We start from the raw sequence: 47,092 nt of genomic DNA on the forward strand, positions 1-47,092 counted from the left end.
CGGACCCGACGGGTCCGACCCCTTGTCAAATTACTCAGCCAGCGACGCCATGTCAATCACAAAACGATATCTGACATCGCTTTTGACCACGCGCTCAAACGCCTCATTGATATCCTGGATGCGGATGATCTCGATGTCCGACACAATATTGTGCTTGCCGCAGAAATCCAGCATTTCCTGGGTTTCCTTGATCGAGCCGATCATGGAGCCGGACAGGCTGCGGCGCGCGCCCACCAGGCCGAAGGCGTTCACGGGCGGCACGGCGCCGTCCGGGATGCCGACGATGACCATGTTGCCGTCGACTTTCAGCAGGTTGATGTACTGGTTCCAGTCGATGGACGCGCCCACGGTGCAGATGATCAGGTCGAACGTGCCGGCCAGTTTGGTGAACGTTTCCGCATCGTTGGTGGCGTAGTAATGGTCGGCTCCCAGGCGCAGGCCGTCTTCGCGCTTCGACAGGGTCTGGCTCAGTACCGTCACTTCGGCGCCCATGGCGTGGGCGATTTTCACGCCCATGTGGCCCAGGCCGCCCATGCCCAGGATGGCGACCTGCTTGCCAGGACCGGCCTTCCAGTGGTTCAGCGGCGAGTACAAGGTGATACCGGCGCACAGCAGCGGCGCGGCCGCGTCCAGCGGCAGGTTGTCGGGAATCGACAGCACATAGCCTTCCTTGACGACGATGCTGTCCGAGTAGCCGCCCTGCGTGGCCGTCTTGCCGTCCGCTTCCAGACCGTTGTAGGTCTGGATCAGGCCTGGCATGTACTGTTCCAGGTCCACGTTGCGCGTCTTGCAGGTGGTGCAGGAATCGACGAAGCAGCCCACGCCCACATGGTCGCCCACCTTGAACTTGCTGACGTTGGCGCCGACGGCCGTGACGACGCCGGCGATTTCATGGCCGGGCACCATCGGGAAGGCGGCGCCGCCCCATTCGTCGCGCGCCTGGTGGATGTCGGAGTGGCACACGCCGCAGTATTTAATCGAGATGGCCACGTCGTCTTCGCGCGGGGCGCGGCGCTCGAACGTGAACGGTTGCAGTGCGGAAGTCGGGCCCAGTGCGGCGTAGCCTTTGGCGATGGTGGTCATGAAAACTCCTGTATCTAGATGTGTGTGACGAGGGGGACGCGTGCCATGCAGGCGATTGCACAAGTGTGCCCGAGAAGCCGGCCCGCCGTTACCGCGATCCTGCAAGACCTTTGCACGATCCTCCAAATCTGCGTAAGATCAGCCCCTGCCCTTCTCTTCTCTTCTCTTCTCTTCTCTTCTTAGCCTCACGCATACTGAACACCATGTCCCCGCCACTTACTCCACAAGATGAAATCGCCGCCCTGATCAGCCGCCACGCGCCGCGCACGGGCGACTACGCGACGGCCATCGGCAACCTCAGTTTCCACCGCCAGTCGTCGGTCACGGAATCGCTGTTCCATGCAGCGCGCCCCAGCGTGGCCATCATCGCGCAGGGCGCGAAAGACGTCACCCTGGGCACGGAAACCTTCCACTACAGCCGCATGCAGTATCTGCTGACGTCCGTCGACCTGCCGGTGCAAGTGCGCGTGGTGGAAGCGAGCGAAGACAAGCCGCACCTGTGCGTGGTGCTCGGCATCGACATCGCCGACGTGGCCGCGCTGCTCGACAGCGACAGCGCGGCGCAGCAGAAAATCCTGCCCGCCACGCGCGGCATTTCCGTCAGCGACGTGTCGGCCGAGCTGCTCGACGCCATGCTGCGCCTCGTGCGCCTGCTCGACAAACCGGGGGAAATCGCCACCTTGGCGCCCTTGATCCGCCGCGAGCTGACGTACCGCCTGCTCAATGGCCCCGTCGGCGCGCGCCTGCGGCACATGGCGCTGGCCAGCAGCCAGTCGCACCAGGTGGGGCAAGCCATCGACTGGATCAAGCACAATTATTGCGAGCCGCTGCGCATCGAGCACCTGGCCGGCATGGCGAACATGAGCATGTCGTCGCTGCACCACCACTTCAAGGCGATTACCGCCATGACGCCGATGCAGTACCAGAAGCTGCTGCGATTGCAGGAAGCGCGGCGCCTCATGCTGGTCGAGCAGATCGACGCGGGCACGGCCGGCTACCGGGTCGGCTACGCCAGCGAATCGCAGTTCAGCCGCGAATACAGCCGCCAGTTCGGCCGCGCGCCCATGCGCGACGTGGGCCAGGTGCGCGCGCAGCTGAGCGGAGCCACAGCCTATTCCGGCTTGCCGTAAGCGCCGCCGCCCGGCGTCTCGATCACGAACACGTCGCCCGCCTGCATATCGGTCTTGCCGATATGCGCCAGGTGCTCCACCGTGCCGTCCGCCCGCTCCACGTAATTGCGTCCCAGCGCACCCGCCGCGCCGCCATCCATGCCGAAAGGCGGATGGATGCGGTTGTTCGACAGGATCGCCGCCGTCATGGGTTCCAGGAAGCGCACCCGGCGCACGCCGCCATTGCCGCCCTGCCAGCGCCCCGCCCCGCCCGACCCTGCGCGGATGCTGTAGCTGTCCAGCCGCACAGGAAAGCGCCACTCGAGGATTTCCGGATCCGTCAGGCGCGAATTGGTCATGTTCGTCTGCACCACGTCCGTGCCGTCAAACCCTGGGCCGGCGCCCGAGCCGCCCGATATCGTCTCGTAATACTGGTACTTTTCGCTGCCGAAGGTGAAATTGTTCATCGTCCCCTGCGAGGCTGCCATCGCCCCCAGCGCGCCATACAGGGCATTCGTGATGCAGGTCGAGGTTTCCACATTGCCCGACACGACGGAGGCCGGATACTGCGGATTGAGCATGGAGCCGGACGGGATGATTACCGTGAGCGGCTTCAGGCAGCCCGCGTTCAGGGGAATCTCGTCGTCGACCAGGGTGCGGAACACGTACAACACGGCCGCCATGCAGACGGCGGACGGCGCATTGAAGTTGTTGGGCAACTGGCTGGACGTTCCCGTGAAGTCGATGACGGCGCTGCGCCGCGCCACGTCGACCCTGATCGCCACCTGGATGCGCGCGCCGTTGTCCAGGTCCAGCGCGTAGCTGCCATCCTTCAAGGTCGTGATGACCCTGCGCACGGCTTCCTCGGCATTGTCCTGCACGTGGCCCATGTAGGCCTGCACGACAGCCAAGCCGAAATGCGCGACCATCTTGTGCAGTTCTTCGGCCCCCTTCTGGTTGGCCGCCACCTGGGCGCGCAGGTCAGCCACATTCTGCTGCGGATTGCGCACCGGCCAGCTGGCGCCCACCAGCAGGGCCAGTGTTTCCGCCTCCCGCAACATACCCGTGACGCCGTCGACCAGCTTGAAATTATCGATCAACACGCCCTCTTCCTCGATGCGCGTGGAGTCGGGCGGCATGGAGCCCGGTGTCGTGCCGCCGATGTCCGCATGGTGGCCGCGCGAACCGACATAGAACAGGATGGCAGTACCCTCCTCATCGAACACGGGCGAGATTACCGTGACGTCGGGCAAGTGCGTGCCGCCGTGGTACGGGTCGTTCAGCATGAAGACGTCGCCCGGCCGCATGGTTCCAGCATTGCGCGTCATGACGGTGCGGATGCTCTCGCCCATGGACCCCAGGTGTACGGGCATATGCGGCGCATTCGCGATCAAATGACCTTGCGCATCGAAGATGGCGCAGCTGAAGTCGAGCCGTTCCTTGATGTTGACGGAATGGGCCGTATTTTGCAGGCGCAGGCCCATCTGCTCGGCAATCGACATGAACAGATTATTGAAAATTTCCAGCATCACGGGGTCGGCTTGCGTCCCGATGGCGCGCCGCTCCGGGAGGGCGGCGACCCTGCGCAAGATCAAATGGCCGTGCGCCGTGACGTCCGCGCGCCAGCCCGGTTCGATCACGGTGGTGGCGTTGGCGTCGCTGACGATGGCCGGGCCATCGATGCTATCGCCGGGGCGCAGGCTGTCTGCCCCATACAGGCCGCTGTCGCGCCACGCGCCGGCGCAGTACATGGCCACCGTCTGCATGGGCGCCAGCACGCCTGCACGCGGTGCATGGACCGGCGCGGCCACTTGCGGCGCATCGGACGCGCCGATGGCTTCCACGGAAATGGCCTCGACGATCAAGGCGCGCGCCGGCATCAAAAAGGAAAAGCGTTTTTTGTAGGCCGCTTCAAACTGCGCCTGCATGCCGGCGGCCGTGTCGAACAGCACGACGAGGGCCGAATCCGTGCCCTCATAGCGCAGGTGCACTCGCGACACCAGCGCGATGCGTTCCTGCCCCACGCCCTGGCGCAGCAAGTCGCCGCGCGCCAGTTCGCCCAATTGCGCGAAATCGCCGGCCAGATCCGCGCCCAGGGCCGCCTCGATGGCGCGCTCGCGCATGGCGCTCTGGTCGGCCAGGCCCATGCCGTAGGCCGACATCACGCCCGCCAGGCTGTGGATGAAGACCGTGCGCATGCCCAGCGCATCGGCCACCAGGCAGGCGTGCTGGCCGCCCGCGCCGCCAAAGCTGGTGAGCGTATATTCGGTGACGTCGTGGCCGCGCTGCACGGAAATCTGCTTGATGGCGTTGGCCATGTTCCCTACGGCGATGGCGATGTAACCTTCGGCCACCTGTTCCGGGGTGCTGTCTACCGTGCGCGCCAGCGCTTCGAACTGGGTGCGCACGGTGGCGGCGTCCAGCGCTTCATTGGCGTCGGGGCCGAAGACGCGGGGGAAGAAGGCGGGCTGCAGCTTGCCCAGCATGACGTTGCAGTCGGTGACGGCCAGCGGGCCGCCGCGCCGGTAGCTGGCAGGGCCGGGATTGGCGCCCGCGCTGTCCGGCCCCACCTTGTAGCGGGCGCCGTCGAAATGCAGGATGGAGCCGCCGCCGGCCGCCACCGTGTGGATGCTCATCATGGGCGCGCGCATGCGCACGCCGGCGATCTGCGTCTCGAACACGCGTTCGAACTCGCCCGCGTAATGCGACACGTCGGTGGAGGTGCCGCCCATATCGAAGCCGATGACTTTATCGAAGCCGGCCAGGGCGCTGGCGCGCACCATGCCGACGATGCCGCCCGCGGGGCCGGACAAGATGCTGTCCTTGCCCTGGAAGGCGCGCGCATCCGTCAGGCCGCCGTTCGACTGCATGAATTGCAGGTGCACGCCGGGCAGCTCCATCGCCAGCTGGTCGACGTAGCGGCGCAAAATCGGCGACAGATAGGCGTCGACCACCGTGGTGTCGCCGCGCGCCACCAGTTTCATCATGGGGCTGACCTCGTGCGATACGGAGACCTGCGTAAAACCCACTTCGCGCGCCAGCTGCGCCACCCGCGCCTCGTGCGCGTGGTAGCGGTAGCCGTGCATCAGCACGACCGCGATGGCGCGCACGCCACGCGCATAAGCCTGTTCCAGCGCGGCGCGCGCGGCGGGTTCGTCGAGCGGGGTCACGACTTCACCGTGGGCGCCCGTGCGTTCATTGATCTCGATCACGTCGCCGTACAGCAGTTCCGGCAGGATGATCTGGCGCGCAAACAGCTGCGGGCGGTTCTGGTAGGCGATGCGCAAGGCGTCGCGAAAACCACGCGTGATGGCCAGCACGGTCGGCTCGCCCTTGCGTTCGAGCAGCGCATTGGTCGCCACCGTGGTGCCCATCTTGATGGCGCCCACCCGTTCGACGGGCAGCGGCGCGTCAGGCGCCAGGTCCATCAAATGGCGCATGCCGGCCAGCGCCGCGTCGCGGTACTGGCCCGGATTCTCCGACAGCAGTTTATGCGTGGCCAGGCTGCCGTCAGGACGGCGCGCCACGATGTCCGTAAAGGTGCCGCCCCGGTCGATCCAGAATTGCCAGTCCATCATCCTGCCCCCGTGCCTGTGTGAGATCCTATGTGAGATGGCTATTGTAGCCGCACAATTTACGGCGCACCGCAGGCGTGCGCGCCTTGCCTTTCGCCCGCTTCGGCCTTATGTTGAAGACATGCTGACTAACGGAACACGCGCCATGCCCCTGATTGACTCTTCCACACCGCTGTACTCCATCGCCGAACTGCGCGCCATCGAACAAGCGGCCATGCGCGACCTGCCGCAAGGGCTGCTGATGCAGCGCGCGGGCCAGGCTGCCGCCAGTGCCGCCCTGAAGCTGCTGCACGCCCAGGAAGATGGCGACGACGTGGGCCACCGGCGCGTCCTGGTGCTGGCTGGCCCCGGCGACAACGGCGGCGATGCGCTGGAAGCGGCCGCGCACCTGGCCGGCAGCGGCACCGAGGTGCTCGTCTGGCTGGCGCCCGAGGCGCAAGCCACGTCGCCCGAACGCGAACAGGCGCTGAGCCGCGCGCGCAACAGCGCCGCGCGCTTGATGGAAGCGGCAACGTCCATGGCCTCGGCCGCGGTGGGCGCGGCGCCATGGCACCTCGTCATCGATGGCCTGTTCGGCATCGGCGCGTCGCGTCCCCTCGACGGCGAATGCCGCGACATGGCGCAGCTGGTCAACAATCTCGATTGCCCCGTGCTGGCGCTCGACGTGCCCAGCGGCCTGCACGCAGACACGGGCGCCATCGACGGCGTCGCCATCCGCGCCACGCATACGCTCACCTTCATCGGCGACAAGCCGGGCCTGCACACGGCGCATGGCCGCGACCATGCGGGGGAAGTGGAAGTGGCCGCGCTGGCCATCGACCCTTCCCTGCTGCCCGCGGCGAAGGCGCAGCTGGGTGGCCTGCACCTGTTCGCGCGCCAGCTGCAGCCACGCCGGCAAAACACGCACAAGGGCAGCTACGGCAGTGTGGCCATCATCGGCGGCGCGCAAGGCATGGCAGGCGCGCCCATCCTGGCGGCCCGCACGGCCCTGCATGCGGGCGCGGGACGCGTCTACATCGCCTTTCCCGACGCACCGCCCGCCTTCGACAGCGGCCAGCCGGAGCTGATGTGCCGGCACGCCAGGGACGTGGATTTCTCGGGCCTGCACTTCGCGGCGCTGGTGGCCGGTCCCGGCCTCGGCGACAAGGCCGGCACGGTGGAACTGCTGCAGCGTGCCATTGACAGCGACAGTCCGCTGCTGCTGGACGCGGACGCGCTGAACCTGATGGCGGCCGAGCCGGAGCTGCAATCGGCGCTGGCCGTGCGCACGGGCGCGGGAGCGACGATATTGACGCCGCACCCGCTGGAAGCGGCACGCCTGCTCGACATGACGGTGGCCGAGGTCCAGGCCGACCGCCTGGGCGCGGCGCGCCAGCTGGCAACGCAGCTGGGCGCCATCGTGGTATTGAAAGGCTCGGGCACGGTGATCGCCGCACCCGACGGCCAGGTCGTCGTCAACAACACAGGCGGCCCCGCGCTGGCAACGGCCGGCACCGGCGACGTCTTGTCCGGCCTGTGCGGCAGCCTGCTGGCGCAAGGCTGGCCGGAATGGGAAGCGGCGATAGGCGCCGTGTGGCTGCACGGCGCGGCGGCCGATGCACTGGTGGCCGCAGGCAGCGGCCCCATTGGCTTGACGGCCGGGGAATTGATCCCGGCGATACGCAGGTTGATCAATGCCTTGTCGGCATAAGCTTTGGCGCGGGTGTGTTGGATTACGCTGCGCTAATCCAACCTACAGCTGCGGTGAACGATGGCCGGGTAGGTCGGATTAGCGGAACGCGTAATCCGACAACCACCACCAGCAATCACACCAATCGACCAGCCGCAATCGTAATCGTCCGCCCGCAACGGGCCGCGATCGAGCTGTCATGCGTGACGAGCACCAGGGTCGATCCCCGTTCGCGGTTCAACTCGAACATCAGCTGGATCACGGCCTCGCCGGTGGCGGCGTCCAGGCTGCCCGTCGGCTCGTCGGCGAACAACAGCGGCGGTTCCGTGACGAAGGCGCGGGCCAGGGCCACGCGTTGCTGCTCGCCGCCGGACAGGTATTTCGGATAGTGTTTCAGGCGGCTGCCCAGGTTGACTCTGCCCAGCATGGCTTGCGCCTTTTCCTTCGCGTCCAGGTCGCCGCGCAATTCCAGCGGCAGCATGACGTTTTCCAGCGCCGTCAGGTGGGCCAGCAGCTGGAAGGACTGGAACACGAAACCGAGCTTTTCCTTGCGGAAACCGGCGCGGCCGTCTTCGTCGAGGGCGAAGATATCGGTGCCATCGAGGATGACCTTGCCCTCGCTGGGCGTGTCGAGTCCCGCCAGCAAGCCCAGCAAGGTGGACTTGCCGGAACCGGAAGCGCCGACGATGGCCAGCGTCTCCGCCGTTTGCACGGTAAAATCGACTTGATGCAGGATGGTCAGCTCACCATCGGCATCGGGTACGCGCTTGGCCAGCTGGACCACTTCGATGGCCGGCCGGGCATTTTGGCTGTTGGGTGCGGCGGGCCGCTGGGCCGCTGCGTCTGATGGGAGAAAACTGGTGGAAGTCGCTTTAGGGAATTCGGGCATGCTGATCTATCTTAAAAAATTTCGTGAACAAATAAGTGTCGAGGGCAGCAGCCGCATGCGGCGGCGCGCGCTGTCCCTGCTTCCTGCGGCAGCCCTGCTGCTGGTGTCAGGCATGACGAACGCCTATTCTGCACCAAAAACGCTGCTGGTGCTCGGCGACAGTCTCTCGGCCGAGTATGGGCTGGCACGGGGCACGGGCTGGGTGGCGCTGCTGGAACAGCGGCTGCAAGCGCAAAAGAACGACACGCGCATCGTCAATGCCAGCATCAGCGGCGAGACCACCAGCGGCGGCCGGGCACGCCTGCCTGCGCTGCTGGCCAAGCACCAGCCCGACGTCGTGCTGATCGAACTGGGCGCCAACGACGGCTTGCGCGGCTTGCCCGTGGCGGCCGCCGAAGCGAATCTGCGCGCCATGGGCGAGGCGGCCAAAAAATCGGGCGCGCAGTTGGTGCTGGTGGGCATGCGCATGCCGCCCAACTATGGCCGCGCCTATGGCGAGCAGTTTTATGGCGTGTACGGCAAGCTGGCCAAGGAATGGAAGGCGCCACTCGTGCCCTTCATGTTCGAAGGCATCGCCGACCAGCCGCAGTTGTTCCAGGCCGACCGCATGCACCCGAATGCGCAGGCGCATCCGACGATTTTAAAGAATATCTGGCCGCGGCTGGCGCCGTTGCTGGACGCGAAGTAAGCCGGTTGTTGACGTTAGCTCTAGCCCGAGGCAAAAATCCGGGGTCAGACCCGGCGGGTCTGACCCCAGCTTTACGCTGGTGGTCATGGTAAATTCATTGACACGCACATTCCACAGACAAAAAAATAGCCGCTCGAAAGCGGCTATTTTTATGGGCTAAAACTGATTACGGCGCTTCCGGCGCTGCTGCAACCGGCGCGGTGACCGGCTTGACGATCTTCACCTTGGCCTTGGCTTTCAGGTACTCGACGTAATCGAACATTTCCTGTTGTGCCAGGATGCCGCTGATCTGGTCTTTCTCTTGCTGGCGGCGTGCTGCATCCACTTGCGCCGGCTGCTGCACCTTGGCGATGCGGTAGATGCCATAGCCCAGGGCTGGCAGGTCCACACCCACGTAGGCTGGCAGCTTGCTCGTGTCCGCTTTCATGACTTGCGCGATGGCGGCACGGTTGATGCCGTCCAGCTTGCTGCGCGATACCCATTGCGCCGCGCCGAAACCGGTCGCGTCGCCCGAAGCCTTCAAGGCGGCCAGCTTGGTCTCGCCCGCTTTCTTGGCCAGCTTTTCCGCTTCTTCCAGGGTCACGCGCTGACGGATCATCGCTTCGACTTCGGCCAGCGGACGCTTGCTGGCAGGCTTGAATTCCACCACGCGACCGGCGATCAGCACGTTAGGAGCGACGGTCACGGCTTCCGTGTTGCGCTTGTCTTTCAGCGAATCGTTCGAGAAGATGGCGGTCAGGAACTTGGCGTTGTTGAACGGCGCCTTGCCCAGTGCTGGCGACGGCGTCCGCGACAGGTTGGCGACGCTTTCCACTTTCAGTTTCAGCTTGTCGGCCACCGGCTTCAGGCTGTCCGATTGCTCGTAGACCGTGTTGGTGAACGTTTCCGCCATTTCCGAGTATTTCTTGGCAGCGAATTGCTTGCGCAGGTCGGCCGTGATCTCGCCGCGTACTTCATCGAGCGCACGCACGTGCTGTGGCTTGAGCGAGGTCACGGTCAGGATGTGGAAGCCGAAATCGGAAGCGACGACGTCGCTGATTTCACCCTGCTTGAGTTTCGCGACGGCATTGAGCAACGGCGTAGGCAAGCCATCCTTGCCAATCACGCCCAGGTCGCCGCCCTGTTCCGCGGACGCCGGATCTTCCGACTTGGCCTTGGCCACGGCGGCAAAGCTGGCAGGCGTCTTGCGCACGTCAGCCAGGATGGCTTCAGCCTTGGCCTTGGCGGCTGCCTTGTCGGCGGCCGATGCGTCTTTCTTGACGGCGACGAGGATATGGCTGGCCTGACGCGCTTCTTCCGTCGTGTAGGCTTTCTGGTTCTTCGCGTAGTAGCCGGTCACGTCGGCGTCGGTGACGTCGACTTGCTCGCCGGCGGCGCTGTCGTCAAGCACAACGTACTCGATCTTGGCTTGTTCCGGGATCTCGAAGAACTTGCTGTTCTTGTCATAGAAAGCCTTGATCATGGCGTCCGTCACTTTGACTTCCGACACGTACTGGGCGATCGGCAGCAACAGTTCCTGCACTTCACGCTCTTCCGAGGTGATGTCGGACAGGCGTTTGGAGACGGTGCTTGGCGCGAAGGCGGTGCCTTGCACGGCGCCGGCCAGTTGCTGCAGGGCCAGGTCGCTGCGGCGGCGCGCATCGTACATCTGCGGCGTCATGCCTTGGGCGGCCAGCATGGCCTTGTAGCGTTCCAGGTCGAATTTACCGTCCGGCAAGGTCAAGCCTGGGATTTCCAGCACTTCCTTTTGCAGCACGGCATCGCTGATGACCAGGTGGCTACGGCCCACTTCGGCGGCCACGGCGCGCTCGGCGATCAGGTTGTCGAGGATGCTCTGGCGCGCTTCCGGCGTGTCAAACATTTTCTGGTCGAACTGCTCGCCCATCATCTGGCGGTAGCGGTCGATCTGCTGGCGTTGCGCTTCTTCATATTGCTGCTGCGTAACGACCTGGTCGCCGACCTTGGCGATGGTGTTCGCGCCATCGCCGAAGCTTTGGTAGCCGCTGATACCGACCAGTGCAAAAGACGGGACGATGACCAGCATCAGGAGAAACTGCATCAAGCGTCGATGGGTACGAATAAATTCAAACATGGTCAGCCAATTCGGGATGAGTGGATCACTATAAAAAAAGGCGAACATGCGTTCGCCTTGATTTCTTCGGCGGAATGGACGGGACAGATGTCCACTTCCCCTTTAGATTCAACAACTTGGCGCTGGAACTAAAGCAGGATTCTGACGCCCAAGCCATTATCTCCTGATTCTACAATGCCCATAGCGCTATAGCAAGAGTAAATCAGGGCGCGCGCCCTGCCCTGGCGCCGCCTGGACGGCAAGGCGCCGGACTCGGGCATTTAACCGGACGCAGCTTAAAGCGGATTTAAATGCGGGTGTTTTTATTCAAAACGGCAGGACGGGATTTTAAAAGCAGGCGCGCCGAGATAATCTGGCGCTGAAAAAGAAAAACCCGCGCTACTTATTCAGCAGCGCGGGCTTCTATATTCTGGCGGAGCGGACGGGACTCGAACCCGCGACCCCCGACGTGACAGGCCGGTATTCTAACCAACTGAACTACCACTCCTTAAGAGCGTATTTTTTTGGCGGAGCGGACGGGACTCGAACCCGCGACCTCCGACGTGACAGGCCGGCATTCTAACCAACTGAACTACCACTCCGAAAAATACACAGTACTACTTGCATTTGTATCCAGGGTTGTTATTCGAAGAACTTCAACCCTGAAATCGCGGCACCCGTAGGCGCCGCCAAATGTTTCCGGTGATTGTCACCTCACCGAAGTCCGTTAGTTTACAGCATCCTTCAAAGCTTTACCAGCTTTAAATTTTGGAACTTTTGCAGCTTCGATCGTGATCGCTTCTTTCGTACGCGGATTGCGGCCGGTACGCTCAGCGCGTTCGCTGACCGAGAAAGTGCCAAAACCAACCAGCGTCACGCTGTCGTTGTTTTTCAAAGTTTCCGTCACGCCGCCGATAACAGCGTCGAGTGCGCGCGCAGCGGCGGCTTTGGAAATGTCAGCTTTTTCAGCAATGTGGTCGATCAATTCAGTCTTGTTCACTAGCATCCCCAATTACAAAGGTATAAAACGTTTACCGTATCGTTGCGGCACTTTTGGCACCACAGCTGTCCGGCGAAAAAAATGTGCAGGCGTATTAAACAAGCCACACTGTATATGTGTCAAGCGCTTTGGGGGCGCAATTCACGTTTCAATATAAAACAAGCGCTCTAAAAGCGCTTGTTTGGGGAAAACAGGGGTAAAACGTTAGTGTTTTACTACCTCGCCGGCCGCGTCAGGCTTGGCCGCGGCGGCCGTGACAGCCTCCACCGCAGCGACATCCGCCAACGCTTCAGGCATGCGTTCGAGGGCGATTTCCAGCACTTTGTCGATCCAGCGCACGGGTACGATCTCCAGTTTGTTCTTGACGTTGTCCGGAATGTCGGCCAGGTCTTTCACATTCTGCTCTGGAATCAGGACCGTCTTGATGCCGCCGCGATGGGCCGCCAGCAGCTTTTCTTTCAGGCCGCCGATCGGCAATACTTCGCCGCGCAAGGTGATCTCGCCCGTCATCGCCACGTCGGCGCGCACGGGAATGCCCGTGAAGACCGACACCATCGCCACCGTCATGGCCGCGCCAGCCGAAGGACCATCCTTCGGTGTCGCGCCTTCCGGCACGTGGATGTGGATGTCGCTCTTCTCGAACACGTCCGCCTTGATGCCCAGGCGCTGTGCCCGGCTGCGCACCACCGTGCGGGCCGCCTCGATCGACTCTTTCATGACGTCGCCCAGGGTACCCGTGCGGATGATGCCACCCTTGCCCGGCATCGACACGGCTTCGATGGTCAGCAGATCGCCGCCCACTTCCGTCCATGCCAGACCAACCACCTGGCCGACCTGGTTTTCTTTCTCTGCGACACCGAAATCATAGCGGCGCACACCGAGGAATTTATCCAGGTTCTTCGAGTTGACGATGACTTTTTTGTCGGATTTCTTCAGCAGCAGCATCTTGACCACCTTGCGGCAGATCTTCGACACTTCACGCTCGAGCGAACGCACACCGGCTTCCCGCGTGTAGTAGCGGATGATGTCGCGCAGCGCCGACTCGGCCACCGAGATTTCCTCTTCCTTCAAGCCATTGTTCTTGATCTGCTTCGGCAGCAGATAACGCTGCGCGATGCTGGTCTTTTCATCTTCCGTGTAACCGGACAGACGAATCACTTCCATACGGTCAAGCAAGGCTGGCGGAATGTTGTACGAGTTCGACGTGGCCACGAACATCACGTCAGAGAGGTCGAAATCGACTTCGATGTAATGGTCGGAGAACGTGTGGTTCTGTTCCGGGTCCAACACTTCCAGCAGGGCCGACGATGGATCGCCACGGAAATCGGCGCCCATCTTGTCGACTTCATCGAGCAGGAACAGAGGATTGCGCACGCCGACTTTCGACAGCGATTGCAATATCTTGCCCGGCATCGAGCCGATGTAGGTGCGGCGATGGCCGCGAATCTCGGCTTCGTCGCGCACGCCGCCCAGGGCCATGCGCACGAACTTGCGGTTCGTCGCGCGGGCGATGGACTGGCCCAGCGAGGTTTTACCCACGCCCGGAGGGCCGACGAAGCACAGGATCGGGGCTTTGAGCTTGTCGACGCGCTGTTGCACCGCGAGGTATTCCAGGATGCGTTCCTTGACCTTGTCGAGGCCGTAGTGGTCGCCTTCGAGCACTTTTTCCGCATTCGCCAGGTCGTTATTGACCTTGGATTTCTTTTTCCAAGGCAAATTGACCAGGGTGTCAATGTAGTTGCGCACGACGGTGGCTTCGGCCGACATCGGCGACATCAGTTTCAGCTTTTTCAGCTCGTTGGTGGCCTTGTCGAGCGCTTCCTTCGGCATCTTGGCCGAAGCGACTTTTTTCTCCAGCTCGTCGAGGTCGGCGCCATCTTCGCCCTCGCCCAGTTCTTTCTGGATCGCCTTGACTTGCTCGTTCAGATAGTACTCGCGCTGCGACTTTTCCATCTGGCGCTTCACACGGCCACGGATGCGCTTTTCCACCTGCAAAATGTCGAGCTCGCCTTCAAGCTGGCCCAGCAGGTGCTCGAGGCGCTTGGCCACGCTGAAAATTTCCAGGATGACTTGTTTTTGCTCAAGCTTCAGCGGCAGATGCGCGGCCACCGTGTCGGCCAGGCGGCCGGCATCGTCGATGCCCGACAGCGAAGCGAGGATTTCCGGTGGAATCTTTTTGTTCAGTTTGACGTACTGGTCGAACTGCTGCACGATCGCGCGGCGCATGGCTTCGACTTCCGACTCGTCGCCCGGCTCGGACTCGAGCGGCGTCAGGTCGGCGATGAAGTGCGTCGGCGCATCGCTGATGTGGTTGATACGGGCACGCTGCGCGCCTTCGACCAGCACCTTGACGGTGCCATCGGGCAGCTTCAGCATTTGCAGAATATTGGCGACGCAGCCAATTTCATAGATATCCGAAGGGGACGGCTCGTCCTTCGCGGCTGCTTTTTGAGCGGCAAGCATGATGCTCTTGCCCTGCTCCATCGCAGCTTCCAGCGCCTTGATCGACTTTGGACGGCCAACGAACAGCGGTATCACCATATGCGGGAAAACGACGACATCCCGCAGCGGCAATAACGGCAGTTGAGTTTGCTCAGTTAATTTGGAAGTTGTCATGGCGTACCTTATAGAAAGCGTGTTTACGATGTTGGCGCTCGCTGCCAAAACACAAGACCGGCGAGAATAAATAATTCTGTGAAACAAACATTTTTCTGTTTATTTCGCAAAACACACCCGCATGACGTTAATAAATGCAGTTTTCACAGTAAAAAAGCCACGCGCAGCTAAGCGCCGCGAGTGGCTTTCCGATTGAAGCCTGCACTCATTGATTTAAATTGTACTGCCATGCATTAAGGAATCAAAATCCTTTTTATGCATTTGTCTCAGCAGTAATCAATTTTCTCCGGAGGCCTTGGCAGTCTCTTGATAAATCAACAAAGGTTTGGCGCCGCTGGTGATGGTATTTTCGTCGATGACGACCTTCACCACGTTTTGTTCGCTCGGCAGTTCGTACATGACGTCCAGCAAAGCATGTTCCAGGATGGAACGCAGGCCACGGGCGCCGGTCTTGCGCGCCAGCGCTTTTTTGGCGATCGCATGCAGGGCGGCCGGACGAATCTCCAGTTCCGCGCCTTCCATCTCGAGCAGCTTCGAATACTGCTTGATCAGCGCATTCTTCGGCTCGACCAGGATCTGGATCAGCGCCTCTTCCGTCAATTCCGCCAGGGTGGCGATGACGGGCAGACGGCCCACCAGTTCCGGGATCAGGCCGAACTTGACCAGATCTTCCGGTTCCGCTTGCAGCATCAGTTCGCTGGCCGAGCTTTGCGACTTGCTGCGCACCGTGGCCGAGAAGCCGATGCCGCTCTTTTCGGAACGGTTGGCGATCACTTTCGACAGGCCGTCAAAGGCGCCGCCGCAGATGAACATGATGTTGGTCGTGTCGATCTGCACGAAATCCTGGTTCGGATGCTTGCGGCCGCCTTGTGGCGGCACGGAAGCCATCGTGCCTTCGATCAATTTCAACAAGGCTTGCTGCACGCCCTCGCCCGACACGTCGCGCGTGATGGACGGATTGTCGGACTTGCGCGAAATCTTGTCGATCTCATCGATGTAGACGATGCCGCGCTGGGCTTTCTCGACGTCATAGTTGCAGCTTTGCAGCAGCTTCTGGATGATGTTTTCCACGTCTTCACCCACGTAACCGGCTTCGGTCAGGGTGGTGGCGTCGGCGATCACGAACGGCACGTTGAGCATGCGCGCCAGGGTCTGTGCCAGCAGGGTCTTGCCCGAGCCGGTAGGACCTACCAGCAAGATGTTGCTCTTGGCCAGTTCGATGTCGTCTTTCTTGCCCAGGTGCTTGAGACGCTTGTAATGGTTGTACACCGCCACCGACAGGATGCGCTTGGCAGTCTGCTGGCCGATCACGTACTGATCGAGCAAGGCGGCAATTTCTTGCGGCGTCGGGAGGTCGGATTTGGTACCGGTCACCGTCTCGATGCTCGACGTTTCATCACGGATGATGTCGTTGCACAGGTCGATGCACTCGTCGCAAATGAACACGGACGGGCCGGCGATGAGTTTCTTCACCTCGTGCTGGCTTTTGCCGCAGAACGAGCAATACAGTAATTTTTCGCCGCTAGAGGATTTTTTGTCTGACATAAGGCATTTTGGTTGGAACTGCATTAACAATATTGCAAAATCGCAAGCCGGATGATGGTTGCCGCCCGTAAAGGCCGCTAGCCATGGCGCAAGTCAACAACGCGCACAAGCTCCATGCTACCCGAAATAAAAGCGAAACGCCCGAACGTTTGATCGCCCGGGCGTTTACTTACATGCTTAGCAATACCGGTAGGGGCTCATCAAGCGCGGCTGGTCAACACTTTGTCGATCAAACCATACTCAACGGCCTCGTCGGCGGACATGAAACGGTCGCGGTCGGTGTCCTTGGCGATCTGTTCGATCGACTGGCCCGTGCGCTCGGCCATGATGCCGTTCAAGCGGGTGCGCAGGTAAAGGATTTCCTTCGCCTGGATCTCGATATCGGACGCCATGCCTTGCGAACCACCGGACGGCTGGTGAATCATGATGCGCGAGTTCGGCAGCGAGAAACGCTTGCCCTTGGCGCCAGCGGCCAGCAGGAAAGCACCCATCGAAGCAGCCATGCCCGTGCACAGGGTCGAGACGTCCGGCTTGATGAACTGCATGGTGTCGTAGATGGCCATGCCGGCCGAAACCGAACCACCTGGCGAGTTGATGTAGAGCGAGATTTCCTTTTCCGGATTTTCGCTTTCCAGGAACAGCAGCTGGGCGACAACCAGGTTGGCCATCTGGTCATTGACCGGGCCGACCATGAAAATCAAACGTTCCTTCAGCAGGCGCGAGTAAATATCATACGAGCGCTCGCCGCGACCGCTTTGTTCCACCACCATCGGCACCAGGCCGAGCATCTCTGTGTCCAGCGCCGGATTACGGTTCATACCTGTCATTTCATTTCCTTGTGAAGCAGTTAGGGGAAGCCGCCCTCACCTTTCGGCCAGAGCAGGCATCCCAATACCAACTGGTTTACGCTTGTGCGTTGCTTCCCATCAGTTCGTCAAAAGCAACTGCTTTCGACGTGACTTTCGACAGGCCCAACACGTAGGTGACGACGTTTTCTTCCAATACAAGGGCTTCGATCTCACCCAGACGACGACGGTCGCTGTAGTAGTACTTCAGCACTTCGCGTGGGTCTTCGTAGCTTTGGGCGAAATCTTCGATCTGCGCCTTGACTTGCTCAGGCGTAGCCTGCAGCTTGTTGTCGCCCACCAGTTGCGACAGGATCAGGCCCAGGCGTACGCGACGCTCGGCTTTTTCTGCGAACAGTTCTGCTGGGAAAGGCACGTCCTTGACGTTCATGCCGCGCTGCGCCATGTCCTGGCGGGTCATTTCGGCCAGACGCTCGGAATCCTGAGCGATCAGCGTTTTTGGCACTTCCAGCTCAGCAACTTTGATCAGCGCGTCCATGACGGCTTCCTTGTTGCGTGCTTTCACGCGGCCAGCGACTTCGCGTTGCAGGTTGACTTTGATGTCTTCGCGCATTTTGGCCAGGTCGCCATCGGCAACGCCCAGGGACTTGGCGAATTCGGCATCAACTTCCGGCAGGTGCGCCCATTCCAGCTTTTGCAAGGTGATGGTAAACGATGCGGTTTTGCCGGCAACGTCTTTACCGTGGTAGTCCTCAGGGAACGACAATGGGAAAGTCTTCGACTCGCCCACTTTCAGGCCCAGGGTTGCTGCTTCGAATTCTGGCAGCATGCGGCCTTCGCCCAGCACGAAAGCGTAGCCTTCAGCTTTGCCGCCTGGGAATTCAACGCCGTCGATCGAGCCGACGAAGTCGACGGTCACGCGGTCGCCATTGGCAGCGATAGCCTCACCGCCGTCGCCGTGTTCGCCAGCTTCGCCCTTGGTGTGGAAGTGCACGCGCTGCTTGCGCAGGATGTCGATGGTCTTGTCGATTTCGGCTTCCGACACGTCGGCTTGCACGGTTTCGATTTCAACGGCCGTCAGGTCGCCGATGGCAACTTCCGGATACACTTCGAACGTTGCGTCGAAAGCCAGCTGGCCTTCGGCTGCTTCTTCTTTCGGCACGATGTTCGGGAAACCGGCCACGCGCAGATTGTTTTCGTTGGCGGCGTCGTTGAACGCGCGGCCGACTTTGTCATTCAGCACTTCGGATTCAATTTGGTAGCCGTATTGTGCTGCGACCATTTTCAACGGCACTTTGCCCGGACGGAAGCCCGGTGCCTTAGCCGTACGGGCTTGCACTTTCAGGCGCTTCTCAACTTCCGTGCGGACGTCCGTCAGCGGGAAGGAGATCGTGATACGACGTTCGAGTTTGCCCAAGGTTTCGACTGCAGTTGCCATGTAAAAAATCGTCCAAAAAATAAACACTGTTGGTGCGAGAAAAGAAGACCCGACCCCTTGCGCCATTACTGGCGGCAAGACATGGGTCCAGCTTCACTCGCTCGCATATTCATCTGTAAAAGTACTGAAAACAGGACGATGGACCTGGTCTACCCGGCTGAGGGAAAAACCCGCACCAGGCACCAAACAATCCGCCGCTTCCAGTACTGCGACAGGGCTCCGAGCGTCCAGCCTTGCTTCTAAGTAAATGCAGGGCCGGCCATCATTCGGTAAAGCGTGGCATTATAACAAAGGACTTCGGGAAAGTGGCTGGCTTTGCAGCCCGGCCACAGAGGATACCAGCGGCGGCGAACGAGTCGCCACAGCCTGGAGGTGCCCTGCCTTTACTCTTGCCCCGGCATTCTTTGTTTCGCCAGAGACAGGCTTTCCAGCCTGCTTCGTTCATTAGTATATGCGAACTGGCGCCCCGTCCGAAACAAAGAAATGCGCTCACGACGAAGATTTCGGGCAAAAAACCTTTGATTTACCTCAATTTGGCCATTTTTCAGGCAAATCTCCGCCTGAGCCCCGCCCCGCCGCCCGGTCGCTGACGAAAAATAGCGCAAACAAAGACATCCCGCATGACAAAAATACAGGCAACACAACAGGAAAACGGGAAAGACGCCTGCAAGGAGGCTGAAGAACAACTTGATGGTGCTGCACCTCCGGGCTGGAACAACCCGGATTGGTGCGGATGGGGAGACTCGAACTCCCAAGCCGAAGCACTGGCTTCTAAGACCAGCGTGTCTACCAATTCCACCACATCCGCATTTGTACTACCGTGTGCTACTTGCTACAAACTGCTTCCCTGATTTTAACAACTCGGGAGCGATCTGGCTACCGTGGACTTATGAGCAAGCCCGGAGCAAGCGCTCGGTAAAGCAAAGGCGGCATTCTACTGGATTTCCCAGAGGAATGCCGCCTTTTTTATGCCTGCGCCGTAGCGCTGGCTGCTAGCCTTCTTTTGCGCTCACCGGCTCCGGCTTCCTGACCCGGAACCAGGCCGCATACAGGGCCGGCAGGAACAATAAAGTCAAGGCCGTCGCCAGGATCAGTCCTCCCATGATGGCGACGGCCATCGGGCCCCAGAACACGGAGCGCGACAAGGGGATCATGGCCAGCGCCGCGGCGGCGGCCGTCAGCACGATGGGACGGCAGCGGCGCACGGCCGAGTCGATGATGGCATCCCACGGGGCCGAGCCGTCCTTGATGTCTTGCTCGATCTGGTCGACGAGGATCACCGAGTTGCGGATGATCATGCCGAACAGCGCGATGATGCCCAGGTTGGCCACGAAACCAAGTGGCCGGCCCAGCGCCAGCAAGGCAAAGGCGGCGCCCGCCACACCCAGCGGCCCCGTCAGGAAGACCAGCAGGGAACGCGAGAAACTGTGCAGCTGCAACATCAGCAAAGTGAAGATGATGAAAATGGCCAACGGCAGGTTCGCCGAGATCGACGCTTCCGCCTCGCCGCTGTCGGCCGCCACGCCTTTCACCACGATGCGGTAGCCGGACGGCAACTTGGCCCGCAAGGCGTCCAGCTGCGGCGCCAGTTGCGTCGACACGGTGGCGCCCTGGATGCCGTCGATCACGTCCGACTGCACGGTGATGGCCCATGCGCGCTTGTCGCGCCAGACGACACCCGGCTCCCACACGAAATGCGCGCGGGCCAGCTGCGAGATCGGCACGGACTTGCCCGTCGCCGTCGGGATATTTGTGTCATTCAACACGGAAATCGTGGCCCGCTCTTCCAGAGGCTGGCGCACCTGAATGTCGATCAGCTTGTTGTCCTCGCGGAACTGGCCGATGACCGTGCCCGACAGGATCGTATTGGCCGCCTGCATCACCGTTTTCGACGTGACGCCCAGCGCGCGCATCTTGTCCTGGTCCAGGTCCAGGCGCAGCACTTTCACCGATTCATTCCAGTTGTCATTGACGCCCAGGGTGTTCGGATTGGCGCGCATGATGTCCTTGACCTGGTCGGCGATGGCCCGCACACCGGCCACTTCCGGCCCCAAGACGCGGAACTGCACCGGATACGGCACCGGCGGCCCATTCGGCAACAGCTTGACGCGGCCCCGCACTTCCGGGAAATCCTTCTTGAAGACATCGACGATTTGCTGGCGCAAGCGTTCGCGGTCAGCCAGGCTCTTCGGCAGGACCACCACTTGCGACACGTTGGTCTGCGGGAATATCTGGTCCAGCGGCAAGTAGAAACGGGGGCTGCCCGTGCCGACATAGCTGGTGACGCTTTCCACGCCGTCGAGCTTACCCACAAACGCTTCGAACTTCTTGACCTGCTTTTCATTCGCGGCAAAGGTTGTGCCTTCGGGCGACCACAGTTCCACCATCAGCTCGGGACGGCTGGAATCGGGGAAGAATTGCTTTTCGATAAAATTGAAACCATAGATGCCCAGCGCAAAGATGGCCAAGGTGGCGGCAATGGTGGTCTTGCGCCATTCCACGCACCAGGTGACGGCGCGGCGGAAGCGGCGGAAGTTCGGCGTATCGAACAATTCATGGTCGTTATGCGCGTGCGGTTTCACTTTCAGCAAGACGTAGCCGATATACGGCGTGAAGACGACGGCCACCACCCACGAAATGATCAGGGCCAGTGCATTGACGGAGAACAAGGAGAACGTGTATTCGCCAGCGGCCGACTTGGCCAGGCCGATGGGCAAGAAGCCCGCCACCGTGATCAGGGTGCCCGTCAGCATGGGCATGGCCGTCGACGTGTAGGCAAACGTGGCCGCGTCGAAACGCGACATGCCCTCTTCCATCTTGCGCACCATCATCTCGACGGCAATGATGGCGTCATCGACCAGCAAGCCCAGCGCGATGATCAGGGCGCCCAGGGAAATCTTGTGCAAGTCGATGTCGAGCAGGCGCATGAACAGGAAGGTGACGGCCAGCACCAGGGGAATGGTCAGCGCCACCACCAGGCCCGGCCGCACGTCGATGCGCAGCGGCTTGGTGTGCAAGCCCAGCGCCACGAAGCTGACGGCCAGCACGATCAGGATGGCTTCGATCAGGGTATGCACGAACTCGCCCACGGAGGCGGACACGGCTTCCGGCTGGTTCGACACGCGCTGCAGTTCTATGCCGACTGGCAATTCGCTCTTCATGCGCGCGACCGTTGCCTGCAAGGCCCTGCCCATGTCGATGATGTTGCCGCCCTTTTCCATCGACACGCCCAGGCCGATCACTTCCTTGCCGTTGAAACGCATCTTGTCCTTGGGCGGATCGACGAGTTCACGTTTTACGGTGGCAAAATCACCGAGGCGGAAGGTGGTGCCGTTGGCGCGCAGTTCCAGGTTTTCCAGGTCCTTGACGGTCACCATGGCGCCCGTCACGCGCACTTGCAGATTGTCCGTCGGCGTCACCAGCACGCCGGTGGCGTTGATGCTGTTTTGCGCCGACAATTGCTGCACGATGGCGTCGAAAGGAATGCCCAGCTGGGCAAATTTCTTGTGCGAAAAGATGATATTGATCTTTTCATCCTGCACGCCGAACAGTTCCACCTTCGATACCAGCCCCACGGCCAGCAGTTCCTGGCGTACCTTGTCCGCGTAATCTTTCATTTCCGCGTAGGTAAAACCGTCGCCGGACAGGGCAAAGATGGAGCCGTACGTGTCGCCGAACTCATCATTGAAGAACGGACCCACGACGCCGGCAGGCAAGGTGCCCTGGATGTCGCCGATCTTCTTGCGCACCTGGTACCAGGCGGCCGCCGTTTCCTTGGGCGGCGCCGATTCGCGCAGCTCGAGCAAAATCAAGGTTTCGCCCGGCTTCGAATAGCTGGTGATTTCGTCGATGTACGGCGTTTCCTGCAGTTTCTTTTCCAGCTTGTCCGTCACCTGCTCGGCCATCTGCAAGGCCGTGGCGCCGGGCCAGTACGCTTGCAGCACCATGGCGCGGAAGGTGAACGGGGGATCTTCATCCTGGCCCAGGCTGGCGTAGCTGAGCATGCCGCCGATCAGCAGCACGGCCATCAGGTAGCGCGTCAGCGGGATGTGTTCGAGCGCCCAGCGCGACAGATTGAAGCCGCCCTTCATTTGATGGCCTCGGCAGCAACGACGGCAGGCTTGCTGGCCAGCTCGGCGCCTAGGATGGTGACTTTCTGGCCCGGCTTGAGCAGGTTGACGCCGGCCGTGACCACCGTCTGACCCGCTTTCACGCCCGAGGTCAGCAGCAACTCATTGCCCGCCACCCCACCCACCGTCACGGGCACGAGCTTCACGGCGCCGTTTTCCACTACCCACACGGAGCTTTGCGATTTTTCATTGAACAGGGCCGTCAACGGCACCTTGATTTGCGGCGTGGCCGTTTGCGAGGCGAACTGCACCACGGCCGTCATGCCCAGACGCACTTGCGGCGCGTCCGGAATGCTGACCTTGGCTGTGTAGGTGCGCGTGGCGGCATCGGCCACGGGCGACACTTCGCGTATCTTGCCCGGCAAGCCCTGCTTCGGATCGGCCCACAGGCGCACGACCACATCATTGACGCCGCGCAAGGTTTCCACCTTGTCTTCAGGAATGCCGATCACGACTTCCTTCTCGCCGCTCTTCGCCACTTGCACGACGGGCGCGCCGGGCGCCACCACCTGCCCCACTTCAGCCTCGATGCGCGTGACGACGCCATCGACGTCGGCCAGCAAGCTGGCATAGCCGGACTGGTTCGCCTGGCCACGGTACAGGGCCTGGGCCGCTTCCACGTTTGCCTGCGCCGCCTTGTAGGTGGCGTCCTTGCCGTCGAGCACGGCCTGGCTGACGAAGTTCTTCTCGCGCAAATCCTGGTAGCGCTTGAGTTCCGCGCGCGCCAGGTCGCGGCTCGTTTCCGAACTCACCAGCGAAGCCTTGGCTTGCGCCTGCGACAGTTGCAAGTCGACGGGATCGAGCTGCATCAGCACTTGCCCCTTCTTCACGCTGGCGCCCACGTCGACCTTGCGCGCGACGATCTTGCCGCCCACGCGGAAACCCAGCTGCGACACGACGCGGGGCACGACCTCGCCCGACAGCTCGGCACTGACGTCAACATTGCTGCTAGACAACACGATGGCGCGCACGGGGCGCACGTCTTCCACTTTGACGGCAGGCTTGGAACAGGCCGCCAGGGTCAGCGCCAGAGCGGCGGCGGCAATCAGCCGCAGGGCAGGAAGTGCGGAAGCGCCGGTCTCGCGGCGCAGGGTTTTCAGGGCAAACAAGGTATTTTCCTTTACTATGCGGGCTGCAATATTTTTATGCGGAGAAACTTTTTGCTTGTCCTTTGGGCCAAGCCAAACTTTTTCGCACGCGATATCCTTAAATTTGTGACAATATCAGCTTGGTCATGGCGGGGACTGCTCTTCGCCTAATGACTTTCTGGTTATTAATTATAATCGTGCGTAAAAGTTTTTAGTGACTTATGCGTCATTAATCTTGAGACGTACAACGCCCGGCCGCAATCCAGCGTTTGTGAGGGCCGGACAAACGCAAGACTAGAGAAGTGTGTTCATGCCTGTAGACCATTACGAAAATTTTCCTGTTGCATCATTTTTACTGCCGCGCCGCCTGGTGCCCGCCGTCGAAGCCATCTATGCCTTCGCCCGCAGCGCCGACGACCTGGCCGATGAGGGCGACGCCAAGCCGGCCGAGCGCCTGGCCGCCCTGCACGCCTATGAAGCGGCGCTGGGCCGCATCGCCCGCCACGAAGGACATGGGGGCGAGAACGCCGCCATGTTCGAACGCCTGGCCGCCGTCATCGGCAAACACCAACTGCCGCTGCAGCCGTTTTACGATCTGTTGTCGGCCTTCAAGCAGGATGTGGAAACGACGCGCTACGCCAGCTACGACGACGTGCTCGATTACTGCGCCCGTTCCGCCAACCCCGTGGGGCTGCTGATGCTGCACCTGTATGGCGCGGCCGATGAACAGAATGTACGCGATTCCGATGCGATATGTTCAGCTTTGCAACTAATTAATTTCCTGCAAGACGTCGCCATCGACCAGCAAAAAGAGCGCATCTACCTGCCGATGGAAGACCTGACCCGCTTTGCCGTCTCCGCCGCCGCCTTCGAGCGGCCCGAGGCGCACGGCAAGTGGAGCGCCCTGATGCGCTTCGAAGTGGCCCGCACGCGCGCCCTGATGCTGTCCGGCGCGCCGCTGGCCCTGCGCCTGCGCGGGCGCATCGGCTGGGAGCTGCGTCTGGTGGTGCAAGGGGGTTTGCGCATCCTCGAATGCATCGAAGCCGTCAATTACGACGTGTTCCGGCGCCGGCCCAAGCTGGAGAAACGCGACTGGCTGATCATTTTCTGGCGCGCGCTGCGCATGTCGCGCAAAAGCTTGCATCAAGAGACACAAGTAAAAACGGCTTTTCCCCCGTCGCCCACTCTGTAAGACGATAGAATAGCGGCTTCGATCTGCAACCCTTGCTCTTTTGACTATGTCTCCCGACGAATACTGCCAACAAAAGGCCGCCCAGAGCGGCTCCAGCTTCTACTACAGCTTCCTGTTCCTGCCGGCCGAGCGCCGCAAGGCCATCACGGCCCTGTACGCGTTCTGCCGCGAAGTCGATGACACGGTTGACGAATGCACGGACGAAGCCGTGGCACGCACCAAGCTGGTCTGGTGGCGCAAGGAAGTCAAGGCCATGTACGAGGGCAACCCCACGCATCCCGTGATGCGCGCGCTGCAGCCGCACCTGGCCGTGTACCAACTGGAAGAAAAGCATTTGCAGGCCATCATCGACGGCATGGAAATGGACTTGAACCAGACCCGCTACCTCGACTACCAGGCCATGAGCCGCTATTGCTGGCATGTGGCCAGCGTGGTGGGCATCTTGTCGGCCAGCATCTTCGGTGCGACCCGCCCGGAAACCCTGCTGTACGCGGAAAAACTGGGCCATGCCTTCCAGCTGACCAACATCATCCGCGACGTGGGCGAGGATGCGCGCAAGGGGCGCATCTATTTGCCGATCAGCGAATTGCAGCAATTCAATGTCACGGCGGCCGACCTGCTGAACGCGCGCCACAGCGAAAACTTTGAAAACCTCATGCGTTTCCAGGTGGCGCGCGCGCAAAAGGCCTACGACGAAGCATTCGCGCTCTTGCCAGCCGAGGACCGCCGCGCCCAGCGCCCGGGCCTGATCATGGCCGCCATCTACCGCACCGTGCTCAACGAAGTCGAGCGCGACGGCTACCACGTGCTGAAACAGCGCATTTCGCTCACGCCGATCCGCAAACTGTGGCTGGCCTGGAAGACCTGGGTTCGTGGCTAAGAGCAACGTGAAGCAACGCTACGCCGTCATCGGCGCCGGCTGGGCTGGCTGCGCGGCGGCCATGGAACTGGCGCGCGCCGGCCATTCGGTGAGCGTATTCGAGGCGGCGCGCACCCTGGGCGGGCGCGCGCGCCGCGTCGAAAGAGAAAATACGGTGCTCGACAACGGCCAGCACATCTTGCTGGGCGCGTACACGGAAACCTTGCGCCTGATCAAGCTGGCGGGGCAAGACCCTGCCGAGCTGATCCTCACGCTGCCCCTGCAGATGCGCTATCCGGCGAACTCGGGCGGCATGGATTTCATCGCGCCACGCCTGCCCGCGCCGCTGCACCTGGCCTGGGCCCTGCTGCGCGCCAAGGGATTAGTGCGCGCCGACAAGCTGGCCCTGATGCGCTTTTCCACCGCCATGCGGACGATGGGCTGGCAGCTGTACAACGATTGCACGGTCAGCGAATTGCTGCAGCGCTTCGACCAGACGGACCGTTTGAACCGGCTGATGTGGCACCCGCTGTGTCTGGCCGCACTGAATACCCCGCCCGAGCGCGCTTCGGCCCGCGTCTTCCTCAACGTGCTGCGCGACAGCCTGGGCGCAAGCCGCCGCCGCGCCTCCGACATGCTGATCCCGAAAGCGGACCTCTCTACCCTGTTGCCCGACGCGGCCGCCCGCTATGTGGCACGGCATGGCGGTACAGTGCGCACGGGTGCCAAGGTCGATGCATTGCAAGCGCTACCCGATGGCCGCTGGCAACTCGATGAGACCGGCACTTACGACGGCGTCATCGTCGCCACCTCGTCTGTGCAAGCGGCCAGCCTGCTGCAAGGCTTGCAGGATCCGCGGCTGGCCGACGCTATTGACCGCATGCAAGCCTTCACGCCGGAAGCCATCAGCACCTGCTACCTGCAATACGATGCCTCGCTGCGCCTGGACTTGCCGTTTTACGCTCTCGTCGATACGCCGCAGCTGCAGCACTGGGGCCAGTTCGTCTTCGACCGGGGCCAGCTCGACGCCAGCCAGGCGGGCTTGCTGGCCGTCGTCATCAGCGCCTCCGGCAATGCCGCCGAGCAAGGCCACGGACCGCTGGCGCACGCCATCGCGGCGCAGCTGGCGCAGGTGCTGCAACGCCCGGAACTGGCGCAGCCTGCCTGGACCCAGTTGATTACGGAAAAGCGCGCCACCTTTGCCTGCACGCCGGAGCTTGCCCGCCCCGGCAACGCCAGCGGCATGCCTGGCTTGCTGCTCGCCGGCGACTACACGGCCAATGAAGACCGGACGCAGGATTATCCGGCCACCATCGAGGCGGCCGTGCGCAGCGGCGTGGCGGCGGCCAGGATGATGAACTCGGGCAAGGCGGCAAAACAGCCTTGACGGTGCATCCTCCCCTGGTGTCGCTCGGCCCCGCGAAATTGCATTCTGTCGCACCGCACTGGTGCGCTCGCGTACGCTTGGGTACAGTCTGATCATCGACAACGGCCATGCCACGGGGAATACCATGCACACCACCTTGCACTTGAAAAATAGCTTGAAAGCCCTGGCGCTGCTAGCTGGCGTGGTGCTGGCCACCTTGATCGTCATTCAGGTACAGCAAGCGCCACAAACGCCATTGCTGCTGAGCCAGGCAAGCATGCTGCTGCCGACCGTGGGCTGAAGCGGCGAAGCGGAATGACAGGAAGAATATGATGAACAAGCAAGATTATCTCGACGCACTGCGGCGCGCGCTGGCAGGCTTGCCACCGGATCTGGTGGCCAAGACCCTCGACTATTACGAACAGACCTTCATCGAAGGCGCTGCGGCCGGCCGCAGCGAGCACGAAATCGCCGAAGACCTGGGCGACCCGAAAAAAATCGCCCTCACCTTGCGCAGCAGCACGCACCGCCAGGCCTTCGAGCAAAAGAAAACCCCCGTCAACCTGCTGCGCCTGCTCGTCTCGCTCGTGGGCCTGGCCATCTTCAACCTGTTCATGGTCGTGCCTGCCGCCGTCTACGCGGCCCTGCTGGCCACCCTGTACGCCGTCAGCCTGAGCTTTTACCTGGCCGGCATCGCCATCACGGCCAGCGGCTTGTCCGGCGCCAACGAACTGGTGCTCGATGGTCCGCTGCGCCACGTCTTCATCCATGACGATGACGGCGGCGAAGGCGGCGAACGGCGCGAAACGCGCATCACCATCGGCGACAAGGGCATCGAAGTCGATCACCTGCCCGGTCCCTTGCAGCCTGAACCGACCGAGTCCGAAGCCAAGACGCCGGGCGCCTCGTCGCGCGTGATGGAGCGGGCTGAAGCGTTGGCCGGCGGCGGCATCCGCATCTCCACCGACATGGACCGCGATGCGCGCACCACGCAAACCGTCTTCGGCGTGGGCATGCTACTCGGCGGCATCGCCATCTTCCTGCTCAGTCTGGTTGTCACGCGCTATACCTTGATCGGCATCAAGCGCTATGTCGCCATGAATGTCTCCCTGCTCAAAGGTCACTAGAAAGGCTGCCATGAAACGCTTGCTCAAAGTTGGCCTGTCCATGCTCTTGCTGGCCATGGTCCTGATCGCCATGTCATACGCGGCGCTGCGCGCCAAGGGAATCAGCAATCCCAGCAGCGCCGCCGGCCGTGCCGTGCGCAGCGAAACGCGCCCGGTTGCCGCCAATATCACCAGCATCGACCTGGCCGGCCCCATCGACCTGGTGCTGCGCCGCGGCGCCACGCCCTCGTTGAAGGTGAGCGGCGAGCAGCGCTTGCTGTCGAACGTCGACACGACACAGGATGGCACCACCCTGCATATCGGCCCGAAAGGCATGCTGTTCCACCATCGCCAGCCTTTGCAGGTGGAACTGGTGCTGCCGGCCCTCGTGCGCGTGGAAGTGCACGGCAATGGCGACAGCAAGATCACGGGGTTTTCGGGAGACAGTTTTATCCTGGAATTGACGGGTTCGGGCGACGTCAGCTTTACTGGACGCTACAAGCAGGTTGCCGCCACCGTCAACGGCAGTGGCGACCTCGACATCAATGCGGGCAACAGCGACAGCGTGGTGCTGGAAATGGTGGGCTCCGGGCGCATCGCCGCCAGCGGCAACACGAAATTCCTGCGCGCCGACCTGAGCGGCTCAGGCGACATCGATGCCGAGCACCTGGCGGCCGACAAGGCCAGCGTCAGCCTGCAAGGCTCCGGCACGAGCACCGTCTTCGTGCGCGACGCCAGCAACCTGACCTTGCGCGGCAGCGGCGACATCCACGTCCACGGCAACCCGCGCCAGCGCGAGACGCAAAAGAGTGGCTCAGGCGAGATTACCTGGCATTAACCGGCCGCCACACAATGGCCTGCTACTGCGCCCTGCCCTGGCGCAACTGTCGCATACGCTGCACGAGTTTGACAATGGCGTAGGCGAGCATCAGCAGGCCAGCACCAGTGACCGCGTTCGCCCGGGGCTCCGCCAACAAGACATGGCGTGATGCTGGCGCAACGACCACCAGAAAGAATGGCAATCCGCTTACCAGCAAGAGGACCAGGCTGCGCTGGTATTTCCGCACCTTCGATGGTACATCGGTGAAAATTTCGGGAATTTTTCCATCCACCACAGGTTTGCGCCAGCAACGCCATCCCCCCACATCCACCACGCGTTCCCAGCCTCCATCGACAAATAATTGCGTATAGACAGGATCCGCCTTTACGCCCGGAAAGTCCCAGCGATATGCCATGTCCGCCGGTGCGCCGCGCTCGAACGTCATGCGAATGCCGAGCGGATCGCTGGCATGCAAGTGCAATCCCTGGCGCGCCTGCTCTTGCAGCCAGCGCTCATGCATCCCGTCTTGCCACACCCACCACCATTTGAATTTCTTGACCAGTTGCTTGCTCATGCCGCATTCCCCTGTAGAAGTGACAATGTTCTTTTCCCTGTGGCTGCCATGATGTCCAGGCGCCGCACCTGCTCGCTCAGCACTGCACGCCCCAGTTCTGTCATGCCATAAATCTTGCGCCGCTCCTCTTCCCTGAGCTTGACGATCAAGCCCTGCTTTTCCAAGGTAGCAAAAGCACCATACAAGGTGCCGGGACCAATGCTGACACTGCCTTCGCTGAGCATGTCCACCTTTTGCATGATGGCATAGCCATGCAGGGGTTCATGCAGGCAAGCGAGCACATAAAACGTGGCCTCGGAAAGCGGCAGGTAGTGCGAAAAGTTGATAGCGTCCATGCTGCCCTCCATATCGTGTTTCGCTATACCGGCAGTCGATATAGCGAGACACGATACTAGCGCAGGGCATTGTTTATTGTCAACAAAATTATCGGGAGAGAGGACAGCGCATGCGCCCACGGCAGCGCGCGGGCGCACGGTGATGGGATCAGGCGGACCGCGCCTCAAGCCAGCTGACCGCCTGCTCGCCAGCCGCCTTGCCTTGCGCCAGGCAGGCCGTCAGCAGGTAGCCGCCCGTCGGCGCTTCCCAGTCCAGCATTTCCCCCGCCAGGAAGACGCCCGGCATGGCGCGCAGCATGCTGCCGTCGATGCCGTCGAATTCCACGCCGCCGGCGCTGCTGATGGCTTCATCGATGGGACGCGGGCGTACGAGTGTCACGGGCAGCAGCTTGATGGCGTCCGCCAGCCTGGCTTCATCGGCAAAGTCGGCCGCGCTCAGGCATTCGCGCAGCAAGCCCGATTTCACGCCCTTGATGCCCAAACGGCTATTCAGGTGGCTGGACATGGAGCGCGAACCGCGCGGGCGCGTCACTTCTTCGAACACGCGTTCATGCGTGTGGTCGGGCGCCAGGTCGAGCCAGATGGTAGTGCTGCCCTCGGCGGCGATCTGCTCGCGCAGCGCGGCCGATAAGGCATAAATCAGGCTGCCTTCCACGCCGCCCGCCGTGATGACGAACTGGCCCTGGCGCTTGATCATGCAGTCATGGATGTTGCGCGCCGAGATGGCCACCGTCGTCAGCGGTTCGCCCGCATGACGGCTGCTGAAATGCTCGCTCCAGTCCACGTCGAAGCCGCAATTGGCCGGCACCAAAGGCGTCACGGCCACGCCCTGCTCTTGCAGCAGCGGCACCCAGGCGCCATCGGAACCGAGTCGCGCCCAGCTGCCGCCACCGAGCGCCAGGATCACGGCGTCGAAGGCGCGCAGGCGTTCGCCGTCCGGCGTGGCGAATACCAGCTGGCCGTCGCGCCAGCCCGTCCAGCGGTGGCGCATGTGAAATTGCACGCCCGCTTCGCGCAGGCGGTGCAGCCAGGCGCGCAGCAGCGGCGCCGCTTTCATATCCGTCGGGAAGACGCGGTTCGAGGAACCGACGAAGGTCTCCACGCCCAGGCCGTGTACCCAGTCGCGCACTTTTTGCGGACCGAACTGGTCCAGCGCCGGCTTGATCCAGCGTGCCGGCCTGCCGTAGCGCGAGATGAAGGAACAGTAGTCTTCCGCATGGGTGATATTCATGCCGCCCCTCCCCGCCAGCAGGAATTTTCGGCCGACGGACGGCATGGCGTCAAACAGTTCCACCCTGGCGCCCTGGCTGGACGCTTCCTGGGCGGCCATCAGGCCGGCGGGGCCGCCGCCGATGACGGCGATGTGAAACGGAGGGGGACTGGAATGGGTCATGGGAAACTGGAAAGACGGTGAAAACCCCGGCATTTTAGTCGAGATAAGGCGCGGGGATGGCAAGAATGCCGAAAAATGATGCATACTGCGCGGAGATGCCGCAGCGATCAGCGGCGGGACTTCACGAGACAACGAGACGACAAGAGGAGAAACACATGGGCGCAGGATTCTGGATTTCCCGCTATTTGCTGGCCAGTTCGATCTTATTCATCATCCTGACGGTGGTCGAGTACAGCAAGGGCACCACCAGCCAGGCCGACATCCTCAGCGCGCTGGCCTGGTCGCTGGTGGCGTCGGCCATCTTCATCGGCTCGAAATACTGGCGCTACAAGAAAGCCGTTGCTTGCGCCACGTGCAGCGGTGATAAACCAAAAGCCAAGTCGTCATGAAAAAACGGCCACTTCGATGAAGTGGCCGTCTCACTGGCAAGCGGGATCAACCGCCCGTCACGGGCGGGAAGAACGCCACCTCGTCGCCTTCGCCGATCACGGTATCGGCATCGCACATCACCTGATTGTGGGCCATGCGCAGGGCGCGGCCCTGCGCCAGCGCGTATTCCCAGTTGCCGCCGCGGGCGATCAGCAGGGTTCTCACCTCGCCCACCGTCAGCTGTGACACGCCCCCCGCGTCCACTTCCAGCACTTCCTGGCCCGTGCCCACCAGCTCGCGCACGCTGGCAAAAAATCGCAGATTGATCTTCATCGATACTTCCTCAGTACAGCAATTCGTTAAACGGGATAAAACGCAGCATGTCGCCGCGCGCAATCGACAGCCCCGGCGGACAATCGATCAAGCCATCGCCCCACACGGTGGAGGTCAGCACGCCCGAACTCTGGTTGGCGAACAGTTCCAGCTCGCCCTCGTCATTGACCTTGGCGCGCAAGAACTCGTTGCGCTTGTCCGCCTTCAGGCGCTCGAACGCGGCCGGCAGCTTGTAGCTGCGCGGCGCCAGGCTCCCCGCCACGCCTTGCAGGCGCAGGATGAACGGGCGCACGAACAGCAAAAACGTGACAAAGCTCGAGACGGGATTGCCGGGCAAGCCGACAAAGAACGCGTCCCGCACTTCGCCAAACGCCAGCGGTTTGCCCGGCTTGACGGCGATCTGCCACATGTTCAGGCGCCCTTCCGCCTCCACGGCCGGCTTGATATGGTCTTCCTCGCCGACGGACACGCCACCCGAAGTGATGATCAGATCATTGCCCTGGGCCGCCTGGCGCAGCACGGCTTTTGTCGCTTCCAGGCTGTCGGGCACGATGCCCAGGTCCGTGATCTCGCAGCCGAGGTTTTCCAGCAGGCCGCGCAAGGTAAAGCGGTTCGAGTTGTAGACGGCGCCCGGCGCCAGGGGTTCGCCCGGCATGGCCAGCTCGTCGCCCGTGAAAAACACGGCCACGCGCAGCTTGCGCAGCACGGGCACTTGCGCCAGGCCCACCGAGGCGGCCAGGCCCATTTCCTGGCTGCGCAGGCGCCGGCCCGCGCCAAGGATTTCGCCGCCGGCGCGGATATCCTCGCCCTGGCGGCGCACCCATTCGCCCGCGTGCGGCACGTGATTGACCGTCACCACGCCGTCAAGCACAGTGCACTGCTCCTGCATGACGACGCAATCGGCGCCGTCCGGGATCAGCGCACCCGTGAAGATGCGCGCCGCCGTACCCGGCTGCAAGGGCTGGCCCACGTGGCCTGCCGCGATGCGCTGCGACACGGGCAAGCTGGCCGCGCCGCTGGCGCAATCCTGTGCGCGCACGGCATAGCCATCCATCTGCGTGTTGTCGCGCTCGGGCACGTTCAGGGTCGACGTCTGCGCGGCCGCCAGCACGCGGCCGTTGGCGCGCATGGTGTCGACCAGTTCCACCTCGGCCACCGGGCGCGCCGCGCCCAGCATGAAGGCTTGCGCCTCGGCCACCGACAGCATCGGTTTGCGTACAGTGCTGGCGTCTGTCATCACAAGCCCGTATTGGCGGCGATATACGCCTTCATTTTTTCCACGTCCGCATCCATCACGACGAACTTTTGCGGCAAGTCCTCGATGTTCTCGAAGCCCTTTGGCCGTTCCGCGTCCACGCCCAGCGCCTCGAGGATGGTTTCGTTGAACTTGGCCGCCAGCGCCGTTTCCAGCACGATCATCGGCACATTCGGTTCCAGGTGCTCGCGCGCCACCTTGATGCCGTCGGCCGTGTGCGTGTCGATGGTGATGCCGTAGTCGTCGGCCACGTCGCGGATGGTGTCGAGGCGGTCCTGGTGCGTGGACTTGCCCGACTTGAAGCCGTATTTGGCCACCAGCTTGAACTCGTCGCCATCGCTGCCAGGTTTACCGGACAAGTCGAAGCCGCCATGCGTTTCCACTTTCGTGAACAGGGCGCGCACGCGGTCGCTGTCGCGGCCCACGAGGTCGTAGACGAAGCGCTCGAAGTTCGACGCTTTCGAGATATCCATCGACGGGCTGCTCGTGTGATACGTTTCGGCCGATTTGCGCACGCGGTAGACGCCTGTGCGGAAAAATTCGTCGAGCACGTCGTTTTCATTCGTCGCGGCCACCAGTTTCGAGATGGGCAGGCCCATCATGCGGGCGATATGGCCGGCGCAGATATTGCCGAAGTTGCCCGACGGCACCGTGAACGACACTTTCTGCTCATTGCTGGTGGTGGCCGCCAGGTAGCCGCGGAAGTAGTACACGACTTGCGCCACGACACGCGCCCAGTTGATGGAATTGACGGTGCCGATCTTCTGTTTCGCCTTGAACTGCAAGTCGTTCGACACGGCCTTGACCATATCCTGGCAGTCGTCGAACACGCCTTCGACGGCGATGTTGACAATGTTCGGGTCTTGCAGGCTGAACATCTGCGCCGTCTGGAAGGCGCTCATTTTCTTGTGCGGCGACAGCATGAAGACGCGGATGCCCTTCTTGCCGCGCATCGCGTATTCGGCCGCGCTGCCCGTGTCGCCCGAGGTGGCGCCAAAGATATTGAGTTCGGCGCCCGTCTTGGCCAGGGTGTATTCAAACAAATTGCCCAGCAGTTGCATGGCCATGTCCTTGAAGGCCAGGGTCGGGCCGTTCGACAACGCCTGCAGCATCAGGGTGGTCGATCCGCCCTTGACGACGTTTTCTTCGAGCACGCGCAGCGGCGTGATGTCGGCCGCGTTTTCGCCGGCGCGGGCGTTCTTGTAGACTGCCTTGGTATAGGTTTTCGCCGTCAGTGCCTTCAGGTCCGCGGCCGGGATATCGGTGGCGAACTTCTTCAGGATTTCGTAGGCCAGGTCGGCATACGACAATGTGCGCCAGGCGTTGAGCTCGGCACCAGTGACTTGCGGGTAGTGTTCAGGGAGATACAGTCCGCCATCGGGGGCCAGGCCGCCCAGGAGGATGTCGGAGAATTGCTGCAGATTCGATGGCGCTTTATCAGCGCGGGTAGACACGTAATGCATAAATTTGAAGAGTCCAGTTGAGCTGAGTGCGGTTGATCATGAATGGCAGCGGATATTATAGTGCCAGCCGCCGCCCAAGGCGAATCCGTCGCGTTTGCCCAGGCGACGCCAGCCCCGCGCGGGCAGCGTCTGTTGTCAAACGACACACCTTGTCGCATGGCAACTGTATCATGGCCGCTTTCCTGACTACGCGGGCACCCCAGCCAGCCCACGACGACCATGCCACAGCCAAGCCACATGAAACGAGACGATTTTCTCAAGCAGGACGATGTACGCGGTTTTATCGACTGGCTGGCGGCCGAACTGCCAGCCAGGTCCTTTCACCTGAAGATGGCGCGCAGCCGCTTCGTGCCGGGCGGCCTGGACGTGCAGGCGACGGGCCTGGAAGCGGTGCTGGGCCACTATGTGTGGAGCACGCGCTGGACCGACGCGCAAGGCAAGGCGGTCGTCTCGCGCAACTGGCATGAGACGCGCGCCTCGCTGGGCCAGCTGCGCGGCTGGCTGAAGGACGCCATCGCGCGGCGCGATGAAGACCAGACGCTGGCCGCCTGCCTGGCCATCCTCGAATGGGGCGGCGTGCGCGGCGCCATCGTCTTCCTCAAGCGTCTGCACGCGCAAGGCCGCCTGGTCGCCTACTTCACGCGCCTGGCGCCCTTGATGGCGCTCGACTCGGACACCTCGCTGGACGCCCTCGATACGGATACCGTGGAGCGCTTCGACGCGGGCCTGACCAAGATCCACGCCCTGTTTGACGACAGCGGCTCGCCCATCTACGACAGCCGCGTGGGCGCGGCCATGGCCATGCTGTATGCGCAGTACCGCAGCCAGGCAGGCAGCAATCTGGCAAAGAAGCACTGGCTGGCATTCCCCTCGGGCGCCGCGCGCGGCAAGCAAATCCGCAATCCCAAGGGAATCGATGGCGGCTTTGCCGGCGCACCGCAATTCTTCCGCAAGGCCGTATCGTGCCAGGACTGGGCGCAATGGCAGGTCAAGCTGGGCTGGATCCTGCGCGCCGTGCTGGAACAGTGCGACTGGTTCAAGGCGGACAGCGCCGACATGGCCTCCCGCTGCCACGCCTTCGAAGCGTGTTTGTTCATGCTGGGGTATGACTTGCGGTGTTTTGGAGAGGCGGCAACCATCAATCAAAAGACCAACGCGAAAGGATCAAAATCCAGGGACAGGGCTTGGGTGCCGAGCGGCTGTTCCTTCACGATGACTTTGCCGCACCTGGTCGCCCATAGCCACGAATTGAAGAATGGCGAGAAAGTCAGTGCTTCCAGCTTTGTTTGGTGGCATATGGCCACGCAAGGCAGTACGGAGCAGACAGCCAAGAGCTATTGCTTCCCATTCGGGAAAAATGAATTCGATCTGTTTGGCCGCAATCCGCTGGAACTCGATCTGATCCTGGCTGGCGGCAAGGAAGGCCTGTATGCCGCACAAGGAAGCCCCGACGCTTATCTGGAAACCGATACCCGCGATCAAGTGTGCCTGGTCGACGCTTTGCTGGCCGGACGTACGGCGGATATGTCGGTTCCGGTGCGCACCGCCTGGCTGCTACAAAAAGGCTATGCCGGAACGAAAAGTGCGGCCAACACCCTGATGACAGTCGGACGCCAGGTCGGCCGTCATTTCGGCCTGCTCGACAAGAGAAATCGCCCCACCGCCTTCTACCACGAGTACTTCGGCGATTGCATGCGCGAGCCTTAAGTCAAAAAATCCGGCGCCCGTGCTGGCGCGTGCGCCGGATTTGCGCCACACTGGTGCTTGTCGGCCCGCCTGCGGGTCATTCATGGAATCGGCCATGTCGCTGAGTAAAAAACCGTATTTGCAAAGCGCCGCGCTGCGCCCCGACGCCGTCGTCGACCTGGAGCACTATCCGTTCACCATTCCCGCCATCCGCGACTTCGTGCACATGGACTTCCACCGCGATGTGACGTTTTTCGTGGGCGAGAATGGCAGCGGCAAGTCGACCATGCTCGAAGCGCTGGCCGTAGCGCTGGGTTTCGGCAAGGATGGCGGCACGCGCAACGTACGCATCGCCCTGCCCTCGGACGAGGAATCGGGCTTGCACGCGCATCTGCGCCTGAGCAAGAGCTACAAGAAGCCCGAGGACAGCTATTTCCTGCGCGCCGAAAGCTTTTTCAACGTCGCCACCTATATGGACGACATGCCCGAATACCTGGCCAGCTATGGCGGCAAGTCGCTGCACGCGCAATCGCACGGCGAAGCGTTCATGGCGACCCTGATCAACAAGCTGCGTGGCAAGGGCCTGTACCTGCTGGACGAGCCGGAGGCGGCCCTGTCACCGAGCCGCCAGATGGCGGCATTGTCCGTCATCCACCAGCTGGTGCAGGACGACTCGCAGCTGATCATCGCCACCCACTCGCCGATTTTACTGGCCTACCCGAACGCGAAAATCCTGATGTTTACAGGCGGCGGCATCCACGAAGTGGCGTATGAAGACACGGAACACTTCGCCGTGACGCGCGATTTTTTGAATAACTATCCACGAAGGCTGGAGCAGTTGTTTGAGGAGGAGTGAGTTATTGGATGGTGTTGTCGGCTTACGCGCGTTGCGCTAAGCCGACCTACGCCATACCGGATCCGCTGCAGTTGTAGGTCGGCTTAGCCCGCAGGGCGTAAGCCGACAATACCGCCATCAGCAAGCCGCGTGATTGACCGTAATAACGTGGACTGCCAGCCCACCCAACGACGTTTCCTTGTACTTGTCCTGCATGTCCGCGCCCGTCTGGCGCATGGTTTCGATGACTTCGTCGAGGCTGACGAAGTGGGTGCCGTCGCCCTTCAGCGCCAGCGAGGCGGCCGTAATCGCTTTCACGGCGCCCATGCCATTGCGCTCGATGCACGGGATCTGCACCAGGCCGCCGATCGGGTCGCAGGTCATGCCCAGGTGGTGCTCGATGCCGATTTCGGCCGCGTTTTCGATCTGTTCATTCGTGCCGCCCAGGGCCGCCACCAGGCCGGCCGCCGCCATGGCGCAGGCCACGCCCACTTCGCCCTGGCAACCCACTTCGGCGCCCGAGATCGAGGCATTGCGCTTGCAAAGCATGCCGATGGCAGCCGCCGTCAGCATGAAGCGGCGCACGCCGCCCACCGGGTCGCTGGGGCGGCAATCCTGCGCGTAGTAGCGCAGCACGGCCGGGATGATGCCAGCGGCGCCGTTGGTCGGGGCCGTGACGACGCGCCCGCCGGCCGCGTTTTCCTCGTTGACGGCCATCGCGTACAGGCTGACCAGGTGCACGGCGTCGTGCGGCAAGTCGTTGGCGCGGTTGTCGGATGCCTTCGCCTCCTGCGCCAATCGCCACAATTTGGCGGCGCGGCGCTTCACGTTCAAGCCACCCGGCAGGTTGCCCGTCGTTTCCAGGCCGTGCGCGATGCAGTCGCGCATGACGTGCCAGATGCGATCCAGGCCTTCATTGAGTTCCGTTTCGCTGCGCTTGACGCACTCGTTCGCGCGCAGCATTTCAGGGATCGACAAACCGCTTTCCACGCCGTGCGCCAGCAACTGCTCCATGGTGTCGAAGGGGAAGACGACCCGCGCGCTGGCGGCCGACTCCACGGCCGCTTCGGCCTGCGCCGCAGTTTGAACTTCCTCGGCCTCACGGATAAAACCGCCGCCGATCGAGTAATACACCTTGTCGGCACGGCTGCCGTCCGCCAGTTTCAGGGTAAAGCGCATGCCGTTCGGGTGCTCTGGCAAGGATACGCTCTTGTGCCAGACCAGGCCCGTGGCGGCCGTGAATGGCACCACGTGCGTGCCCAGCAAGGCGATTTCGCCGGCCGCCTCGATGGCGGCCAGCTTGCTGTCAACTTCATCGGGCGCCACGTCCTGCGGCGTTTCGCCCATTAGGCCAAGAATCACGGCCTTGTCCGTGGCATGGCCCACGCCCGTCAGCGCCAGCGAGCCATACAAGGCCGCCTCAACGCCCACCACCTGGTTCAGCGGACCGTATTCGACCAGAAAACGCCGCGCCGCCACCATCGGCCCCACAGTATGGGAACTCGACGGCCCGATGCCGATTTTAAAAAGGTCAAATACGCTCATGTCCATGTAGTGTCTCTTTATTTAGTATGTTTTTTTAGTACTGCTGCAAAACTCAGGCTGCCTTGGCGGCATGCCCGACGTCGACATTGGCCAGCATGTCGGTGACCATCTGCTCGACGCCGATCTGCGCCTTCCAGCCCCAGTCGGCGCTGGCCTTGCTGTCGTCCAGGCTTTGCGGCCAGCTGTCGGCGATGGCCTGGCGGCTGTCCGGCTTGTAGCTGATCTTGAAGTCCGGCAGCATGCGCACGATGGCCTTGGCCAGCTGCTCGGGGTTGAACGACACGCCGGCCACGTTGTACGAGGAGCGGATCTTGATCGATGCCGCTGGCGCGTCCATCAGTTCGATGGTGGCGCGGATGGCGTCGGGCATGTAAATCATCGGCAAGGTGGTGTTCGCGTCGAGGAAGCAGTCATAGCGCTCGCCGCGCAAGGCCGCGTGGAAGATGGCGATGGCGTAATCGGTGGTGCCGCCGCCCGGAGGCGATTTGTAGCTGATGATGCCCGGGTAGCGGATGCTGCGCACGTCCACGCCATACTTGTTGAAGTAATACTCGCACAGGCGCTCGCCGGCCAGCTTGCTGATGCCGTACATCGAGGTCGGGTCCATCACCGTCATTTGCGGGGTGTTTACTTGCGGCGTGTTCGGGCCGAAGGCGGCAATCGACGATGGCCAGAAGATGCGCAGCGGCTTGCCCGCTTCGCCCCGTTCGCGCGCCAGTTCCAGGATATTGAGCAAGCCATCCATGTTCAGGCTCCACGCCTTCAGCGGCGCCGCCTCGCCCGTGGCCGACAGCATGGCCGCCAGCTGGTACACCTGGGTGATGTTCTCGTCGGCGATGATCTTCGCCAGGCCGTCCTTGTCCAGCACATTCAATTGCGCGTAGCGCTTGGCCTGGTACAGATTATTCGTGCCGATGTCGCTGGCGATGACGTTGTCCGCGCCGTGCTGCTGCGCCAGGGCGCCCACCAACTCACTACCGATTTGGCCGTTTGCGCCTATGACTAAGATGCGTTCCATGCTATTTTCCTGAATTCGTATTAATTAGTAGTGGTAGTGGTGGTCAGCAAACCGAGTTCCTTGCCAGCCTGCTCGAAGGCGGCCAGCACTTGCACCAGCTGTTCGCGGGTGTGGGCGGCGGACAGCTGCACGCGGACACGGGCCTGGCCCATCGGCACGACCGGGTAGAAGAAGCCCGTCACCAGCACGCCCAGTTCATACAGGCGGGCGGCGAATTTCTGCGCCACGGGAGCGTCGAACAGCATCACGGGCACCACCGGATGCGTGCCCGGCTTGATGGTGAAGCCAATGCGTTCGATCTCGCTGCGGAAGAAGGCCGTGTTCTCATGCAGGCGGTCGCGCAGTTCCGTCGACTTGGCCAGCCGTTCCAGTACCGACAGCGAGGCGCCGGCAATCGATGGCGCCAGGGTATTCGAGAACAGATAAGGACGCGATTTCTGGCGCAGGGTGTCGATGACTTCCTTGCGCGCGGAGGTAAAACCGCCCATGGCGCCGCCCAGGGCCTTGCCCAGGGTGCCCGTGATGATGTCGATGCGGCCCATCACATTGTGGTGTTCGTGCGTGCCGCGGCCCGTCGCGCCCATGAAGCCGGATGCGTGGCATTCGTCGATCATCACCAGCGCGCCGTACTGGTCGGCCAGGTCGCAGATCTTGTCCAGCTGCGCAATCGTGCCGTCCATCGAGAACACGCCGTCCGTGACGATGACTTTATGGCGCTTGCCCGCGGCAATGGCCGCTTTCAGCTGCACTTCCAGGTCGGCCATGTCGTTGTGCGCGTAGCGGTAGCGGCCAGCCTTGCACAAACGGATGCCGTCGATGATGGAAGCGTGGTTCAGCGCGTCCGAGATGATGGCGTCGTTTTCATCGAACAGGGGCTCGAATACGCCGCCGTTGGCGTCAAAGGCCGCCGCGTACAAAATCGTGTCTTCGGTACCCAGGAACGCGGAGATCGCCTGTTCCAGTTCTTTATGCACGGTTTGCGTACCGCAGATGAAACGCACGGACGACAGGCCATAGCCATACTTTTGCGTGGCGGCAATGGATGCTTCCTGCGTCTGCAGGTCGCCGGACAGGCCCAGGTAGTTGTTCGCACACATATTGATCAGGGTACGGCCATCGTCGCACACCACTTCGGCGCCCTGGCGCGAGGCGATCACGCGCTCGGGCTTGTACAAGCCCTGCTGGCGCAGTTGATCGAGATTCTGTTGCAGACCGCTGAAAAAGGTGTTCTTCGCTTGCTCGCTCATGATGATCCTTGTGTGTCCCTGCGTTTGTGGTATCCGTGTGACCTCAGCCGCCATAGGGAAAAGCGGCCGCTTGACCGGTGCGCGCACAATGCTGTACCGTGAAGCGCTGTTTGAAGTCTACACGTTTCCGTGTTTTTCCTCAAAATCCACTATTTCGAACTGAAATTCAATATAGTGGATATTACCCAAGCCTTTTGAACTTTGCAAGCCACCTGCCGATGAAAACCAGCGTTTCGACCAATTCTCCGCCCGAAGTGGGCGCCACCCTGCAACGGCTGCGCCTGGCGCGCGGCCTGACACTGGAGGATTTGTCGCGCATCGCCGGCGTGTCGAAGTCCATGCTGTCGCAAATCGAGCGCGAAAAAGCCAATCCCACCATCGCCATCACGTGGCGCCTGGCCAACGCCCTGGGCGTGCAGATCGGCGAATTGCTGTCGAGCGCGGAAAAAGCCGTGGAAACCATCCGCATCACGGACGCCCACGAAACCCCCACCCTGCCCGGCGACCACGCGGGCTACGTGCTGCGCATCCTCGGGCCGATGGAACTGGCCGGCAAATACGAATGGTATGAAGTGACCCTGGCGCCGGGCGGCGAACTGGCCTCGCAGCCGCACGACCCGGGCACCACCGAACATTTGACGGTGATTCACGGCAACCTGGAACTGGAAGTGGGAACGGCGAAGAAAAAGGTCAAGAATGGCGGCACGGCGCGCTATCCGGCGGACCAGCCACATACGATACGCAACCTGGGCAAGACGGAAGGCAAGGCATTATTGGTGGTCATCCATAGATAGTTGCTTTTCAGCAGTGTGCAATAAGCTCTTTCGCCCATGCTAAGATTTTGGATTAGACAAGATTTTCACTGTCTTTCATGGAGCCTTAGCAATGACGATTTCCGAAAGCACCACCCTCTTCCACAAGAAAAAAGTCGTCGAGTACGATCCTGATATTGCGCTGCAATCCGGGCAGGACATCGTCTACCGCCTCTCGCTCGAGTATGACGACAAGCGCAAGATGCCGGACCTGATCGCCGGCTTCCTGGAAAAAACCGACAAGAATGCGCTTGAAGCGCTGATCATCGGCATGTGGGGCGACCCGTACGAAGCGGGCGCCGACGAGGTGATCGCCGCGCTGGCCAGCCACGCGCCGCAGTTGCCGAACTTGCGCGCCCTGTTCATCGGCGACATGACGTACGAGGAATGCGAAATTTCGTGGATCGTGCAAGGCAGCTACAAGCCCCTGCTGGACGCTTTCCCGCAGCTGGAAGAGCTGCGCATCCGTGGCGGCAATGAACTCGTCATCGAACCGTTCGCGCACCAGAACCTGCGCCGCTTCACCATCGAAGCGGGCGGCATCGATCAAAAGATCGCCGCAGCGCTGGCGCAATCGAGCATGCCGCAACTGGAACACCTGGAGCTGTGGCTGGGCACGGACGACTATGGCTTTTCGGGCGACGTCGACCTGTACCGCAAGGTGCTGGCGCAGCTGACCGTGCCAACCCTGCGCTACCTGGGCCTGCGCGACGCGGAAATCGCCGACGACCTGGCCGTCTGGCTGGCGGAAGAACCACTGGTGGCGCAGCTCGACACCCTCGACCTGTCGCTGGGCACCATCGGCGACCTGGGCGCCGTGGCCGTGCTCAATCACACGCAGCTGGGCAAGTTGAAGCGCCTGGACCTGTCGCACCATTACATCTCGGAAGAAAACCAGGCCAAGCTGAAGGCGCTGCCGTTCGAGGTGGTGCTGGACGACCCGCAGGAAGCCGATGAAGACGATGGCGAAAGCTATCGTTATGTCGCCGTCGGCGAATAAAACCTGATGCTTTTGCTGGCCACCAGCGGCAGCAAGCGCGTGCGCCTGCTGCAGGCGGCGCGCGCGCAACTGCGCCTGCCGCCCGCGCAGGTGCTGGAATGGCGCGACTGGCTGGCGCAGCCTGCCCTGCTCGAGGACGCCTTGCGCCGGCCCTGCCTGTTCAAGATCGAGACGCCTGGCGACGACCCGGCGGCGCACCTGCGGCTGCTGCATGACGGTTGTCGGCAGCTTGATCGCGCGCCCGTGCATGCACCGGAACATGGCGAGCTGCTGGCCATGGATGCGTGGTTCGCAGGATTTGCCTCCGCCATGGCCTCCCTGGCGGCGCAGCTGGCCTGCCTGCCGCAGACACGCGTCTTCAATACGCCAGCCGAAATCTGTCTCATGACGGACAAGCTGGCGTGCCAGCGCCACCTGGCCGCGCACGGCGTCGCCATTCCCAGCCTGCTCGGCCCCGTGCACGGCTACGAGCATCTGCAGTCGCTGCTGCACGAACACCAGCTTGACCGCGTTTACCTGAAACCGCGCTACGGTTCGTCCGCGTCGGGTGTCGTCGCCTACCGCAGGAACAAGGCCGGGCGCCAGCAAGCCACCACCTCGGCCGCCTTGCAGCATGGGGACGGCGCGGCGCGTCTGTTCAACGTCAAGCGCATGGCGCGCTACGAATCCGAACACGACATCGCCGCCCTCGTCGACGCGCTGGCCGCCCAGGAACTGTATGCGGAGGCATGGCTGAACAAGCCGCGCTGCGGCGACGGCCATTACGACCTGCGTATCGTGACTGTGGCCGGCCAGCCGGCGCACCGCGTGGCGCGCATCGGCAACCAGATGATGACGAATCTGCACCTCGACAACCGGCGTGGCGACACGGCCGGCCTCTTGGACGCAGCCGACCTGGCGGCGCTGGAAGCGGCCAGCGCCCAGGCCGCGCGCGCCTTCCCACACAGTCACGTGACGGGCTACGACCTCGTCGTGCGCCATGGCCATGCCCATGTGCTGGAGGCGAACGCCTTCGGCGACCTGCTGCCAGGCCTGCTGTGGCAAGGCGCGGACACTTACGCAGCGCAACTGACGCAACTGCCCCATGTTTAAAGACCCACCTGCCATCCCCGACATGCACGCCATCGTCGGCAGCCACGACATCGTCTTCATCACGCTCGACACCCTGCGCCATGACGTGGCGCAAGCCCTGTATGAAGCGGGCGAACTGCCCGTGCTGGGCCGTTTTCTGCCGCCGGGCGGCTGGGACAAGCGCCACTCGCCCGCCACGTTCACGTATGCGGCGCACCAGGCCTTCTTTGCCGGTTTTTTGCCCACGCCGGCAGCGCCGGGCCGCCATCCGCGCCTGTTCGCCAGCGCTTTTGCGGGCAGCGAAACCACCTCGCCGCACACGTTTGCGTTCGAAGAAGCGGACCTGCCCGCCGCGCTGGCCGCGCGCGGCTACCGCACCATCTGCATCGGCGGCGTGGGTTTTTTCAACAAGCAGACGGCGCTGGGCGCGGTGCTGCCGTCGCTGTTCCAGGAAAGCCACTGGAGCGCCGGCATGGGCGTGGCCAGCCGCCATTCGACGCAAAAGCAGGTGGCGCTGGCGACCCGGCTGCTGGCGCAAAACGATCAGCGCACCTTCTTGTTCATCAACGTGGCCGCCCTGCACACGCCGAACCGCGCCTACCTGCCCGGCTGCCGCGCCGACAATCTTGACAGCCATGCGGCGGCCCTGCGCTATGTGGATGGCGCGCTGGCCCCCCTGTTTGCCGCCTGCGCCGCGCGCGCGCCCACGTTTGCCATCGTCTGCTCGGATCACGGCAGCGCGTATGGCGAAGACGGCTACCGTGGCCACCGCATCGCCCACGACAGCGTGTGGCAGGTGCCGTACGCGCACTTCTTCCTCACGCCAGATACCATTTCTCAGGAGTCCCCACCGTGAACCCATCCGAACAACCGGGCACCCTGGCGCAGCGCATGCGCCACACGCCCTACCAGGCGTATTCATACTCGTATCCGCACAAGGCCGCCTACCGCGCCTTGCCGCAGGCCGCGCCGCTGGCGCCCCTGTGGGCGCAGCAGGACCGCTCCGCCCTCTTCGCCTACATCCACATCCCGTTTTGCGAAATGCGCTGCGGCTTTTGCAACCTGTTCGCCATGGCGCGCCCGAGTGCCGACATGGTCGAGCGCTACGTCCAGCAAGTGCTGGTGCAGATGCGCGCGCTCAACGGCGCGCTGGGCGAACGGCGCTTTGCCCGCTTCGCGCTGGGCGGCGGCACGCCTACTTACCTGTCACCGGCGCAGCTTGACACCCTGCTGTGTGGCGCGCGCGACATCCTCGGCATCGACCTGCAGCACACGCCGGCCGGCATCGAGGCGTCGCCTGAAACCATCACGGCCGAGCGGCTTGCCGTCTGCCGCGCGCATGGCATCGACCGGGTCAGCCTGGGCATCCAGAGCTTTGCCGCCGGCGAGATGCGCGCGCTGGCGCGTCCCCAGCAAAACGCCACCGTGCATCACGCCATCGGCCTGATACGCGCGGCCGGCTTCCCCACCCTGAACCTGGACCTGATCTACGGCATCGCCGGGCAAACCGTGGCCAGCCTGCTCGCGTCCATCGACAGCGCGCTGGCGTTTGCGCCCGAGGAAATCTACCTGTATCCGCTGTACGTACGGGAACAGACGGGTCTCGGCAAGGTGGCGCGCCGCCAGGGCGCGCAGTCGCTCAACCCCATCATGCTGGCGCGCGACGGCGACAGCCGCCTGGCCCTGTACGCGGCCGCGCGCGACCATCTGCGCGCCCTGGGCTATGAACAGGTCTCGATGCGCATGTTCCGCGCACCGCATGCACCGGAGCAGAACGGTCCCTCGTACTGCTGCCAGAATGACGGCATGGTGGGCCTGGGCGCGGGCGCCCGCTCTTACACTTCGCGCCTGCATTATTCGAGCGAGTACGCGGTGGCGAGAACGGAGACCATCGGCATCATCGACAACTACCTGGCGCTGGACGAGGAACGCTTCGCGCAGGCCGAACACGGCTATGTGCTCGATGATGCGGAACAGCGCCGCCGCTACGTGATTCAGTCGCTGCTGACGGAACCGGGCCTGGACCGCGACGCCTACACGGCGCGCTTCGGCACGCGCTGCGAGCTTGATCTTCCGCAGCTGGCCGAACTGCACGCCTTGGAACTGGTGGAGGAAAACGGCCCGCTGCTGCGCCTGAATGACCGTGGCTACAGCTACGCCGACACCATCGGCCCGTGGCTGGCCTCCGAGACGGTGCGCACGCTGATGGCCGAAGGCGGCCAGGCGTGCTGACAGCACCAAAAGAAACGCTGTCCCTGCTGTACCGGGGCACCTTGGCCAGTTGCAACTACGCCTGCGGCTACTGCCCGTTCGCCAAAAAGCGCGACAGCCGCGCCACCCTGGCCCGCGATGCGCACGAAGTGGCGCGTTTTACCAGCTGGGTGGCGGCACAAAAGCGGGACATCAGCGTCCTGTTTACGCCCTGGGGCGAAGCGCTGGTGCGACGCCACTACCGCGCGGCCATGCAAACCCTGGCTGCCTTGCCCCATGTGCGCCAGGTGGCGCTGCAAACGAATCTGTCCGGCCCCTTGAACTGGCTGCAAGCGATGGACGGGCTGGAAAAGATCGGCCTGTGGTGCACCTACCACCCGGACCAAACGACCCTTGCCCGCTTTCTCGCACGCTGCGCGCGCCTGGACGCCATGGGCGTGCGCTATTCCGTCGGCGCCGTCGCCATGAACGAGCACCTGGACGCCATCCGCGCCCTGCGCGCGGCCCTGCCGGCCCACGTCTACCTGTGGCTGAATGCGTATGACCGGCGTGGCCCCGGCTACTACAGCGGGGAAGACCTGGCCTGGTTTGACGCCGTCGACCCGTGGTTCGCGCAAAACCGCCGCCCGTCGCCTTCACGCAATAAACCCTGCCTGGCGGGCGAAGCGTCGTTGTCCGTCGATGGCGATGGCGAACTGGCGCGTTGCCATTTCGTGCCGGAGCGGCTGGGGAATCTGTATGAGGATGACCTGGCCGACATGCTGCAGGAACGCAGCTGCCCGCGCTTCAAGTGCGATTGCTATATCGGCTATGCGCAGCGCAAGGATTTGCCGTTTCAGGCGGTGTTTGGGGAGGGAGTATTGGCTAGGATCGTGCACGCAGAGCAACGTAGGTC

General features: G+C 62.4%; 38 protein-coding genes and 3 tRNA genes. 18 read left to right on the forward strand and 23 right to left on the reverse strand.

What is annotated here, in order from left to right; translation table 11 throughout:
* Nucleotides 1-30 precede the first annotated feature (30 nt).
* Nucleotides 31-1,083, reverse strand: a complete 1,053-nt coding sequence (locus HWE17_RS23235) for an NAD(P)-dependent alcohol dehydrogenase (protein WP_176390402.1) — start codon at nucleotides 1,081-1,083, stop codon at nucleotides 31-33.
* 203 nt (nucleotides 1,084-1,286) lie between these two features.
* Here HWE17_RS23235 and HWE17_RS23240 point away from each other — a divergent pair, with 203 nt between their 5' ends.
* Nucleotides 1,287-2,213, forward strand: coding sequence for an AraC family transcriptional regulator (locus HWE17_RS23240; RefSeq protein WP_176390403.1), 927 nt, complete (start codon nucleotides 1,287-1,289; stop codon nucleotides 2,211-2,213).
* On the opposite strand, the gene HWE17_RS23245 is transcribed toward HWE17_RS23240, so the two are convergent.
* Complete coding sequence (locus tag HWE17_RS23245; protein WP_176390423.1) at nucleotides 2,195-5,767, reverse strand: hydantoinase B/oxoprolinase family protein; 3,573 nt, start codon at nucleotides 5,765-5,767, stop codon at nucleotides 2,195-2,197. The two genes, HWE17_RS23240 and HWE17_RS23245, sit on opposite strands and share 19 nt — an antisense overlap.
* Nucleotides 5,768-5,912: 145 nt before the next feature.
* Here HWE17_RS23245 and HWE17_RS23250 point away from each other — a divergent pair, with 145 nt between their 5' ends.
* Nucleotides 5,913-7,457: an NAD(P)H-hydrate dehydratase gene (locus HWE17_RS23250; protein WP_176390404.1), complete on the forward strand. Its 1,545-nt coding sequence runs from the start codon at nucleotides 5,913-5,915 to the stop codon at nucleotides 7,455-7,457.
* Between the two features lie 115 nt (nucleotides 7,458-7,572).
* On the opposite strand, the gene HWE17_RS23255 is transcribed toward HWE17_RS23250, so the two are convergent.
* Entirely contained in the window at nucleotides 7,573-8,220 is a 648-nt protein-coding gene (locus tag HWE17_RS23255) for an ABC transporter ATP-binding protein (protein WP_369681770.1), read from the reverse strand.
* Between the two features lie 160 nt (nucleotides 8,221-8,380).
* On the opposite strand from HWE17_RS23255, the gene HWE17_RS23260 reads away from it, so the two are divergent.
* On the forward strand, nucleotides 8,381-9,013 hold the full coding sequence (locus tag HWE17_RS23260) for an arylesterase (RefSeq protein ID WP_176390425.1): 633 nt from the start codon (nucleotides 8,381-8,383) through the stop codon (nucleotides 9,011-9,013).
* A gap of 166 nt (nucleotides 9,014-9,179) precedes the next feature.
* Here HWE17_RS23260 and HWE17_RS23265 read toward each other — a convergent pair whose 3' ends face one another.
* The 11 genes from HWE17_RS23265 to HWE17_RS23315 all read right to left on the reverse strand — a co-directional run bounded on the left by HWE17_RS23265 (nucleotide 9,180) and on the right by HWE17_RS23315 (nucleotide 23,728).
* On the reverse strand, nucleotides 9,180-11,105 hold the full coding sequence (locus HWE17_RS23265; protein ID WP_176390405.1) for a SurA N-terminal domain-containing protein: 1,926 nt from the start codon (nucleotides 11,103-11,105) through the stop codon (nucleotides 9,180-9,182).
* Nucleotides 11,106-11,515: 410 nt separating this feature from the next.
* Nucleotides 11,516-11,592 (reverse strand) — tRNA-Asp (locus HWE17_RS23270).
* A 17-nt stretch (nucleotides 11,593-11,609) separates the two neighbouring features.
* A tRNA-Asp gene (locus HWE17_RS23275) sits at nucleotides 11,610-11,686 on the reverse strand.
* 125 nt (nucleotides 11,687-11,811) lie between these two features.
* The gene (locus tag HWE17_RS23280; protein ID WP_010398442.1) at nucleotides 11,812-12,084 is read right to left on the reverse strand and encodes an HU family DNA-binding protein; all 273 of its coding nucleotides are present in this window, start codon (nucleotides 12,082-12,084) and stop codon (nucleotides 11,812-11,814) included.
* 204 nt (nucleotides 12,085-12,288) lie between these two features.
* Nucleotides 12,289-14,700: an endopeptidase La gene (gene lon / locus HWE17_RS23285; RefSeq protein ID WP_034787304.1), complete on the reverse strand. Its 2,412-nt coding sequence runs from the start codon at nucleotides 14,698-14,700 to the stop codon at nucleotides 12,289-12,291.
* Between the two features lie 276 nt (nucleotides 14,701-14,976).
* Complete coding sequence (gene clpX / locus HWE17_RS23290) at nucleotides 14,977-16,245, reverse strand: ATP-dependent Clp protease ATP-binding subunit ClpX (protein WP_010398446.1); 1,269 nt, start codon at nucleotides 16,243-16,245, stop codon at nucleotides 14,977-14,979.
* 200 nt (nucleotides 16,246-16,445) lie between these two features.
* Nucleotides 16,446-17,072 carry an ATP-dependent Clp endopeptidase proteolytic subunit ClpP gene (gene clpP / locus HWE17_RS23295; protein ID WP_034751013.1) on the reverse strand — a complete coding sequence of 209 codons (627 nt, stop codon included), beginning with the start codon at nucleotides 17,070-17,072 and terminating at the stop codon, nucleotides 16,446-16,448.
* A gap of 76 nt (nucleotides 17,073-17,148) precedes the next feature.
* Entirely contained in the window at nucleotides 17,149-18,489 is a 1,341-nt protein-coding gene (gene tig, locus HWE17_RS23300) for a trigger factor (RefSeq protein ID WP_176390426.1), read from the reverse strand.
* A 725-nt stretch (nucleotides 18,490-19,214) separates the two neighbouring features.
* Nucleotides 19,215-19,297, reverse strand: a tRNA-Leu gene (locus HWE17_RS23305).
* A gap of 184 nt (nucleotides 19,298-19,481) precedes the next feature.
* Entirely contained in the window at nucleotides 19,482-22,580 is a 3,099-nt protein-coding gene (locus tag HWE17_RS23310) for an efflux RND transporter permease subunit (RefSeq protein WP_176390406.1), read from the reverse strand.
* Nucleotides 22,577-23,728, reverse strand: a complete 1,152-nt coding sequence (locus tag HWE17_RS23315; protein ID WP_176390407.1) for an efflux RND transporter periplasmic adaptor subunit — start codon at nucleotides 23,726-23,728, stop codon at nucleotides 22,577-22,579. Before HWE17_RS23315 ends, HWE17_RS23310 begins: the two co-directional genes overlap by 4 nt.
* A 289-nt stretch (nucleotides 23,729-24,017) precedes the next feature.
* Between HWE17_RS23315 and hpnC the strand changes: the two genes are divergently transcribed.
* The 6 genes from hpnC (at nucleotide 24,018) to HWE17_RS23345 (ending at nucleotide 29,068) form a co-directional block, all read left to right on the forward strand.
* Nucleotides 24,018-24,899: a squalene synthase HpnC gene (hpnC, locus tag HWE17_RS23320; protein ID WP_176390408.1), complete on the forward strand. Its 882-nt coding sequence runs from the start codon at nucleotides 24,018-24,020 to the stop codon at nucleotides 24,897-24,899.
* Between the two features lie 46 nt (nucleotides 24,900-24,945).
* Nucleotides 24,946-25,779 (forward strand): presqualene diphosphate synthase HpnD, encoded by an 834-nt coding sequence (gene hpnD / locus HWE17_RS23325; RefSeq protein ID WP_176390427.1) that lies wholly within the window; start codon nucleotides 24,946-24,948, stop codon nucleotides 25,777-25,779.
* 7 nt (nucleotides 25,780-25,786) lie between these two features.
* Nucleotides 25,787-27,145 (forward strand): hydroxysqualene dehydroxylase HpnE, encoded by a 1,359-nt coding sequence (gene hpnE, locus HWE17_RS23330; RefSeq protein WP_369681769.1) that lies wholly within the window; start codon nucleotides 25,787-25,789, stop codon nucleotides 27,143-27,145.
* 124 nt (nucleotides 27,146-27,269) lie between these two features.
* Entirely contained in the window at nucleotides 27,270-27,425 is a 156-nt protein-coding gene (locus HWE17_RS23335) for a hypothetical protein (protein WP_176390410.1), read from the forward strand.
* Between the two features lie 28 nt (nucleotides 27,426-27,453).
* Nucleotides 27,454-28,251 (forward strand): DUF1700 domain-containing protein, encoded by a 798-nt coding sequence (locus tag HWE17_RS23340; protein WP_255206367.1) that lies wholly within the window; start codon nucleotides 27,454-27,456, stop codon nucleotides 28,249-28,251.
* A gap of 10 nt (nucleotides 28,252-28,261) precedes the next feature.
* Nucleotides 28,262-29,068, forward strand: a complete 807-nt coding sequence (locus HWE17_RS23345; protein ID WP_176390411.1) for a head GIN domain-containing protein — start codon at nucleotides 28,262-28,264, stop codon at nucleotides 29,066-29,068.
* Nucleotides 29,069-29,090: 22 nt separating this feature from the next.
* On the opposite strand, the gene HWE17_RS23350 is transcribed toward HWE17_RS23345, so the two are convergent.
* From HWE17_RS23350 to HWE17_RS23360, 3 genes are all read right to left on the reverse strand, one after another.
* Nucleotides 29,091-29,624, reverse strand: a complete 534-nt coding sequence (locus HWE17_RS23350; RefSeq protein WP_176390412.1) for a DUF2812 domain-containing protein — start codon at nucleotides 29,622-29,624, stop codon at nucleotides 29,091-29,093.
* The gene (locus HWE17_RS23355; protein ID WP_051958472.1) at nucleotides 29,621-29,959 is read right to left on the reverse strand and encodes a PadR family transcriptional regulator; all 339 of its coding nucleotides are present in this window, start codon (nucleotides 29,957-29,959) and stop codon (nucleotides 29,621-29,623) included. Before HWE17_RS23355 ends, HWE17_RS23350 begins: the two co-directional genes overlap by 4 nt.
* A gap of 148 nt (nucleotides 29,960-30,107) precedes the next feature.
* Nucleotides 30,108-31,352 carry a TIGR03862 family flavoprotein gene (locus tag HWE17_RS23360; protein ID WP_176390413.1) on the reverse strand — a complete coding sequence of 415 codons (1,245 nt, stop codon included), beginning with the start codon at nucleotides 31,350-31,352 and terminating at the stop codon, nucleotides 30,108-30,110.
* Between the two features lie 155 nt (nucleotides 31,353-31,507).
* Between HWE17_RS23360 and HWE17_RS23365 the strand changes: the two genes are divergently transcribed.
* The gene (locus HWE17_RS23365) at nucleotides 31,508-31,741 is read left to right on the forward strand and encodes a hypothetical protein (RefSeq protein WP_035818526.1); all 234 of its coding nucleotides are present in this window, start codon (nucleotides 31,508-31,510) and stop codon (nucleotides 31,739-31,741) included.
* Between the two features lie 46 nt (nucleotides 31,742-31,787).
* Here the strand turns inward: HWE17_RS23365 and moaD are convergent, their stop codons facing one another.
* The 3 genes from moaD to thrC are packed head-to-tail and all read right to left on the reverse strand — an operon-like array spanning nucleotide 31,788 to nucleotide 34,772.
* Complete coding sequence (gene moaD, locus HWE17_RS23370; protein WP_176390414.1) at nucleotides 31,788-32,054, reverse strand: molybdopterin converting factor subunit 1; 267 nt, start codon at nucleotides 32,052-32,054, stop codon at nucleotides 31,788-31,790.
* Nucleotides 32,055-32,064: 10 nt separating this feature from the next.
* Nucleotides 32,065-33,291, reverse strand: a complete 1,227-nt coding sequence (gene glp / locus HWE17_RS23375) for a gephyrin-like molybdotransferase Glp (protein WP_176390415.1) — start codon at nucleotides 33,289-33,291, stop codon at nucleotides 32,065-32,067.
* The gene (gene thrC / locus HWE17_RS23380) at nucleotides 33,291-34,772 is read right to left on the reverse strand and encodes a threonine synthase (protein WP_176390416.1); all 1,482 of its coding nucleotides are present in this window, start codon (nucleotides 34,770-34,772) and stop codon (nucleotides 33,291-33,293) included. The genes glp and thrC overlap by 1 nt, the downstream gene beginning before the upstream one ends.
* A gap of 237 nt (nucleotides 34,773-35,009) precedes the next feature.
* Here thrC and HWE17_RS23385 point away from each other — a divergent pair, with 237 nt between their 5' ends.
* Together HWE17_RS23385 and HWE17_RS23390 are read left to right on the forward strand one after the other, a co-directional pair.
* Nucleotides 35,010-36,479: a hypothetical protein gene (locus HWE17_RS23385; protein WP_176390417.1), complete on the forward strand. Its 1,470-nt coding sequence runs from the start codon at nucleotides 35,010-35,012 to the stop codon at nucleotides 36,477-36,479.
* A gap of 94 nt (nucleotides 36,480-36,573) precedes the next feature.
* Nucleotides 36,574-37,314, forward strand: coding sequence for an AAA family ATPase (locus tag HWE17_RS23390; RefSeq protein ID WP_035818518.1), 741 nt, complete (start codon nucleotides 36,574-36,576; stop codon nucleotides 37,312-37,314).
* Between the two features lie 117 nt (nucleotides 37,315-37,431).
* Here the strand turns inward: HWE17_RS23390 and HWE17_RS23395 are convergent, their stop codons facing one another.
* The 3 genes from HWE17_RS23395 to kbl are packed head-to-tail and all read right to left on the reverse strand — an operon-like array spanning nucleotide 37,432 to nucleotide 41,103.
* Nucleotides 37,432-38,844, reverse strand: a complete 1,413-nt coding sequence (locus HWE17_RS23395) for an L-serine ammonia-lyase (protein WP_176390418.1) — start codon at nucleotides 38,842-38,844, stop codon at nucleotides 37,432-37,434.
* Nucleotides 38,845-38,890: 46 nt separating this feature from the next.
* Nucleotides 38,891-39,856, reverse strand: coding sequence for an NAD-dependent epimerase/dehydratase family protein (locus tag HWE17_RS23400; protein WP_176390419.1), 966 nt, complete (start codon nucleotides 39,854-39,856; stop codon nucleotides 38,891-38,893).
* A gap of 20 nt (nucleotides 39,857-39,876) precedes the next feature.
* Entirely contained in the window at nucleotides 39,877-41,103 is a 1,227-nt protein-coding gene (kbl, locus tag HWE17_RS23405) for a glycine C-acetyltransferase (protein WP_035818512.1), read from the reverse strand.
* A gap of 218 nt (nucleotides 41,104-41,321) precedes the next feature.
* Between kbl and HWE17_RS23410 the strand changes: the two genes are divergently transcribed.
* The 6 genes from HWE17_RS23410 to HWE17_RS23435 form a co-directional block, all read left to right on the forward strand.
* Nucleotides 41,322-41,897 carry a helix-turn-helix domain-containing protein gene (locus tag HWE17_RS23410; RefSeq protein ID WP_034751403.1) on the forward strand — a complete coding sequence of 192 codons (576 nt, stop codon included), beginning with the start codon at nucleotides 41,322-41,324 and terminating at the stop codon, nucleotides 41,895-41,897.
* A gap of 91 nt (nucleotides 41,898-41,988) precedes the next feature.
* Entirely contained in the window at nucleotides 41,989-42,915 is a 927-nt protein-coding gene (locus tag HWE17_RS23415) for an STM4015 family protein (RefSeq protein WP_176390420.1), read from the forward strand.
* Between the two features lie 6 nt (nucleotides 42,916-42,921).
* Nucleotides 42,922-44,007, forward strand: coding sequence for an STM4014 family protein (locus HWE17_RS23420; protein WP_176390421.1), 1,086 nt, complete (start codon nucleotides 42,922-42,924; stop codon nucleotides 44,005-44,007).
* Nucleotides 44,000-44,842: an STM4013/SEN3800 family hydrolase gene (locus HWE17_RS23425; RefSeq protein ID WP_217916863.1), complete on the forward strand. Its 843-nt coding sequence runs from the start codon at nucleotides 44,000-44,002 to the stop codon at nucleotides 44,840-44,842. The genes HWE17_RS23420 and HWE17_RS23425 overlap by 8 nt, the downstream gene beginning before the upstream one ends.
* Nucleotides 44,839-46,218: an STM4012 family radical SAM protein gene (locus HWE17_RS23430; protein WP_278315751.1), complete on the forward strand. Its 1,380-nt coding sequence runs from the start codon at nucleotides 44,839-44,841 to the stop codon at nucleotides 46,216-46,218. Before HWE17_RS23425 ends, HWE17_RS23430 begins: the two co-directional genes overlap by 4 nt.
* On the forward strand, nucleotides 46,212-47,092 hold an 881-nt coding region (locus HWE17_RS23435), incomplete at its 3' end, for an STM4011 family radical SAM protein (protein ID WP_176390422.1). The genes HWE17_RS23430 and HWE17_RS23435, both read left to right, overlap by 7 nt.

Origin of the sequence: Janthinobacterium sp. BJB401, assembly GCF_013372745.1 — a bacterium.
Lineage (GTDB): Bacteria > Pseudomonadota > Gammaproteobacteria > Burkholderiales > Burkholderiaceae_D > Janthinobacterium > Janthinobacterium rivuli.

Coding starts and splice junctions, on each gene's coding strand:
- HWE17_RS23240 (WP_176390403.1), top strand. CDS start 1,287: ATGTCCCCGCCACTTACTCCACAAGATGAAATCGCCGCCCTGATCAGC.
- HWE17_RS23250 (WP_176390404.1), top strand. CDS start 5,913: ATGCCCCTGATTGACTCTTCCACACCGCTGTACTCCATCGCCGAACTG.
- HWE17_RS23425 (WP_217916863.1), top strand. CDS start 44,000: ATGTTTAAAGACCCACCTGCCATCCCCGACATGCACGCCATCGTCGGC.
- HWE17_RS23260 (WP_176390425.1), top strand. CDS start 8,381: ATGCGGCGGCGCGCGCTGTCCCTGCTTCCTGCGGCAGCCCTGCTGCTG.
- HWE17_RS23415 (WP_176390420.1), top strand. CDS start 41,989: ATGACGATTTCCGAAAGCACCACCCTCTTCCACAAGAAAAAAGTCGTC.
- kbl (WP_035818512.1), bottom strand. CDS start 41,103: ATGAGCGAGCAAGCGAAGAACACCTTTTTCAGCGGTCTGCAACAGAAT.
- HWE17_RS23345 (WP_176390411.1), top strand. CDS start 28,262: ATGAAACGCTTGCTCAAAGTTGGCCTGTCCATGCTCTTGCTGGCCATG.
- HWE17_RS23235 (WP_176390402.1), bottom strand. CDS start 1,083: ATGACCACCATCGCCAAAGGCTACGCCGCACTGGGCCCGACTTCCGCA.
- HWE17_RS23385 (WP_176390417.1), top strand. CDS start 35,010: ATGAAACGAGACGATTTTCTCAAGCAGGACGATGTACGCGGTTTTATC.
- HWE17_RS23395 (WP_176390418.1), bottom strand. CDS start 38,844: ATGGACATGAGCGTATTTGACCTTTTTAAAATCGGCATCGGGCCGTCG.
- HWE17_RS23410 (WP_034751403.1), top strand. CDS start 41,322: ATGAAAACCAGCGTTTCGACCAATTCTCCGCCCGAAGTGGGCGCCACC.
- lon (WP_034787304.1), bottom strand. CDS start 14,700: ATGACAACTTCCAAATTAACTGAGCAAACTCAACTGCCGTTATTGCCG.
- HWE17_RS23360 (WP_176390413.1), bottom strand. CDS start 31,352: ATGACCCATTCCAGTCCCCCTCCGTTTCACATCGCCGTCATCGGCGGC.
- HWE17_RS23400 (WP_176390419.1), bottom strand. CDS start 39,856: ATGGAACGCATCTTAGTCATAGGCGCAAACGGCCAAATCGGTAGTGAG.
- HWE17_RS23310 (WP_176390406.1), bottom strand. CDS start 22,580: ATGAAGGGCGGCTTCAATCTGTCGCGCTGGGCGCTCGAACACATCCCG.
- HWE17_RS23245 (WP_176390423.1), bottom strand. CDS start 5,767: ATGGACTGGCAATTCTGGATCGACCGGGGCGGCACCTTTACGGACATC.
- HWE17_RS23340 (WP_255206367.1), top strand. CDS start 27,454: ATGATGAACAAGCAAGATTATCTCGACGCACTGCGGCGCGCGCTGGCA.
- HWE17_RS23350 (WP_176390412.1), bottom strand. CDS start 29,624: ATGAGCAAGCAACTGGTCAAGAAATTCAAATGGTGGTGGGTGTGGCAA.
- glp (WP_176390415.1), bottom strand. CDS start 33,291: ATGACAGACGCCAGCACTGTACGCAAACCGATGCTGTCGGTGGCCGAG.
- HWE17_RS23335 (WP_176390410.1), top strand. CDS start 27,270: ATGCACACCACCTTGCACTTGAAAAATAGCTTGAAAGCCCTGGCGCTG.
- clpP (WP_034751013.1), bottom strand. CDS start 17,072: ATGACAGGTATGAACCGTAATCCGGCGCTGGACACAGAGATGCTCGGC.
- clpX (WP_010398446.1), bottom strand. CDS start 16,245: ATGTCAGACAAAAAATCCTCTAGCGGCGAAAAATTACTGTATTGCTCG.
- moaD (WP_176390414.1), bottom strand. CDS start 32,054: ATGAAGATCAATCTGCGATTTTTTGCCAGCGTGCGCGAGCTGGTGGGC.
- tig (WP_176390426.1), bottom strand. CDS start 18,489: ATGGCAACTGCAGTCGAAACCTTGGGCAAACTCGAACGTCGTATCACG.
- HWE17_RS23420 (WP_176390421.1), top strand. CDS start 42,922: ATGCTTTTGCTGGCCACCAGCGGCAGCAAGCGCGTGCGCCTGCTGCAG.
- HWE17_RS23355 (WP_051958472.1), bottom strand. CDS start 29,959: ATGGACGCTATCAACTTTTCGCACTACCTGCCGCTTTCCGAGGCCACG.
- HWE17_RS23390 (WP_035818518.1), top strand. CDS start 36,574: ATGTCGCTGAGTAAAAAACCGTATTTGCAAAGCGCCGCGCTGCGCCCC.
- hpnC (WP_176390408.1), top strand. CDS start 24,018: ATGCCTGTAGACCATTACGAAAATTTTCCTGTTGCATCATTTTTACTG.
- hpnD (WP_176390427.1), top strand. CDS start 24,946: ATGTCTCCCGACGAATACTGCCAACAAAAGGCCGCCCAGAGCGGCTCC.
- HWE17_RS23265 (WP_176390405.1), bottom strand. CDS start 11,105: ATGTTTGAATTTATTCGTACCCATCGACGCTTGATGCAGTTTCTCCTG.
- thrC (WP_176390416.1), bottom strand. CDS start 34,772: ATGCATTACGTGTCTACCCGCGCTGATAAAGCGCCATCGAATCTGCAG.
- HWE17_RS23365 (WP_035818526.1), top strand. CDS start 31,508: ATGGGCGCAGGATTCTGGATTTCCCGCTATTTGCTGGCCAGTTCGATC.